This is a genomic window from Shouchella shacheensis (assembly GCF_001484965.1).
Taxonomy (GTDB): domain Bacteria; phylum Bacillota; class Bacilli; order Bacillales; family Bacillaceae_D; genus Shouchella; species Shouchella shacheensis.
In genome coordinates this window covers 57,672-115,342 of sequence record NZ_LLYY01000007.1, presented here as the reverse complement: position 1 = coordinate 115,342, position 57,671 = coordinate 57,672, and the positions used below count along the sequence as shown (strand labels likewise).

Annotated in this window: 53 protein-coding genes and 1 pseudogene (2 of these 54 cut by a window edge); 10 read left to right on the top strand and 44 right to left on the bottom strand. The window is 46.7% G+C overall.

Going from position 1 to position 57,671, the window contains the following annotated elements:
- From AVZ68_RS09720 to AVZ68_RS09660, 14 genes and pseudogenes are all read right to left on the bottom strand, one after another.
- Positions 1 to 1,475, bottom strand: the 5' portion of a protein-coding gene (locus AVZ68_RS09720) for a class I adenylate-forming enzyme family protein (protein WP_059104352.1). It extends 61 nt beyond the left edge of the window; only the first 1,475 of its 1,536 coding nucleotides appear in the window; the start codon lies at positions 1,473 to 1,475; its stop codon lies off the left edge, out of view.
- 18 nt (positions 1,476 to 1,493) lie between these two features.
- Entirely contained in the window at positions 1,494 to 2,762 is a 1,269-nt protein-coding gene (locus AVZ68_RS09715; protein ID WP_059104351.1) for a TRAP transporter large permease, read from the bottom strand.
- Complete coding sequence (locus AVZ68_RS09710) at positions 2,762 to 3,247, bottom strand: TRAP transporter small permease (RefSeq protein WP_245628109.1); 486 nt, start codon at positions 3,245 to 3,247, stop codon at positions 2,762 to 2,764. The genes AVZ68_RS09715 and AVZ68_RS09710 overlap by 1 nt, the downstream gene beginning before the upstream one ends.
- A 31-nt stretch (positions 3,248 to 3,278) precedes the next feature.
- On the bottom strand, positions 3,279 to 4,286 hold the full coding sequence (gene dctP / locus AVZ68_RS09705) for a TRAP transporter substrate-binding protein DctP (protein ID WP_059104349.1): 1,008 nt from the start codon (positions 4,284 to 4,286) through the stop codon (positions 3,279 to 3,281).
- Between the two features lie 12 nt (positions 4,287 to 4,298).
- The gene (locus AVZ68_RS09700; protein WP_059104348.1) at positions 4,299 to 5,882 is read right to left on the bottom strand and encodes an acyl CoA:acetate/3-ketoacid CoA transferase; all 1,584 of its coding nucleotides are present in this window, start codon (positions 5,880 to 5,882) and stop codon (positions 4,299 to 4,301) included.
- A 33-nt stretch (positions 5,883 to 5,915) separates the two neighbouring features.
- Positions 5,916 to 6,800, bottom strand: coding sequence for a 3-hydroxyacyl-CoA dehydrogenase family protein (locus AVZ68_RS09695; protein WP_059104347.1), 885 nt, complete (start codon positions 6,798 to 6,800; stop codon positions 5,916 to 5,918).
- Positions 6,801 to 6,824: 24 nt separating this feature from the next.
- On the bottom strand, positions 6,825 to 7,565 hold the full coding sequence (gene fabG / locus AVZ68_RS09690; protein ID WP_059104346.1) for a 3-oxoacyl-ACP reductase FabG: 741 nt from the start codon (positions 7,563 to 7,565) through the stop codon (positions 6,825 to 6,827).
- 17 nt (positions 7,566 to 7,582) lie between these two features.
- Entirely contained in the window at positions 7,583 to 8,773 is a 1,191-nt protein-coding gene (locus AVZ68_RS09685; protein ID WP_281176609.1) for a thiolase family protein, read from the bottom strand.
- Positions 8,774 to 8,812: 39 nt separating this feature from the next.
- Positions 8,813 to 9,808, bottom strand: coding sequence for a LacI family DNA-binding transcriptional regulator (locus tag AVZ68_RS09680; protein WP_059104424.1), 996 nt, complete (start codon positions 9,806 to 9,808; stop codon positions 8,813 to 8,815).
- A 525-nt stretch (positions 9,809 to 10,333) separates the two neighbouring features.
- Positions 10,334 to 10,565 (bottom strand): annotated as a pseudogene (gene secG / locus AVZ68_RS19800) (preprotein translocase subunit SecG).
- A 71-nt stretch (positions 10,566 to 10,636) separates the two neighbouring features.
- On the bottom strand, positions 10,637 to 11,644 hold the full coding sequence (locus tag AVZ68_RS09675; protein ID WP_059104344.1) for a FecCD family ABC transporter permease: 1,008 nt from the start codon (positions 11,642 to 11,644) through the stop codon (positions 10,637 to 10,639).
- A complete protein-coding gene (locus tag AVZ68_RS09670) occupies positions 11,641 to 12,648 on the bottom strand; it encodes a FecCD family ABC transporter permease (RefSeq protein WP_437182687.1) in 1,008 nt (335 codons plus the stop codon). The genes AVZ68_RS09675 and AVZ68_RS09670 overlap by 4 nt, the downstream gene beginning before the upstream one ends.
- Positions 12,649 to 12,976: 328 nt before the next feature.
- Entirely contained in the window at positions 12,977 to 13,936 is a 960-nt protein-coding gene (locus tag AVZ68_RS09665; RefSeq protein ID WP_059104342.1) for an iron-hydroxamate ABC transporter substrate-binding protein, read from the bottom strand.
- Positions 13,887 to 14,732 carry an ABC transporter ATP-binding protein gene (locus AVZ68_RS09660; RefSeq protein ID WP_059104341.1) on the bottom strand — a complete coding sequence of 282 codons (846 nt, stop codon included), beginning with the start codon at positions 14,730 to 14,732 and terminating at the stop codon, positions 13,887 to 13,889. Before AVZ68_RS09660 ends, AVZ68_RS09665 begins: the two co-directional genes overlap by 50 nt.
- A 119-nt stretch (positions 14,733 to 14,851) precedes the next feature.
- On the opposite strand from AVZ68_RS09660, the gene AVZ68_RS09655 reads away from it, so the two are divergent.
- Positions 14,852 to 15,901 (top strand): NAD(P)/FAD-dependent oxidoreductase, encoded by a 1,050-nt coding sequence (locus AVZ68_RS09655; protein WP_059104340.1) that lies wholly within the window; start codon positions 14,852 to 14,854, stop codon positions 15,899 to 15,901.
- 300 nt (positions 15,902 to 16,201) lie between these two features.
- Here the strand turns inward: AVZ68_RS09655 and AVZ68_RS09645 are convergent, their stop codons facing one another.
- The 5 genes from AVZ68_RS09645 to AVZ68_RS09625 all read right to left on the bottom strand — a co-directional run bounded on the left by AVZ68_RS09645 (position 16,202) and on the right by AVZ68_RS09625 (position 21,478).
- A complete protein-coding gene (locus AVZ68_RS09645; RefSeq protein ID WP_059104338.1) occupies positions 16,202 to 16,651 on the bottom strand; it encodes a hypothetical protein in 450 nt (149 codons plus the stop codon).
- Positions 16,648 to 17,445: a DUF3100 domain-containing protein gene (locus tag AVZ68_RS09640; protein WP_059104337.1), complete on the bottom strand. Its 798-nt coding sequence runs from the start codon at positions 17,443 to 17,445 to the stop codon at positions 16,648 to 16,650. Before AVZ68_RS09640 ends, AVZ68_RS09645 begins: the two co-directional genes overlap by 4 nt.
- Before the next feature lie 4 nt (positions 17,446 to 17,449).
- A complete protein-coding gene (locus tag AVZ68_RS09635; protein WP_059104336.1) occupies positions 17,450 to 18,325 on the bottom strand; it encodes an NAD(P)-dependent oxidoreductase in 876 nt (291 codons plus the stop codon).
- Positions 18,326 to 18,336: 11 nt separating this feature from the next.
- Entirely contained in the window at positions 18,337 to 19,785 is a 1,449-nt protein-coding gene (locus AVZ68_RS09630; protein WP_157404625.1) for an aldehyde dehydrogenase family protein, read from the bottom strand.
- 118 nt (positions 19,786 to 19,903) lie between these two features.
- Positions 19,904 to 21,478 (bottom strand): helix-turn-helix domain-containing protein, encoded by a 1,575-nt coding sequence (locus tag AVZ68_RS09625; RefSeq protein ID WP_059104335.1) that lies wholly within the window; start codon positions 21,476 to 21,478, stop codon positions 19,904 to 19,906.
- 735 nt (positions 21,479 to 22,213) lie between these two features.
- On the opposite strand from AVZ68_RS09625, the gene AVZ68_RS09620 reads away from it, so the two are divergent.
- From AVZ68_RS09620 to AVZ68_RS20885, 5 genes are all read left to right on the top strand, one after another.
- The gene (locus AVZ68_RS09620) at positions 22,214 to 22,396 is read left to right on the top strand and encodes a hypothetical protein (protein ID WP_059104334.1); all 183 of its coding nucleotides are present in this window, start codon (positions 22,214 to 22,216) and stop codon (positions 22,394 to 22,396) included.
- Positions 22,397 to 22,414: 18 nt separating this feature from the next.
- Complete coding sequence (locus AVZ68_RS09615; protein WP_059104333.1) at positions 22,415 to 22,723, top strand: hypothetical protein; 309 nt, start codon at positions 22,415 to 22,417, stop codon at positions 22,721 to 22,723.
- A gap of 125 nt (positions 22,724 to 22,848) precedes the next feature.
- Complete coding sequence (locus tag AVZ68_RS09610) at positions 22,849 to 23,151, top strand: DUF4212 domain-containing protein (RefSeq protein ID WP_059104332.1); 303 nt, start codon at positions 22,849 to 22,851, stop codon at positions 23,149 to 23,151.
- Positions 23,152 to 23,844: 693 nt separating this feature from the next.
- Positions 23,845 to 25,506: a sodium:solute symporter family protein gene (locus tag AVZ68_RS09605; protein WP_059104331.1), complete on the top strand. Its 1,662-nt coding sequence runs from the start codon at positions 23,845 to 23,847 to the stop codon at positions 25,504 to 25,506.
- Between the two features lie 100 nt (positions 25,507 to 25,606).
- Entirely contained in the window at positions 25,607 to 25,735 is a 129-nt protein-coding gene (locus AVZ68_RS20885; RefSeq protein WP_281176608.1) for a hypothetical protein, read from the top strand.
- A 156-nt stretch (positions 25,736 to 25,891) separates the two neighbouring features.
- On the opposite strand, the gene AVZ68_RS09600 is transcribed toward AVZ68_RS20885, so the two are convergent.
- The 6 genes from AVZ68_RS09600 to AVZ68_RS09575 are packed head-to-tail and all read right to left on the bottom strand — an operon-like array spanning position 25,892 to position 32,174.
- Positions 25,892 to 26,617 (bottom strand): HAD family hydrolase, encoded by a 726-nt coding sequence (locus tag AVZ68_RS09600; protein WP_059104330.1) that lies wholly within the window; start codon positions 26,615 to 26,617, stop codon positions 25,892 to 25,894.
- Positions 26,607 to 28,046, bottom strand: a complete 1,440-nt coding sequence (locus tag AVZ68_RS20215) for a CehA/McbA family metallohydrolase (protein WP_059104329.1) — start codon at positions 28,044 to 28,046, stop codon at positions 26,607 to 26,609. The genes AVZ68_RS09600 and AVZ68_RS20215 overlap by 11 nt, the downstream gene beginning before the upstream one ends.
- A gap of 18 nt (positions 28,047 to 28,064) precedes the next feature.
- Positions 28,065 to 29,351 (bottom strand): ABC transporter substrate-binding protein, encoded by a 1,287-nt coding sequence (locus tag AVZ68_RS09590; protein ID WP_245628102.1) that lies wholly within the window; start codon positions 29,349 to 29,351, stop codon positions 28,065 to 28,067.
- Between the two features lie 20 nt (positions 29,352 to 29,371).
- Positions 29,372 to 30,217 (bottom strand): carbohydrate ABC transporter permease, encoded by an 846-nt coding sequence (locus AVZ68_RS09585; RefSeq protein ID WP_082676455.1) that lies wholly within the window; start codon positions 30,215 to 30,217, stop codon positions 29,372 to 29,374.
- 11 nt (positions 30,218 to 30,228) lie between these two features.
- Positions 30,229 to 31,089, bottom strand: coding sequence for a carbohydrate ABC transporter permease (locus tag AVZ68_RS09580; protein WP_059104422.1), 861 nt, complete (start codon positions 31,087 to 31,089; stop codon positions 30,229 to 30,231).
- Positions 31,090 to 31,097: 8 nt separating this feature from the next.
- The gene (locus AVZ68_RS09575; RefSeq protein ID WP_059104326.1) at positions 31,098 to 32,174 is read right to left on the bottom strand and encodes an ABC transporter ATP-binding protein; all 1,077 of its coding nucleotides are present in this window, start codon (positions 32,172 to 32,174) and stop codon (positions 31,098 to 31,100) included.
- Between the two features lie 206 nt (positions 32,175 to 32,380).
- On the opposite strand from AVZ68_RS09575, the gene AVZ68_RS09570 reads away from it, so the two are divergent.
- Entirely contained in the window at positions 32,381 to 33,148 is a 768-nt protein-coding gene (locus AVZ68_RS09570) for a DeoR/GlpR family DNA-binding transcription regulator (protein WP_059104325.1), read from the top strand.
- Between the two features lie 409 nt (positions 33,149 to 33,557).
- On the opposite strand, the gene AVZ68_RS09565 is transcribed toward AVZ68_RS09570, so the two are convergent.
- From AVZ68_RS09565 to AVZ68_RS09545, 5 genes are all read right to left on the bottom strand, one after another.
- Complete coding sequence (locus AVZ68_RS09565; RefSeq protein WP_059104324.1) at positions 33,558 to 34,379, bottom strand: carbohydrate ABC transporter permease; 822 nt, start codon at positions 34,377 to 34,379, stop codon at positions 33,558 to 33,560.
- 12 nt (positions 34,380 to 34,391) lie between these two features.
- A complete protein-coding gene (locus tag AVZ68_RS09560) occupies positions 34,392 to 35,291 on the bottom strand; it encodes a carbohydrate ABC transporter permease (RefSeq protein ID WP_059104323.1) in 900 nt (299 codons plus the stop codon).
- A 60-nt stretch (positions 35,292 to 35,351) separates the two neighbouring features.
- The gene (locus AVZ68_RS09555) at positions 35,352 to 36,572 is read right to left on the bottom strand and encodes an ABC transporter substrate-binding protein (protein WP_059104322.1); all 1,221 of its coding nucleotides are present in this window, start codon (positions 36,570 to 36,572) and stop codon (positions 35,352 to 35,354) included.
- A gap of 13 nt (positions 36,573 to 36,585) precedes the next feature.
- The gene (locus AVZ68_RS09550) at positions 36,586 to 38,682 is read right to left on the bottom strand and encodes an amylo-alpha-1,6-glucosidase (RefSeq protein ID WP_059104321.1); all 2,097 of its coding nucleotides are present in this window, start codon (positions 38,680 to 38,682) and stop codon (positions 36,586 to 36,588) included.
- A gap of 93 nt (positions 38,683 to 38,775) precedes the next feature.
- Positions 38,776 to 39,789, bottom strand: coding sequence for a LacI family DNA-binding transcriptional regulator (locus AVZ68_RS09545; RefSeq protein WP_059104320.1), 1,014 nt, complete (start codon positions 39,787 to 39,789; stop codon positions 38,776 to 38,778).
- Positions 39,790 to 40,400: 611 nt separating this feature from the next.
- On the opposite strand from AVZ68_RS09545, the gene AVZ68_RS09540 reads away from it, so the two are divergent.
- Positions 40,401 to 41,276: an SMP-30/gluconolactonase/LRE family protein gene (locus AVZ68_RS09540; RefSeq protein ID WP_059104319.1), complete on the top strand. Its 876-nt coding sequence runs from the start codon at positions 40,401 to 40,403 to the stop codon at positions 41,274 to 41,276.
- On the opposite strand, the gene AVZ68_RS19795 is transcribed toward AVZ68_RS09540, so the two are convergent.
- The 9 genes from AVZ68_RS19795 to AVZ68_RS09500 form a co-directional block, all read right to left on the bottom strand.
- On the bottom strand, positions 41,176 to 41,463 hold the full coding sequence (locus tag AVZ68_RS19795; protein WP_281176612.1) for an ArsR family transcriptional regulator: 288 nt from the start codon (positions 41,461 to 41,463) through the stop codon (positions 41,176 to 41,178). The two genes, AVZ68_RS09540 and AVZ68_RS19795, sit on opposite strands and share 101 nt — an antisense overlap.
- A gap of 215 nt (positions 41,464 to 41,678) precedes the next feature.
- A complete protein-coding gene (locus tag AVZ68_RS20210; RefSeq protein ID WP_157404623.1) occupies positions 41,679 to 41,846 on the bottom strand; it encodes a hypothetical protein in 168 nt (55 codons plus the stop codon).
- Between the two features lie 76 nt (positions 41,847 to 41,922).
- Positions 41,923 to 42,987 carry an ABC transporter ATP-binding protein gene (locus tag AVZ68_RS09535; RefSeq protein ID WP_059104318.1) on the bottom strand — a complete coding sequence of 355 codons (1,065 nt, stop codon included), beginning with the start codon at positions 42,985 to 42,987 and terminating at the stop codon, positions 41,923 to 41,925.
- A complete protein-coding gene (locus tag AVZ68_RS09530) occupies positions 42,984 to 44,699 on the bottom strand; it encodes an ABC transporter permease (protein ID WP_245628100.1) in 1,716 nt (571 codons plus the stop codon). The genes AVZ68_RS09535 and AVZ68_RS09530 overlap by 4 nt, the downstream gene beginning before the upstream one ends.
- A 17-nt stretch (positions 44,700 to 44,716) precedes the next feature.
- Complete coding sequence (locus AVZ68_RS09525; RefSeq protein WP_059104316.1) at positions 44,717 to 45,787, bottom strand: ABC transporter substrate-binding protein; 1,071 nt, start codon at positions 45,785 to 45,787, stop codon at positions 44,717 to 44,719.
- A 475-nt stretch (positions 45,788 to 46,262) separates the two neighbouring features.
- The gene (gene fdhA, locus AVZ68_RS09520) at positions 46,263 to 47,477 is read right to left on the bottom strand and encodes a formaldehyde dehydrogenase, glutathione-independent (protein ID WP_059104315.1); all 1,215 of its coding nucleotides are present in this window, start codon (positions 47,475 to 47,477) and stop codon (positions 46,263 to 46,265) included.
- A gap of 27 nt (positions 47,478 to 47,504) precedes the next feature.
- On the bottom strand, positions 47,505 to 47,918 hold the full coding sequence (locus AVZ68_RS09515) for a GlcG/HbpS family heme-binding protein (protein WP_059104314.1): 414 nt from the start codon (positions 47,916 to 47,918) through the stop codon (positions 47,505 to 47,507).
- 360 nt (positions 47,919 to 48,278) lie between these two features.
- Positions 48,279 to 48,659: a retropepsin-like aspartic protease gene (locus tag AVZ68_RS09505; protein WP_059104312.1), complete on the bottom strand. Its 381-nt coding sequence runs from the start codon at positions 48,657 to 48,659 to the stop codon at positions 48,279 to 48,281.
- Positions 48,649 to 48,903: a hypothetical protein gene (locus tag AVZ68_RS09500; protein WP_059104311.1), complete on the bottom strand. Its 255-nt coding sequence runs from the start codon at positions 48,901 to 48,903 to the stop codon at positions 48,649 to 48,651. Before AVZ68_RS09500 ends, AVZ68_RS09505 begins: the two co-directional genes overlap by 11 nt.
- Positions 48,904 to 49,106: 203 nt before the next feature.
- Between AVZ68_RS09500 and AVZ68_RS09495 the strand changes: the two genes are divergently transcribed.
- Complete coding sequence (locus tag AVZ68_RS09495) at positions 49,107 to 49,958, top strand: mechanosensitive ion channel family protein (protein WP_059104310.1); 852 nt, start codon at positions 49,107 to 49,109, stop codon at positions 49,956 to 49,958.
- Between the two features lie 482 nt (positions 49,959 to 50,440).
- Here the strand turns inward: AVZ68_RS09495 and AVZ68_RS09490 are convergent, their stop codons facing one another.
- Positions 50,441 to 52,162 (bottom strand): bifunctional metallophosphatase/5'-nucleotidase, encoded by a 1,722-nt coding sequence (locus AVZ68_RS09490; RefSeq protein WP_059104309.1) that lies wholly within the window; start codon positions 52,160 to 52,162, stop codon positions 50,441 to 50,443.
- A gap of 149 nt (positions 52,163 to 52,311) precedes the next feature.
- The gene (locus AVZ68_RS09485) at positions 52,312 to 53,559 is read right to left on the bottom strand and encodes a NupC/NupG family nucleoside CNT transporter (RefSeq protein WP_059104308.1); all 1,248 of its coding nucleotides are present in this window, start codon (positions 53,557 to 53,559) and stop codon (positions 52,312 to 52,314) included.
- Positions 53,560 to 53,828: 269 nt separating this feature from the next.
- Between AVZ68_RS09485 and AVZ68_RS09480 the strand changes: the two genes are divergently transcribed.
- Entirely contained in the window at positions 53,829 to 54,587 is a 759-nt protein-coding gene (locus AVZ68_RS09480; RefSeq protein ID WP_059104307.1) for a TrmB family transcriptional regulator, read from the top strand.
- 21 nt (positions 54,588 to 54,608) lie between these two features.
- Here the strand turns inward: AVZ68_RS09480 and rbsK are convergent, their stop codons facing one another.
- The 3 genes from rbsK to AVZ68_RS09465 all read right to left on the bottom strand — a co-directional run.
- A complete protein-coding gene (gene rbsK / locus AVZ68_RS09475) occupies positions 54,609 to 55,502 on the bottom strand; it encodes a ribokinase (RefSeq protein ID WP_059104306.1) in 894 nt (297 codons plus the stop codon).
- 71 nt (positions 55,503 to 55,573) lie between these two features.
- The gene (locus AVZ68_RS09470) at positions 55,574 to 56,497 is read right to left on the bottom strand and encodes a nucleoside hydrolase (RefSeq protein ID WP_059104305.1); all 924 of its coding nucleotides are present in this window, start codon (positions 56,495 to 56,497) and stop codon (positions 55,574 to 55,576) included.
- Between the two features lie 49 nt (positions 56,498 to 56,546).
- Positions 56,547 to 57,671 carry the 3' portion of an MFS transporter gene (locus AVZ68_RS09465; protein WP_059104304.1) on the bottom strand. Its footprint extends 78 nt past the window's final position, so the window shows 1,125 of its 1,203 coding nt (coding positions 79-1,203); its start codon lies beyond the right edge, outside the window — the gene reads right to left on this strand; the stop codon is at positions 56,547 to 56,549.

Here is a 57,671-nt window from a genome sequence, read left to right as displayed (position 1 = left end):
AACTCAATGATTTCTGGGAGTTTGAACGTAGAAAGGAAGCCTTTTGCATAGTTTCTAAGCTCTACATCACTTAGAGACTTGTCTTTATGCAGCGTGACATAGGCTTTGACAACCTCTCCGTATAGTGGATCTCGAATTCCCACGACAGCAGATTCGTAGACGGATGGGTGTTGATTTAATACTTTTTCCACTTCAATGGAATAAATCTTCTCTCCTCCCCGGTTTATAGAATCTTTCTTACGGTCTTTAATGTAAACATAGCCATCTTCATCAATTACAGCAAAGTCTCCTGATTTCCAGTACCCGTTCTCAAAATTAACCTGAGTCGCTTTTTCGTTGAGCCAGTATTCCTTTATAACCATTGGTCCTTTAATCCAGAGTTCTCCTACTTCTCCATTCGGACATATTTCCCCTTCCTCATCCACAACTTTTAACTCTGTGTGGGAGATGGCTTGGCCTACAGATTCTTGCTTTGCTACTGGATAGTACTTTGGCATAATTGTCGTTGGGGATGAAGTTTCGGTGGCCCCATACGTATTATGCAAATCTGCCTCTGGGAAAAGTAGTTGAACGGATTGATAGAGCTTCATGTCCAGTGGAGCCCCTCCAAAAGCAATGGTTTTTACTTTTTGAATAGGTTCCATTTGTTTGCCCAAAGCGGACTGTAAAATCATCTGATACATCGTTGGAACGTTAAATAAAAAGTTAACGTCCTTCTTATCCAGAACTTCCAGAAAGCGCTCCGTTTGATATCGTTTTAGGATAACTGATGTGCCTCCTACCCTCACCATATGAATCATTTGTCCAATTAAGCCTGTGACATGAAACATGGGTACAGCAATTAACGTCGTTGTATTTTCGCTCGTTTGAAGTCTCTCCTCATAATTTAATACGGTATGAATAACTCCCTCATGATGGAGTAACGCTCCTTTAGGACGACCAGTCGTCCCCGAAGTGTAGATCAGGAAGGCTCCATCGTTTACATGCCTTTTTTGTGGGGCCATTTCGTTTTCTGGAACATGCATAAAAAAACTTGAATCGTGTAACACCCAATGTACTTCTTGCTGCGATGTCTCTTTCTCTATGTTTTGCATTAGCTCTTGAACTTCTTTCTCCCCTATAACGATCTTCGGTAAGGCATGATTGATAATGTAAGTCAATTCCTTAATTGTTAGGCGGATGTTCAATGGCAAAACGATGGCCCCAATCTTTAAGCCGGCAAAAACAAGTAGTTCATACTCAATCGAGTTTTGCAGAAGTAAGCCAATGACATCACCAGGCTGAACATTATATTTCTCTTTTAAATACAGAGCAGCAGCATCGATTGATTGTTTACCTTCTTCATAGTTCATAGAGTTCTCGTCTTGAACAAAAGCCTTTAGTTTAGGAAATCGATTCGCTGCTTGCTCGAATAATTCATAAAGATGCGTAGGATTATCGCTAGATTCTTGTTCGTCCAATGATCTTTGTTCCATCTCCTTACTCCTTTCACCTTACAAAGAAGGCAGCCATGTAGCTAAAAATGGCAAGAAACTGATCAGCAACACGTCAACAAATAAAATAATCACAAATGGAACGACCGGCTTAATCAACTTCATAACTCCTACACCGGAAATACCTGAAGCCACAAATAAATTCAGTCCTACTGGAGGGGTGAACATTCCCATTGCTAGATTTACAATCATGATAATCCCAAAATGAACAGGGTCAATTCCAAACTCAGCCGCAATTGGCAAAAGAATTGGAACGAATATTAAGATAGCCGCAGCTGCTTCAATAAACATGCCGACAACTAATAAAATTAAGTTTGCAATGAGAATGAACAAAATAACACTCGTGATGTTATCTACAAACGTTGCTGAAATGGCATCGGGAATATCCAAGCGTTGCATGATAAACCCAAAAAGACCAGCTGTACCGATAATAATTAAAATGTTAGCGCTCATAACAGCAGAATCTTTGAATATTTCCATCACTTTCGAAAGAGAGATTGCCCGATACACTAGGGTTCCTACAATGAAAGCATAGACAACGGCTACAACAGCGGCTTCTGTTGGAGTGAATATTCCGCCATAGATTCCACCCAAGACGATCAGTGGCATTAAAATAGCGAGGATGGCTTTCCTTGCAGCAACAAAAATATCTTTGATGCTGCTTTTTTCTGTTCCTACGTAGTTTTTATTGCGAGAGTAAACATACGCATAAACTAGGAACGAAAACGCAACTAAAATTCCTGGCAAGATCGCTGCAAGAAACATGTCTCCAATAGATACTCCAGCCGCTACACCGAACAAAATAAGTGGAATACTTGGAGGGAGAATAACACCGAGAGAACCAGCTGCAGAATGTGTGGCAGCAGCGAACTTAATATCGTACCCTTTTTTCGCCATTGCTGGAATTAAGATTGAGCCGATGGCCGCCGTCGTTGCGGCTCCCGAACCAGATATCGCCGAGAAAAACAATGACGTAAGGATAGCTACCATCGCTAAACCTCCGGACATATTGCCTACAAGGGTATCTGAGAAGTCCACCAATCGTTGGGAAATGCCTCCGTGCTGCATTAAATAACCAGCTAGAATGAAAAACGGGATCGCCATTAATGGAAACGAATTAATCGCATTAAACGTTTGTTGAATAATAACCACCAGATGTGTCATATCACCAAGATACACCGTTAAGGCAGAAGCGAGACCTAATGAGAAAGCAATTGGCACACCAATGATGAATAAGAGGAACAATAGAACAAATAACAGCGCACTCATTAACCCTCATCCTCCTCTATAAATTCTTTAAGAATAAGCGAAATGGCATTCAATAGAATAACCACACCTCCAATTGGTACAGCTAAATAAGGCCACATCATAGAAAGTCGTGTGCTAGGTGCAATCTGCGGCTCCACACGCAGCATCATGTCGATGCCATAAATGATGAGGACAAGAGCAAAACCAATACAGATTACATAGATTAGAAGGTTGAGAATTCTTAACCATGTTCCTTTCAGTACTTCATTCAAAATATCAATGGAAATAAGTGAGCCTTTTTTGAACGCATAAGCCGCCCCCAAAAAAGCGAGCCAAATCATGAAAAACCTTGCCACCTCTTCTGAAAAGGTCAGAGGAGACCCCATAACAAAGCGTGCAAACACTTGCCATGCAATTAATACAGTCATCACCATTAAGAGCAATCCAAGCAAATATCCGATACTTTTATTTACGTGTTCCACCACTTGCTTGTATACTCGAATCACTATCAATCCATTCACCTTCTCTCTTATTCAGCTACTCAACCTCAAAATCCCTGGCTGCCTCTACGAGATCTTCCCCTATTACTTCTTTCCATTCTTCAATCACCGGCGCTGCGGCCTCAGTGAATAATTCCATATCTGGGTACGTAACCTCCATTCCATCTTCCTCGAGCGCTTCAACAAATGCTTCTGTTTGCTCCCGACTTTCCTCTCGCTGTACGTGTAAGGCAATTTCAGCTGCCTCTAAAATTAGCTCTTGGTCTTCCTCACTAAATGCCTCAAACAGTTGGCCACTCATTAGCAATGGAGCCGGCGAGTACACGTGCTGTGTCATATTTAAGTAGGGTTGTATCTCTGAAAAATTCATGTCGTATATCGTTGGGATCGGGTTTTCCTGACTATCAATAACGCCTTGTTGCAAAGCAGAATATACTTCGTTCCATGCCATCGGTGTTGCGTTAGCTCCAAGAGTCTCCCACGTATCAATCTGAACCTGGCTTTCTTGCGTACGATGATTTGTACCTACTAGGTCTTCGGGTGTCTCTACCGCAGTAACGGAATTCGTCTGATACCTGAAACCATTCTCCATCCAGGCCAGAACTTTGACGTTCGTTTGTTCTTCTATGGCAAGCGACATTTCTTCACCGTAAGCACTGTCAAGAAACTGATGGGCATGACCATAGTCTTGGAAGATATAGGGTAGGTCAAAGAGCATCACTTCATTAAGAAAACCACCCATCGGTCCCGTCGAAACCATGCCAGCGTCAATAATCCCGATACCCATCCCTTCGAAAACCTCTCGTTCTGCCCCTAAGGCATTATCATAGTAAGGGCGAACCGAAATCCGTCCCTCTGACAGACGTTCTAGTTCTTCCCCAAATTTTAGAACCCCGACACCATGGTGGGACTCTGCTCCAAGAGGCAAGCTGACGTCAATCACGATATTTTCTCCTTCTTCCACATTTTCCATGGCTCCTGTCGAACTCGTACATCCAGCCGTGACAATACAACAAAGTGTGATCAGGCTCCAACTTTTCCTCATACGCACCTCCAATTAAAGGGTATTAGCTAAGATTTCCTTTTTCAGGCCCATTGGTTCCGGGTGAAACAAACGTTGATCCATCTGCTTTAAACCTTCGGAAATATTGGGTCTAAAGCCCATATGAGCAACAATATCTGTTTCTATGTCCATTCCTGGTGCAATTTCGGTTAGAAGCAATCCCTCTTTAGTGAGCTGAAAAACCGCTCGCTCCGTCACAAGTACAACATCTTGGTTTTTCTTTTTCGCGTATTCGCCACTAAATGTCACTTGTTGAACCTGGTCTACAAACTTCTGTACTTTGCCTTCCTGGTCAATCTTGAGCTCTTTGTTATCATAGCTAACCTTTAGTCCACTCGCGGTAAAGGTCGAACAAAATACAACTTTGTGAGCGTTCTGAGTAATATCAATAAAACCGCCACACCCTGTCGTAACGGGACCAAATTTACTTACATTCACATTGCCCTGATGATCAAATTCTGCTCCGCCCATGAACGTCACATCTACCCCTCTTCCAATGTAATAATCAAACTGAGAAGGGTGGTCTAGAATAGCATCAGGACTTCGGGCGATCCCAAAATCTACGCCTCCAAGCGGAACCCCACCAATCACACCGGATTCAACAGTTAGATGAATATTTTCAAGTACCCCTTCCTCATCACATACAGGGCCTACCGTATCACCTGGGATCCCTGTCCCTAGGTTAACGACAGCACCATCAAACAATTCCTGAATGGCCCGGCGCCCAATTACCTTACGAGCATTAAACGGTTGCTCTTCCATTCGTATCGATGGTTCTTTCACATCCCCAGTGTAGCTAGGATTGTAAAAAGAGCCCGACGTTTGTCGGTGATTGCTTTCAGCATCCTCCGTCACAACAATATAGTCAACGCAAGTTCCCGGAATAACAACCTGTCTAGCTGGCAGGGTTCCTCTTTTCACAAAATTCTTTACTTGAACAGCGACCTTGCCTCCAAATCGCTTGGTTGCTTGAGCAATTGACAGCGTTTCCAACTTCAAGGCTTCGTCTTCCATTGTAATGTTCCCAAACTCATCCGCTGTTGTTCCTCTTAATATACATACATCAATTGGTATTTGGTTATAAAACAAGTACTCTTCCTCTTTGATTTGGATGAGTTCAACAAAGCTTTCTTTCTCTTGCGCCTTCTCATTAACACACCCACCTTCGAGTCTAGGATCAAGAAACGTCCCTAACCCTACCTTTGAATAGGTTCCCGGCTTACCACCAGCCATATCGCGAAATAGGTGAGTTAACTGCCCTTGCGAAAGACAATGTGCTTCCACTTCATTGGTTGAAATAAGGTTGCTCCACTTCGGTGCAAGCCCCCAATGGGCCCCAATGATGCGCCCAACTAAGCCTTTATGAGCTAAATGCTCAATTCCATGTTTGCGATTACTATGACCAGCTGCATGAACCAATGTTAATTGCTCCGGCTTTTTAGTCTCCTTATATCGGGACTCAATCGCTTTTAGTATGTCTTCACAAGCACCCATTAGCGTAAATCCACAAACAGCTAGAGTCGTATGATCTTCTATTAACTCGGCAAATGCCTCCGCTTTGATTCGCTTCTCTAACACTTTACTCCACTCCCTTTTTCAATTGGCGCTCTCCTATGAAATGATTCCTTCTTTTGTGATCTTTTTTCCGGATTCATCATATTGGAAGAAACCTCTTCCGGTTTTCAAACCTAAATTTCCAGACTCTACTACCTTTTTCAACAATGGACAAGGGCGATATTTCGAATCACTATAGCCCTCGTAAAGCCCTTCCATGGTTGAGAGGAGTGTGTCTAGACCCACAAAGTCAGCTAGCGCGATTGGCCCCATCTTCAAATTCGCTCCCAATTTCATGGCGTCATCCACATCCTCTGCCGCAGCACCTTCCATCACACAATAAATTGCTTCATTTACCATGGGAATAAGAATGCGATTGACAAGGAATCCAGGGTAATCCTGGCAAAGAATGGGTCTTTTATTAAGCCCTTCTGCAAACCCTCTCATCTTCTCAACAGTGCTCTGATCCGTGATAATCGAGGGGACCACTTCGATGAGCTTCATAGCTGGTACTGGATAAAAGTAATGGAACCCAATTACTTTTTCCGGTCGTCTCGTTACACTCCCAATGGCAGCAATTGATAGCCCCGAAGTATTAGAGGCTAGAGTAGCATTCTCACTAGCATAGACATCCAATTGTCTAAAAACCTCTTGCTTGAGCTCAAGCTTCTCTGGTACGGCTTCAATAATGATATCGGCTGATTTTATATGTTCAAACCCAATAGCAGTAGATACTCTTCCTAGCGTCCCTTCCATCTCTTGTTGGGAAATGCGTTCTTTCTGCACTTTACGCTGGAGTTGATTCTTAATTGAAGCAACGCTTTGTTCGGCTGCTTGTGCGCTCACTTCAATAATGGTCACATGATTTCCGTGTTCAGCTGCATTTTGGGCAATACCAGAACCCATTAGTCCTCCGCCTATGATCGCTACTTGATTTACCATCGAATCACTCCAGACATCTAATTTTTAGAGCACCATTCCTCCACCAACGTTTATAACTTCACCTGTAATATAATTGGCTTGATCTGAGGCTAGAAAAGCGATGCAGTTTGCCACATCCTCCGGTTGCCCGGCTCTTCCCATTGAAATCTTACCAACCATCATGTCCCATACCTTTTCTGGGACAGCTCTTGTCATATCTGTCTCAATAAACCCTGGACAAATGGCATTTACGGTTACACCTTTTCTTCCTAGCTCTTTGGAGGCCGTTTTTGTTAACCCCACTACACCTGCTTTAGCAGCTGCATAATTGGCCTGACCTACATTCCCCATCCAACTTGCAGATGAAATATTAATAATGGCTCCCTGTTCTTGCTTACGCATCTGAATAGAAGCAGGCTGCATTGTGTTAAAGACCCCTGTAATATTGACATCAAGGACTTGGCGCCATTGCTCTAAGCTCATTTTATGAAGCATCGCATCTCGATTAATTCCAGCATTGTTTACAAGAATATCTACTTTCCCGTGTCGCTCAGCCGTCTCATTGATTAATCTTGCTGCTTCCTCTTCATTAGCAACATCACTAACAAATCCACTCGCCTCGCCGCCACTACTATTAATGTTCTCAACGACTTGTTCAATCGCTTCCTTATTGAGGTCACTTATCACGGTATGAGCACCAAGACTAGATAGTTTGCGAGCAATGGCCTCTCCTAGACCACGTCCTCCCCCAGTTACGATCGCTACTTTTCCTGTTAAATCAATCATGTTTCCCACTCCTTTTTTTAATTTGTCATTTCAAATAACGTTGCAATTCCTTGCCCGCCACCGATACATAGCGTTGAAATTCCACGCTTTGCCTTACGTCGCTTAAGTTCATGTAAGAGCTTCACGGTTATAATGGCTCCTGATGCTCCTATTGGATGACCTAGCGCGATAGCTCCACCGTTGACGTTGACAATGGATCGATCAAAGTCAAGATCGTTAAGTACAGCCACAGACTGCGCAGCAAAGGCCTCATTCAATTCAACCAAATCAATTTCTTTTGCTTGAATTCCAGTTTTATTAAGAAGTTTGTTGACAGCCGGAGTCGGTGCATAACCCATAATCTCAGGATCAACCCCTGCAACTGCTTGCTCTCGAATAACAGCAATAGGCTGTAAATTAAGTTCCTGCGCTTTCTCTTCTGACATAATCACAAGTGCTGCAGCTCCCGAGTTAACACCAGAAGCGTTCGCAGCTGTCACCGTCCCACCTTCTTTAAAAGCCGGCTTCATTTTCGAAAGCTTTTCGAGCGTCACACCTTTTCTCGGGTGCTCGTCAGTATCGACCACTGTCACGTTGCCTTTTTTGTCTTTTACCTCAACTGGGACAATTTCTTCTTTGAAGTAACCGCTTTCGATTGCGTGAACAGCTTTTTGTTGACTTTCCAACGCAAATCTATCTTGTTCTTCACGACTAATCCCATATTTTTCTGCAACATTCTCCGCTGTAATGCCCATATGATACTGACCAAATGGATCAGTGAGCGCTGTTACCAGGCCATCTTCTAGCTGCGCGTGGCCCATGCGGTAGCCGTAACGGGCATGGCGAACATAGTATGGAAGAAGATCCATATTCTCTGTACCTCCTGCAACAACTACATCGGCTTGATCCGCTTGAATTTGTTGAACAGCCGTATTAATCGCTTGTAATCCTGAACCACAAAGACGGTTTACGGTGTAAGCATTGGATGAAGTAGGCAACCCCGCACGCAATGCACACATGCGCGCAATAAACGCATTCTCAGCCACTTGTCCAACACAGCCCATAACCACTTCGTCTACAACATCGCCTGAAATCCCTACCTTCTCAACCGCAGAACGAATAGCAATCGCTCCTAAATCAGCGGCGTGAACGTCCTTCAATTCTCCACCCATTTTCCCAACCGGAGTTCGTGAAGCGCTTACAATCACAGCATTTTTCAACACTCTCATCCTTTCTGATTTTACGTTGATTATATGAAGAGTTCGGGGCTAAAGGGGCCCCGTGCTCTGTCTAACTACAAGTGAAGGCTCGATCTTTTCCTTTTTGTGAATAAACTCTTGCGGGTTAGTCATCATCTCCTCCAAAAAGGAGAATCCTATTTTGCCGATACGATCTGCCTTGACATCAACCGTCGTAAGAGGCACGCGAAAATCGCTTGAAAAAGGCACGTTGTCTGAGCCAATAATTGAAAGATCTCCAGGAATGCTCATGTTCTGATCTAAGCACGCTCTTGCTACAGCGAAAGCCATACTGTCACTGGCAGCAAATACGGCCGTGGGACGTTTCTCTTTCGGAAGTTGTAGCAATGACATAGCCAGCTTGTAAGTGCGATCTTCATCATAGTTCCCATCGACAATGAGTTCTTCATCAGCCTGAAGGCCATTCTCAGCCATTACATTACGAAAACCAACCTCCCGATCTGAACTATTCTGTCTCCTTCCACTGACAAAGGCAATTCGCTTATGTCCCAGCGATACAAGATGATTCGTCGCAATTTCCCCTACCTTTACTGAATTCACATAAACGCAGCTGCCTTCATAGTTCTCCGGCGCACGGTTTATTAACACATGGGGGATGCCCGCCTTTTCCACAAGCGTCAGTACTTCAGAAGCTTTGTGATCAACCGTTGTCAGGATGATCCCATCGACTCCCTGATCCATCATGGACTCAAGCAATTTTAGTTCTTTATTAACTTCATCATTCGTTGTACTCAGAATTACATTGTAGTTTTGCTCAAAGGCTAGCTCTTCTACTCCTTTGATAAGCGCTGGATAATAAGGGTTTGTGATCTCTGTTACAGTTAAACCTAAGAGGTTTGTTTTCTTCCCTTTCAGGCTACGCGCGCTCCGGTTCGGTCGATAGTTCAATTCCTTAATGACGTTTTCGGTCCTCTCTCGTAATTCCTCACTCACATACTTGTTGCCATTCACAACTGCCGAAACTGTGGCAATGGATACTCCTGCCTTCTTTGCAACTTCTTTCATACTCGCCACGTGATCACCCCGCCTAACAATAATCTTTTCCGCCTATTAAAACCACGGCTTCGACTATTATAGCATCCGAGGAGGCCTCATTCTTGAAGCGAGTACTTAAGGGGAATACTCAGCTAATCGTTTAGCTAAACGATTAACTATATGGTATCGTAGCAGTGCTTGTTTTGTCTAGTGGTAAATTTAAAAAATTATTATTATCTTTTTTGTGGTATCGCTGTCATAGCTCTAAAGCGTTACTTTTTGGTTAAAGAATGATCAATTGCAGCCGATCGCGGGGACTCGGGCCACACGAAGTCGGTCATGCAGGCGTTTGCCATAAAAAGTGGCGTAGTTAGCCTGCTTTCCTTTCTAAAGCGTCAGTCCGAAGATTTCCGGGCGGTTTTCCCGGGGAGCTGGGGTGTGACGCCCACAGAAAGCGTCCGGTTGAAGCGAAAATCGAATGTTATTCGAAAAGTTAATTAAATGAAATAAAAAAAACAGAAAGAATGAGTCCTTACTGTTTCCTCCTCATTTTCTTTATAAGAAATAAGCAAGCAGTATTGAGAATACGAAAAATAGTACAGCTAATACAACCGTTGCGTAGCTGAGAAAAGCATTAACACCTCGTGTGCTTTTTGTTTCCCCATCAGCTACTCTTCTCCACCTGAGATAGCTCTGGAAAGTCCAGCACTACGGCAGGACTGAAGTAGAACGAAGCGATAAGGGAAACGGAAGTTACGATTAAGAGAACATACAGCAATGTTTGCAAAAGAAATGAAACCTTCACGTCCAACTCACACTGCGTTAACCTATCATGCGCAGGGGTGTTTAGCAATAACCCTATTTCTTCATCAGTAAATAGATGAAATAAGGAGCTCCGATTAATGCGGTCATGATGCCTGCGGATATGCCGTCGGGGTCTACTAAATTCCTTCCAAGAGAATCCGCTACGAGCAGCAGAAACCCACCAAGCAGGATTGCCACTGGAATGCATAACTGATGGCGCGGGCCGACAAGTGCTCTCGCTAAATGCGGGGCCATCAGTCCTATAAAAGCAATTCCTCCTGTGACAGAAACGGCAGCAGCTGCTAGCGCTACCGCGGTCATGAGGAGTAGAACCCTTTCCTTATTCAACACGAGTCCTACGCTGATTGAGACCGAATCACTGAGTCCGAGAATGTTCAGCCTGTTCGCTTTGAAAAGAGAAAATGGGATAAGCACGATCAACCACGGTAGAATCGCAGCAATAAACGGCCAATCTGCCCCCCATATATTTCCGGACAGCCACTTTGCAATAAAATCAACTTTTTGTCTTTCTGCTGATGAAATAATCATGACCATTGCGCCGGAAAGCGCCATTGCAGTGCCTATTCCCACGAGCACAAGACGGACAGGCTGAAACCCGGTATGTTTTTGATAAGAAAAAAAGTAGATGAATCCTGCTGTGAGACATGCTCCAATGAAAGCAACGAGAGGCAGCAAATAAACAAATCCGCCGGTGTCAATCTGAAAATACAAGTAAAAAACAGCAATTGCTGTGCCTGCCCCAGCATTAATGCCGATAATGCCTGGATCAGCAAGATCATTTTTTGTGATCCCCTGCAATATCGCCCCAGAAAGAGCTAAAGCCATCCCTGCGAGCAATGTCACGATAATGCGTGGCAGGCGGACCGAAAATAACACAAACTCTTCTTTGAACGTACCTTCTCCAAATAAAGCAGGAAGTATGCGGTCATAGCTGATAGACGAATAGCCTGTACTCAAGCTGAAAAAGCTCGTCAGCAGAATGAGTACGGTCAAAACGAGGACAACCATCCGCTGTTTTTTTACTAAATCAGGATGGATCATGGGAAGGTTCTCCCTCCTTTGTGGACAATAACTAAAAAGAAGGGAAGCCCGATGAATGCTACGATCGCCGCGACCGGTGTTTCGAATGGAGCATTGATGGTGCGTCCGAGTGTGTCAGCGAGCAGCATGAACGACGCACCTGCTACAGCCGACGCAGGCAGTATGTAGCGGTAATCGTTTCCGATAATCGGACGGATAATGTGTGGAATCATCAAGCCAATAAAGGCCATGTTGCCGACGAGAGCCACGGATGATCCAGCAAGCATGATGATAACGACAAACAGGACTACTTTTATGTGCGTCACTTTTTGACCTAATCCCACAGCGACGTCCTCATTGAGACTGAGTAGGGTGAGCTGTTTTGAAAACAATACAGCGATAATCAGGCCGACACCGATAAATGGACCGATGATTTGGAGCTGACCGAGTGTCGTTCCAATCAAGCCGCCGGCGGTCCACATCGAAACGTCTTTGGACATTTTAAAATAAAGGGCAATACCTTCTGCGATCGCAAACAAAAACGCGGACACAGCGGCCCCGGCAAGAACGATTCGAAAAGGCGAGAGTCCTCCCCGCTTCGCCGAGCCGATCCCGAAAACGAGAAGCGTCCCAAACGCCGCACCAATAAAACAGACAATCGTAATGTAGAAATAATTCGCAGACGGCAACAGTGCCAACGTTAAGGCAAGCGCGGCATTGGCTCCAGCTGTTAATCCGAGCAGGCCAGGGTCTGCGAGTGGATTTCGCGTCAGCCCCTGCATGATGGCACCTGCCACAGCGAGAGCGGCCCCTACAAATACAGCGCCGATTTCACGCGTCAGCCTAATCTCCCGGATCATCAGCGCATTTTCATTGTCCCTTACGGAGGTCAGCGCTCCCCAGACATCCTTTATACTCGTATCTGCCGCACCAAGGACGAGGGAAGCAACAAAGGAAGCGATCAAAATCAGCAGCAATGCCAGAAATCTAAATGCAAAATAACTTGGAGCTTTATATTCACTCATTTTCCAATCATCTTTTCTTTTCATTTTCTTCGAGATGGAGAAACAATCCCGCTCTTTTCAGTGGCAGGCGGTTCTGATCAAGCCACACTTGGTAAAAACACGCCTGACTTTAGACAACTACGTCATACCTTGGTTGCAGCCACCGAAGCAGAAGCGGAACAGACGAATACACCATTGCTGAAACGACGAAGGAGTGCCATGAGCCGTTCAAAGTCTGCTCAAATCGCAGGGAGATTACCAAAAGTAGCCAAAGACGCACCGTATCGGTCGACGTTTACACCACTAAGGCGAGTCCACCATTCTTATGACAGTTGCCGCCTGCCCATGATTACTTGAGAAATGACTCTTCAAATAAATCAAGCTGGAAATCGAGGGTTATCGGATCATTGAAATAAAATTCATCTGCATTCACCTCAATCACCTGGGCATTTTGAACGGCTGGCATATTGTTGTACGTTTCGGTTTGTTGGAACGAATTTTCTTCACCAGGGTTGGTGCTTAAAACCAGGTAATCTCCCACATAGTCCCGAAGCACTTCCGCCGAAATCGCGTGATACCCTTCCTCGAGCGCCACTTCTTCTACTTTCTCCGGCATTTTTAGCTCCATTTCCTGATACAGAATTTCCGTGCCGCGTCCAAAATTATTTCCGAACACATACATTTCTTTGTCGAACACTTCAACCACAGTGACGCTAGTATCCTCCCCTATTTCTTCGCGTACCTCATCTCCTGTATCCTCTGCGCGCTGTTGAAAATCGTCCACCCACTCCTGTGCTTTTTCTTCCTTATTTAACAGCTTTCCGATTTCAACATGCTGGGATAAGTAATCGAGCTTGTCGTAAGTATAAGTAACGGTCGGCGCAATTTCTTGTAATTTGTCTATATTTTTTATATCGGAGTATCCAACAATTAAGTCTGGTTCCAGCTCAATAATTTTTTCGATACTCTCATCGGACACGACTTCTGCACCTTCTAAATATTCATCATAGCGCGGGTTCATGTCAGACCAGGAATCGGCGCCGACGATATTGGCATCAAGAGCAGCGATAGATCCTGTGTAGGCAAGACTTACCACCCACTTTGGCTCATTGGGAACCTCCACAGGTCCATTTTCGGATTCATACGTTCTAGTATCCTCTTGCGTTTCTTCTTGTGACTCTTCTTGTGACTCTCCCTGTGATTGTTCGTCCGATGTACTGTCGCTGCCGGCGCTTTCCGAGCTGTCGGATCCGCAGCCGCTAAGAATGAATGTGAGTGCCAGTAGGTAAAATGGGGGTTTTTTGAACATGATCATCTTCTCCTCTAATTAAGTTGTAGGTAAGCAGCATCGGTTTGTTTGTTAGTGGGTCCCGACCGATTTTAGCATCGATATGAAAAATTTCTCTTAAGACGGCAGGCTGAAAAACGTCCTCGCTCGATCCGTCTATTACGATCCTTCCATCCTTTAACGCGATTAAATAATCGGCAAAGCGAGCCGCTTGATTTAAATCGTGAATGACCATGACAATGGTACGCTCCTGCTCGAGGTTCAACTGCTCTAACAGCTCGAGAACCTCAAGCTGATGGGCCAAGTCAAGGTAAGTCGTCGGCTCATCAAGAAATACCATTTCTGTTTCCTGGGCAAGTGCCATTGCAATCCAGACGCGCTGCCGCTGTCCTCCGGATAACGCATCCAAGGGCTGATACATAAAGTCGACAGTATTGGTTACATCCATCGCCCACCGAACCATTTCCAGGTCTTTTTTTGTTAAGCGGCCGAGCCCTTTTTGGTATGGAAAACGACCGTAAGAAACTAATTCTCCCGCCGTAAGCCCGTTTGAGTTCTCCGGTGACTGCGGCAGAATAGCCATTTTTTTCGCAAGGGATTTTGTATTTTCCTTATGGATACTCTGCCCATCAAGGACAATGCCCCCGAATTCATGAGAAATAATGCGTGTGACCGCTTTTAAAAGTGTCGATTTCCCGCACCCGTTCGGGCCGACAATCGCTGTAATTTTCTTATCCGGAATGGTCATCGTCACATCTTTGACGACACTCTCACCGCCATATCCTATATGTAAATCATTCGTACATAAACGGGTCATTTTTTCCCTCCCGGCAAATTTATGATTGATAATGATTATCATTTTCTGTTATATTGTAACTACATCAAATAGAGTTGTCAACGGACAGTTTAGATAAGGGGTTTAGAGGAGGAAAAGAGTTGAAGAATGAGGGATGTATGGATGTGACGATTATAGGCGGCGGTCCGGCGGGACTCTATGCTGCGTTTTACAGCGGACTTCGTGAAATGAGAACGAAAATCATAGAGTTCCAACCCAAGCTTGGAGGAAAGGTACATATATACCCAGAAAAAATGATTTGGGATGTCGGCGGACTTCCCCCGCTTACAGGAGCCAAGTTTATTGATCAAATGGTAAAGCAGGGTCTAACCTTTAACCCGGAGGTTGTGCTCAATGAAAAAGCTTCCTCCATTTCACGGAATAGAGACGGCACGTTTGTCATTCGTACCAAATCCGGAGTAGAGCATTATTCAAAGACCGTGATCATCGCCTGCGGTGCCGGCATACTCCAGCCACAGAAACTCAACATAAACGGCGCCGAGCGATTTGAAATCTCAAACCTTCACTACACCGTAAAATCCATACAAAGTTTTCAGCATAAAACAGTACTCATTTCAGGCGGAGGCAACTCTGCGATTGACTGGGCCAACACACTCGAGCCTGTCGCCAAAAAGGTGTACATGAGCTACCGAAAAGACAAATTAAATGGACATGAAGCACAAATTTCCGAATTAACCAGACATTCTGTTGAGTGCCTGTTCCAGACAACTATTACGAACTTAATTGCCTCTTCACGCGGGGACCTCATAGAACAAGTCGAGCTCACGAATCATGAGACAGGAGAACTGTCATCGATAGAAGTGGATGAAGTCGTCATTAACCACGGATTTGACCGAGAATCCTCATTGCTTCAAAACAGCACGCCCGCCGTCCAGCTGCTCGACGACTTCTTTATCGACGGGAGCCATCAAAGCGAATCTTCCGTAGAGGGACTGTACGGCGCAGGCGACATACTAAAAAATGACGGAAAGGTTCACCTCATCGCAGGAGTCTTCCACGATGCAGTGAACGCCGTCAACAAGGCAAAGCAATACATCGACCCAGCATCCCATGCGTCCGGCATGGTATCCTCCCACAACGACCGCTTCAAAGAACGCAACAAAAAACTGCTAAAAGAGCTCATTCGATAGGGTATAGAGGAAATCAATAACGGAGCTGGTCCCTAAGGAGGCCAGCTCCGTTAATGTTTCATGCTTTCCATATAGGGCTTGCTGAATAATCCTAAAGGGCTTAGCTTTCGCCCCCCCTACAGTTGAGGAGGAATGAGAACGAAAAAAATCAAACCACGATGACCCAACTTGAGCGGTTGCCGTGATTTGATTTTGGGCCATTTCTGCTACAAAATCCTCTAGAGACATGGAAATGAAGTGATCAACACCGTATACGGAAGCGCATACCGTCTAAAGACGGTGAAATAACGCATTCGGAAATTAAATAATCCCTTGAAACCGCAACACAAGCTCAGCAATAATCGCTGATCCAATTAGGGTGCCAAACAAGACACAGGCCGAGACGACCATCGCGCGCCAACCCATGTTGACGAAGTCAGTCCATGAACGACCGATGGCGATACCGGCGTACGCGAGAATCGGTGTGGCGATAGCGAGTAGCTCGATTTCAGTCGTGTACGCAATCACGTATCCACCCCACGGCGTTTGTGGCAAGGATGCGACAATCCCGATCACGATCACGTAGACGACGCTTGGAATGTTGCCGGGAATGAGCTTGCTTATGGCTTGGCCGCCGACCGCAATGGCGACTAAAATCGCCATGCCAAATGTCACGTCGAGCGATAGGAAGCCGTAGCCGACCCAGTTGCCAATATAGGCAACAAGCCCAACGATTAGCATCAATAGAAAATACTCTTGGATGTTTTTCATTGGTTCTCTCCCCCTCGCCACTTTGTGAAAACACTGTATAGTTTTTCCGTAACCGGGAGCGAAATGAAGATAGCTACGAACAAACCTGTAGAGTAGGTAAGGAGGTTACTGGCTCCGGCAAAGGCGACGATTTGCGCCTCTAGTTCTGGGTAGGAGGCAATCAGTGAGCCAGTCGCTGCTGCCATCATACTGCCGCTTCCAACGCCGGCGGCCATGGCGAGAGAGAGGGGATTAAGCGGCGTGAATGTTGCTAGGATGCCCGCAATCAATCCGTAAAATAAGGCTCCAAACACCGTTCCAAAAATATAAACAGTTGTGACTCCTTTTCCTTCAGCCGAGTCAAAGCCAAATTTGTCATAGATGACGCCAAGGTTTGGCTCTCGGCCAATCGAATGGGCCATGCCGATGGCCTCGCGTTTCATGCCTAGCAGCAGGACTGCAACGGGAAGAGCGAGAAAGATCGTTCCGAAGTTCCCAAGCTCCTGCAACAAAATGGCAGGCCCGGCGGCGATCACATCCTCCAGACCAGGGCCGATCGTGACACCGATTTTGGCAATAAGCAAGGCGACACTAATGGTAATGATCGGTTCTGCGTGTTTGGATTGTTTTTCTTTTACAAGCGGTGAGAAATAAAGAAGCAACCCTAACAGAAGCGCAAAAAGCATTGGGAGAAACATAATGACTCCGGGACCGATTGGAATTTCAATGACGCCCACCCACTCGGTGATGATCACCAGTACGAGAACGAGGAGATGTAGTCTCCAGTCCGTTACGAGTTTCATTGTTTCGCTCATGTCCTCACTCCCCTTTGTTGGAAATCACGGAATACACAGCAGTTGAGTCCAATTTCCCTTTTTTCTGCTGCAAGGCCGTACGGTAGAGCTGATTCACGACCGCTGCAGTGGGCTGTGGGGTTTGGTTCTCCCTCGACATATCCATATAGAGTTCAAGATCTTTTGCCATATGCCCTAAATAAAACAGCACCTGCTCAAACGACTGTTCCAGTAAATTGCTGCCAAACACATCAATGACTCGATTGTGGCCGGAGCTCTGTTGGATGATGTCAAACAAGATATGTGGGGAGACGCCCTCCTCTTCTGCCGAGATCATAGTCTCGCTTAAGAGCGATGTGATGCCTGCGACAACCATGTTATTGCACAACTTAACGGTTTGCCCGGAACCCGCTGGACCTACATAGATTAATTTTTCGCCGATGACTTGCAAGGTTGGTTTTTCCACAATGAAGTCTGCTTCATTCCCACCGACCATAATGGTTAGCGTCCCGGTGCTCGCGCCGGCCGGGCCACCACTTACAGGACAATCCAGATAGCGGACTCCTTTTGCTGAAGCTTGTTTATGAACGAGCCTGGTCGTTTGCACATCGGTTGTTCCCATATCAAAAATGGCACTCCCTTGTTTGATGTGCGCAAGAACGCCGTTCTCCCCAAGTAGAACGTCTTGTAGGATTTTCGGGGAAGGCAGCGAAAGCAACAGCCGCTCAACCTTTTCAGCCAGTGTGGCGACATTTGGTAAAAAGGTGACTCCTTCACGTTCTAGTTCTTCTCGGTATAAAGATTGCTCATCGCACACATACACGGAGTATCCTGCTTGTAATAGGTTGCGGGCCAATTCCTTTCCCATGACTCCACAGCCAATCATTCCGATATGCTCCATCGTAGAACCCCCTATGGTTTTAAATACACAGCTTTGGTATCCAGCCAGAAATCAAGCGCCGTACTGCCTTGTTCCCGCGGGCCAATGCTTGAATTCTTTTTGCCGCCAAATGGCAATTGATTTTCATAGTGATTGGACGGGACATTCACATGGGTCACGCCGGTTTCGATTCGGCGGACAAAGTCATGTGCTTTATTCAAGTCTTTTGTAAAGATAGACGACGATAAGCCAAAGTTTGTGTCATTTGCGACTTCTATGGCTTCCTGATAGGAATCGACTTCAATAACCGCAACCACAGGGCCAAAGATTTCCTCTTGGGCAACAGCCATTTTCGATGTGACGCCACTAATTACGGTTGGCGCAACAAAATAGCCCTGATCTCTGCCGTTGTCAACGAGGCGTTCTCCGCCGCACTCGATTGTAGCGCCGTCTTTTTTGGCGCTTTCAATATAATGCAAGTACGTGTTTAATTGTTTCTCGTTTGCGACAGCTCCGTTCTCGATACCTTCTGTAAAGCCATCGCCAACTTGAATCGCATTTGCTTTTTTGACGAGGAGATCGATGACTTCTCTCGCCATCTGTTTTGGTATGATAAGACGACTCGTACCGGTACAGCTTTGACCGTTGTTGTACATGCCACTACTAACAACCCCTGTCACCGCTTCATCGAGGTCTGTGTCTTCGAGAATGATGGTTCCATTTTTCCCGCCCATTTCCGCCTGCATCTTTCCGCCTCGAGCCATGACAGACCGGCCTAGCTCGATGCCGACATTGGAGGAGCCCGTAAACGAAATGGCTTTTAATTGCTTGTTTTCGCCCATTTCCCGCCCCACAACTTCTCCTGCTCCTGTTACCATATTTAAGACGCCTTTGGGCGTGCCTGCTTTTTCAAATAGCTTCACCAGCTCAACTGCGATGCGTGCTGTGTCATTGGGTGGCTTATACACGACGGTGTTTCCAGCAATGATGGCAGGCGCAATTTTATATACCCCAATGCCCAACGGAAAATTAAAAGGGGTAATCACTCCGACTGCCCCGAGCGGTTCTTTAATCGTATACGTAAATAAATTAGGATCATTCGCTGGTACGGTTTCCCCTGCTAAACGGTTAGCCGCTCCGCTGAAATGTTTCAACGCCTGTACCGTTGCGTCGACTTCTTTTCGTGCAGCTGTGATTGTTTTGCCCACTTCTTTTGTGATGAGCGTTGCAAACCGTTCCTTGTCTTCCTCTAACATCGGAATCAGTCGATACAATATATCAGCTCGGTGAATCGCTGATTGTCGCCTCCATTTCGGGAAAGCATCCACGGCACATTGCACCGCCTGCTTTGTGTCAGCAACCGTTGAATGTTGAAATGCGCCAAGCTTTTCATCTGTCTTTGCCGGGTTAGCGCTTTCAAAGTACTCGCCAGACTTTGTTTGGATCCATTCTCCATTCACATAGTTTCCGTATTTCTCCATCACAAGCTCCCACCTTTCAGAGTTCTTGGACGTAATTATAATCTTCAGTTCAGTAAAATAAAATATGGACACCCACACCCTTTGCTATCGAAAAATGTGTATGCCCATATAAGAAAGACTATTGATCCGATAATTCTTTATTCATTTCAAAGGCAATGACAACCGTAATCCAAGTGGCATCTTCGTTGAGGCTACTACCTAATTCATGTTCGATCTTCTTCAAACGCTGATAAAGGGTGTTGGTATGGATATATAAGGCGTCCGCCGTTTGTTGGCGACTGCGATTGTGGCAAATAAACGCTTCTAAAGTCTCCTCATAAATGGGTTCCATCGCCAATAACGGCCCAAGATGGTCATTTACAAATTCTCGTTGTCTTTCAACCCCCATCTGACCCCAAAGCCGCCGGTATCCCAGTTTGGCGTAATACACAATCGAGAATGATGACCCTTCACCCTGTTCTAACGCTTCAAGCGCTTCTGCGTAGGAAACAGCTATTTCGTTTATATGGCGGGAGCGGCTTACACCGATTTTTGCTTGAGAAGAAGACGACGCTATTGCCTGCAATTGTCCAGCAAACGCCTCGACTTGGGCCTCTTCGTTTACGTTCAAGATAACGACCCAGCTTGACCGATACTCCAATACTATTCCTTCAAAGTCGATCCCACATACCAATTTTTCAAGCTTGCGGAAATAAGTACCCGGTTCCGATGAAGGGTCGCAAGTAAACACCAGGCAGCGCATTTGTTTGTCTCGATAGCCAAAAAACAAACTGCCTGCCTCTGCGAGTGATGCTCCATTTAACACAGAATGAAACTGAGATTCTCGAACCCGCAGTTCTTTCTCAGAGCGACGGTTTTCGTTGCGGAAGTTGATCGCGATCGCTTCTGCTGCCTTCTCAATCACCACATGGTCCTTTCTGGAAAACGCATATGCCTTCTGATCGAATACAAGCCAGCCGAGTTGTTCCGGACCTTGTAAAATTGGATACGCAAAAGCCGCGTCATCCATCGTTTCTGTAAAAGAGACTGTGGCTTGAGTCTCCAGCAACCGCCTTAAAGTTTTTAAGACTTTTTCTAAGCCTCCACCTTCAAGCAACACGTGAGTAAAACGCTCTTGGACGATCCGACTTTCATCCAGATCTCGCTTTTGCCGTACCATCCGTTCATACAAACGCGCATTGTCAATGGCAAGCGCGCCTTGAACGGCCAATTGCGAGACAACCATCACTTCTTGCTGGGAGAAAGGAGTGCCTGCTTGATGCTGATTCACTGCTAAAGTACCCAAACACCGATTGTCGCTAAGAAGCGGCACGCTAAAAGAGCTGCGAATCTCTTTTTCCGCTACGCCTTTTCGGAACCACTGCAAGTTATCGCTCGAGATATTCGCCATCTTCTCTCTCACATCTTGTTCAGCCATACAAAGAACCGGCTCTCCGCTTACAAACACCTGTCCTGTCATAGACTCTCCAGGCTGAAAAGCAATCCGCCTTAAACTCGACACAACCACGCCAACACTCGCAGCAAGACGCAGCACATTCAGATTTTCATCATACAAATAAATGATCACCATATCAGCGCCGGGCACTAGAACCGGTACGGACGAGGCCAGAACATCTAAAACCTCGGAAATACTACGCGTCCGAGCAAACGACTGGCTAATCGTCCAAACTTCAGATAACTGGTCTTCCCTCATTGTGCTCCTCCTTCTCCTCCCTTGTGCTTTATGTTTCGCTCCATCAAGTTGGGTTTAATACTAGTTTTCTATCAGCATATACGAACGGTTTGGCATCAAGCAATAGTTGACGTAATAATCAATTAACAAGAACCTCGCCCCGGCATAAAAAAGTGCACTTGGTTCCTCCCTTCCACTTACTTTATACGTACTCCCAGATTTACACAGATTGATACAGTCCCAGTTACGCATATCACAGTCCGGTATTCAAAAAAGATTAGAGCAATACAGGATATTTCTCTAGTCTAGCAAAGGTGGCGTCAGAAAGGAGGTTCTCATGTCTTATTATAGAACTTTACAGCGAAAACTTCTAATCTACTAAGAAGCCATAACTGTAGCTTCGGAGACGATACTCTTGGATGGTGTGCGCAAATGCGGAAAAACAAGCTCGAACCACGATGAGTTGCAAACAGAACTGTAGCAATACAACTGCACTTGGGCAGCCTTCGAAAAGACAGCCCTCAATAACAACCGGATACAGATCGCTAAATCAACACACTTGACACTCCCACCCCCTATGAAAAATCACCCATAGGAGAACGAGCAAAACCGACCCAACCCCCAGTCCCGCCGTACTGATCAGCATGAGCACTCCCTTGCTTGCCATTTTTTCGTAAAAGAAGTTGACTTATATATGAAAACTTGAAATAATGTGTATTATAACAAAGCGAAATTACCTGCGAGGAGGAGCATGTCATGATTGCACTCATTCTATTCTGGGGTATAAGCATTGCTAGTGTCATTGCAACAATTAAATGGAAAAAGCCGCTTTTGTTAACCGTGCCCTTTGCAGCGATGGGGCTTTATATGGTGGTAGAAATGGCAAGGGTACCGCTGCCATTCTGGGAAACGGTGCAGATGGTGTTTGATCTGAAATAATTCCAGGGGGGTGTTTTCATGCCGAGAAAGAAATTCGTACGCCAGCAGACATCTGATGATCAGTTATGTACAGCATGCAGAAGCGAGAACCTGGCAGTCATGACAAAGTGGCGTTATGTATGGTTCATGTCCACGTTGCCAGTGCTTGTTACGGTAGGAATTGGCTTGTTAGTCGAACCGATTTTTTCCTTATTTGCTCCCGCGATTGTTCTAACAAATTACATGCTTGCTAAGAAGAAGACACCGCTAAAAATCTGTAAAAATTGCAAGCATATTCAGAAACCAAATCAACCTCGATCCAAAAAGCATGAGCAGTCTGCTGTATAAAGGCCGCTTTTTAAAAAGCATCAATTGAAAGCGATTGCATTATTGGGAGGGGGTGAGGCTTTCTATTAGGGATGGAAAGACAAAAATCATGTTGAAAGAGCAGAATCCTAATGGAGGTGACTAAAATGAAAAAAGTTGAGAAACAAGTAGCAGACGCATACTTTCGCACACGTACACTGTTGGTGGTTATCTTTTTAAGCATTGGCATTCTCGTTTCATTCGGTGTCATATTGTTTGCAGAATTTTTCTCCCAATTTACATTTTTGGGCGTTGAGTTTCATTACTATATGGGGTCGCAAGGTGCGATTGTCATCTTTATCATTTGCTTATTCTTAAATGCAATACTGAGCGACAAGATTGATAAAAAGTACGGGATTGACGAGGAAGCAAATGCCACTTTCAGCAGCGGCAAGACCATCGATCATTAGTGCGTCATCGTTAGGGTCCACCACCGCCATAGGAGTTAGAGAGAGAAATATCTTGGATCGACAAGCAACCAAGATTTGTACTTAGTCATCACCAACGAACATCCTTGGGAACATAACTTTTGGAGCCTATATGCCAATGCTCCTCATGGCCGGTGCTGGATAACCTATCGGAAAAAATCGCTCAACAGGTACGCTTGAAACCGACCATTTATCAAAAGGTGGCGACCTCGGTGGGTCGATACAGCTGTAAACATGCATGAATCGGAACGCGTTATTGGTATAAGCTCAAAGGATTGATTCATCGCGCACTGAGTGAGGGGGCCCTCTTAATTCTTGTGAACCCCCTACCCCTGAGGGGATAACGCTCCCTACAATCAAAAGACATCATTACACCTGGTGTATCGCGTTTTTAGCAAAGGGCCGATGAAAGCTCATCGTCATCGAGTATGGATCAATCCCATTTAAAGAATTTTTACAACCATTGAGCTAAGCCGTGTCGTTGGACCCATGAAGGTCAGGTCTTGGAAAAATAATCCCTCATCCTTTAATAGGGAGACTACTTCAGCCATGCAGCACTAAGCAGAGGGAACTTAGCTGCTCAAAAAGGATACGCTACATAGCATTTCCTTCTAACCTATCGCTTCACAGTATGGTTGAGATGCCATACCACCACTCTAAAAAGGGAGGCTTCCTATGGACTTACAAACACTCGTATCACTTGGCCTTATTGCTGCTACGTTTGCTCTATATATTGCGATCGCCTATTATAACCGGGCGAGAGCTACTTCTGACTTTTACGTTGCCAGCCGTGGCATCCCGCCTATTTGGAACGGGATGGCGATCGGTGGGGACTGGATGAGTGCTGCTTCCTTTATCGGGATGGCAGGGACCATCATGGCGCTTGGGTACGACGGTCTCGCGTATGTTATGGGTTGGACAGGAGGGTTTTTGCTTTTAACGTTCCTGCTTGCCCCCCAGCTTCGTAAGTACGGACGTTTAACAGTACCGGAGTTTATCGGGGATCGTTTCGCTAGTAACCCTGCCCGCTTAATCTCAGCGATTGCAACGATTATTATAAGTTTTACTTATATTATTGGACAGCTTTCGGGTTCTGGGGTTGTGATCGGGCGACTCTTTAATATCCCAGCCATGTATGGAACGATGATCGGGGTTGTCATTATCGCTATCTATGCCACACTCGGCGGGATGAAAGGGGTGACTTGGACTCAGGTGGCCCAATACATCATTTTGATTGTCGCTTACATTATTCCCATTGTTTTTATGTCATTGCAGGTTACAGGGAACCCGCTTCCGTGGCTCACATACGGAAACGTTGTCAGTGAAATCGGAGCGATCGATCGAGAGCTTGGACTATCCGAATATTTTGCACCGTTTGCGGAGAGTGACAAAAGCCAGTTTATTGCCTTATTGTTTACGTTAATGGTAGGTACCTCAGCTCTCCCCCACGTCATTGTTCGTTTTTATACGGTTTCAACAATGAAAGCAGCCCGTTGGAGCGGGGCGTGGGCGCTTCTTTTCATTGGTTTTCTGTACCTATCAGCTCCCGCCTACGCAGCATTTTCCCGCTTTATTTTAATGACCGAAATTGCGGGGCAGCCGTTGGACTCGCTGCCTAGCTGGACAGAGAGTTGGGTTAACACGGGCTTGCTTGAGCTTGCAGACAGTAATGGAGACGGTATTCTTGACTGGGCGGAAATATCAGTTGGAAACGATATGGTGGTTATGGCGACGCCGGAAATCGCCAACCTCGGCGTGTTTGTCATAGGCTTGGTGGCAGCCGGTGCAATGGCAGCCGCACTATCTACAGCGGGCGGGCTTTTAATTACCATTTCCTCTTCGTTCGCTCATGATATTTATTATCGTTTGATGAATCCGGAAGCAACCGATCAAAAACGGTTAAATGCCGGGAGAATTTCAATTGTGGTTGCTACGATAGTCGCCGGTTTTGTAGCGCTTGATCCGCCTGGAGTTATTACCCAAATTGTTGCATGGGCCTTTGCATTGGCCGGAGGAACGTTCTTCCCCGTATTGTTCCTTGGGGTCTGGTGGAAGCGTATGAATGCAACAGGAGCCATCGCTGGGATGCTTGTCGGACTGGGGACGACGCTCACGTATATTTTCATGGCAATGGCTGGATTTACTGTGTTCGGTATTCAAGATACAGGCGCTGGGATTATTTCAGTACCGGTTAACTTGCTTACATGTATCATCGTTTCACTGGCTACAGCCCCGCCTGCTCAGCATTTGCAGGACGATGTCACCGATCTCCGTTATCCAGAGCAGATGACGTACAAAGATGGTGAAGTTTGGATGAAAGATGGCATAGAAAAATAAGCCTTCCTATCGTTCAACAGGTGAACCCTCCTATTCAGCGGCGTCTGCCGCTGAATTTGGTGATCAGGAATACATTAAAAAGCATCGCAAGTTAGAACGGTTGTCTTTTGTTACAGAGTCCCATCATCGCTTGCTTTTAATGGTGGCAGGTGTCAACGAAGTCAGGCAGATCCGGGCGGTGATCGTTGGAACAGCCGCGTACGATTTCTTTAAAACGGCTCATCATTAAGGCTCTCTGCGCGAACTATGGATTAAACGAACCACTTGCAGCGGGGGGAAACGACTGACGCGCCCCTTCCTGTTTCAGGCTTGTCGGTAGTCAATGGGTCCAATCGAAAACACCGCCTGTCTTTCAAATTTGAAAGACAGGCGGCTCATTGGCTTCTTATACAGTTTCACATATTAAACGCTGATCCTCTCCCACCAGCTCGTGGATATCTCGAATGACATACTCTGTATAGCGAGAAAGCGTCTGCTGTGTGCCAACCCCTGAAAGCACGCCAACCCCACAAAGGCAGTGGGTGGCAAACTGCAAATCAATCTCGGTGTCGCCGATATGAATGACTTCATTCCGGCGAAGCTTCGCTTGATCGCAAAATGAGTCAAGCGCTTCAACCCCTGGCTTTTTCGCGTAGCGGTCAGCGGTTCCGATAAAATCTACATACCTCTCAATGCCGAGCTTTTCGAGGACTGGGATCGTGTTGTTGTATGTGTCAGCGGTAATAATGCCGACGTGATAGTTCCATTGCTTTAACTGTTTAAATAGCGAGGACACCTCGCCGATGGCCTCTACATTTGCCAGCTTTTGCCGTGTCTCTTTCTCATAAGCTTTGTCGATGTGGAGCAAAATTTCGTCTTCTGGCGCTTGCAGTAAGGGGGCGAATGCCGAGGCGAAGTCAATGCTGGTTCCGCTTGCTAGAAACCCACGCTCACTCACCTCTCGATCATATAAGCCAATCGCCTCTGCCATCTGAGTATGAATAGCCTGATTCTCGCCTTGCCCGAACGCCCGGGCCACTTCTTCTATCACCCTGTAGGTGGCGTCAATCCAAATCGATTCAAAGCGTATGAGCGTGCCGTCCTTGTCAAACAGAATTCCTTTAATCGTCATGCTTCCAGCCATCCCTTTTTAGTAAGTCTCCCCACGTCTGAAGCTGTGGATTTTTTTGGCCAAAATAGACGGGATTGGTAAAGCCGATGAGCGTGCCATCTACGTTTCTTACAGTGGCCCTTACCCAGGCATAGGTCTGATCGTCCCAATCAAAAACATACTCGTCGTTTGTCCCAACCGTTTCCTTGATTACCTTGCCATTCTCTACCCACTGAATGAAAAGTTCTTCCCCTGAGAGGACATGAAGCTGTGCCTTCCCACTTGGGGTATGAAGCGTCTCTCCAGGCAAGTGGCCCTCCACTTGATAGTCAAGACGCACATTGCCTCTTGTCACATACACATGCCCCTGTTTCACATGGTCGATGATCGCCTGTGCTGAACGTTTCTCCGCCCAGACGTACGTTCCCGGGTCGCCGATGAGGGACGGTTCGTCGCTATCAGGATAGGTTTCATCTGGACGCAAGTGGGAGTCCGAACCGCCAATTCCGGTGAGCTTCCATCCATCATTGGTTAATGCATCCCAAGCCTTTAGCGCTTGTTCCGTCGCCCATTCATTCGCTTGGAACGTCGGGTCATTCCAAATTTCAATTGCGTCCACGAGGGAAAACGGGGTTTCCTTGAACAGCCATTTCCACTCCGTAAGAAAGGGATGATTGATCGAGTTCAATGCGCCACTTTTTCTAGCAGCTTCCATGACTTTCTGCATCCCACTTTCACTTTCAATAAGCTGCGCATCTCCTCCTGGGAAGGCATTCGTGCGAACTCCAAGGATGTTGTAATGGCCCTCCCTCGCCGTAACCTCAATTCCCGGAATAACCAGCATCTCTTCAGAAGCCGGCCATGAAGTGGGGACAAGGTTGTGATCCGTGGCAACAAAGAAGTCAAGTTCTTGTGCCTTGGCACTGGCGATGTTTTCTTCTCGGGTCATCTTTCCATCGGAAGCGATCGTGTGGGTGTGGAAATCCCCTTTGTACCATTTCGATTCCTCCGTAAGCGACTCCCTCCACCGGTAGCCCTCAAGGGAGAATGTCCCGTCCCCCTTAAGCCAACTCTCACCAAACGGCACTGGTGCTGGGTTGGCACTAGCCCTGACGATCACTTTCCCCCATGCTTCTTTTGGGAGCGCCTTTCCTGCCGCTGCTTGTACGTAGAGCGTCCACTCCCCTTTTGGAAGCGTGCCAAAGATGCCATTGGGGCTGGTAGAATCCGCGTTTTCACTTAAATACACAGGCTGAGGTGTTTTTCCGCTAACGTATTGTAGCCGCACCTCTCCATGCGCATCCACAAGCTGATACTGAATCCATGTCGGATGGTAGGCTTCCACCTCGACTTCCAGCCCCTTTCCATTGTCCTCTTGCCACTCAAAGGAAAAAGCACCCGCCCAGGCAGTGGCCTTTTCCTCTGGAACGATGAAAAACTCCTGCTCCATGCTTACCGCCTCCTTTGTTTAGTCGTTCACTTCATCAAGGGCTGCCTGCGCACGTTCCTGTGCCTGCGAAAGCGCCTCTTCGGCTGGAATATTCTCAAGCTCCACCTGATCGGCGGCAATGCTCAGGGCATCAATAATCTGATTCCCTGTAGGATCAATAAAGGCGGGACTTCCGACTTGCGCCTGTTCAAACGGAATCAACAAGTACGGGTTCTCTTCGGCAAACTCGGCGTATTCCGGAACCTCCATCGCCGAATCTCTAACTGGAATATAGCCAATCGCCTGTGCCCAATCGGCTGTCACCTCTGGCTGAGTAAAGTAAGACATCCACTTGAAACCTGCCTCTTTTTCCTCGTCACTTATCGCTTCCGGAGTTGTCATATAAAGGGCGTCAATCGTCGGTTGCGGCGGGTTTCCATTCATGCCCGGCTGAATCGCTGAATCAATCACGTCAAAATCAAGATTCCCCTTGTCCCCTGATGAGCCTGTGTAGCCAGCAACCGACCCGTTCATAACTTCATCAATCGTCCGGTACCAATACTCCCACCCTTGACCACCAGAGTTAATTTTCATCACTTCATCCTCATGAACGGCTTCACGGACAAACTCCCAGGCCTCCACCCATTCGTCGCTATCAATCAGTACGGTCTGACCGTCATCGCTAATAATCGTTCCTCCGTTGCTTTGAGCAATGTCGATAAGGTTGCTTTCGCCCCACATCGGTGCCCAACCATAAGAGGCGACGTCTTGGGCTTTAATCGTTTCGCTTGCTTCTCTAAGATTCTCCCAAGACTCAAAGGCTTCTTCAGGAATTACGCCTGCCTCTTCAAATAGATCCGTTCGATAGTACATCACCTGCGTCGTGCCATAAGCCGGAATTCCGTAGAACACATCGTCGACATGGGCCGTCTCCATAAACACATCGAGGAAATCTTCTTGAGCAAACGTTTCATCCGCCTCCATATACTCATTCAACGGCGCAAGTACCCCTCGGTTGGCCAAATCCAGAACGGTCGAGTTCTCTAACAGAGCCACGGCTGGTGCGGTATCTGAGGCAAGGCCTGCTTGCAGGTTTTGATAGGTTTCGGAATAGTCCGCTTGAGCCACGCCTCTGACAATGACCTCCTCCTGGGACTCATTAAATTCCTCAATAATTTCCTCCATCTTCCCTCCTGCCTCGCTCCCAAGACCGTACCAGAACTCAATCTCGACCGGGCCATCAGCGGAACCGCCGCTTTCCGTTGAACATGCGGATAGCCCTACCAATGCCGATACCATCATCCCTGCATACATTTTTTTACTCATAATCATCCTCCTCATATTTGTTATCCTTTCACGCCATTATCGCTAATGCCGCGGACAAACCATTTTTGTAACACGATAAACATGATCAATAGCGGCGCGACCGCAAACACATTCGCTGCCATAATTAAGGGCCACTGGCTGGCAAACGTGCCCTGGTCGGTGAAAAACTGTCGCAACCCTACCGTAATTAAGTATTTTTCTTCACTTTGGACAATGAGAGAAGGCCAAAGGTAGTTATTGTACATTTGCACAAAGCTAATTAGTGCCACTGTTAAAATCGAGGACTTTGCCAACGGAAACATGATCTTCCAAAGGATTTTCCAGTCCCCTGCCCCATCTGCTCGCGCCGCTTCAATTAACTCCTTCGGCACTTGTAAAAAGGCTTGGCGAATCATAAAGATACAGAAGACGCTTGCCACATTTGAGACAATGATGCCGCTGAGCGTATCCAGCAATCCAAGGTTAGCGAGGATGACATAGCTTGGCACGTACGTTGCGGCAGCCGGAAGCATGTAGGAGCCAAGAATCGCCATGAACAGCAAGTTCTGTCCCCAGAACTTTACTTGTGTGAGTGCATACGCGAGCATGCACGATAAAATAATTTGAAAGAAGACAATCACCACGGCGGTAAACACACTGTTCCAGATGAACAGTCCGAATGGCGCCATATTCATCGCTTCGCCAAAGTTCTGCCACTGAGGACTTTCCGGAAGCCATGTTAATGGAATCGCGAAGATCTCTTCTGACGTTTTCAAAGCGCTTAAGATCATCCATATAAACGGGAAGATCATGATGAGGCTCACCACACCAAGAGCGCTATAGAGAAGCATGCGTTTAGGCACTCGTCGCCAGGTTGTTGTTCCCATCGTCATTCCCCCTAGTAATGAACCCACTTTTTCGATAGTTTGAATTGCAAGGCAGAGATCAGCCCGGTAAAGGCCACGAGCAAGGTGGCCACCGCCGTCGCTTGGCCCATATTAAATTGCTCGAAGGCGAGTTGATAGTAATAGTAGAGAAGCGTCCGCGTACTCCCCGACGGCCCACCCTGTGTCATCACCTGAATTTGATCATAGGCTTGCAGCGCATCGACCGTTGTCACAATGCTTAAGAAAAGCGTTGTCGGCGAAACCATCGGCAACGTAATCGTTCGAAGCTTTTGCCATGCCGAAGACCCTTCCAAACTACTCACCTCGTAAAGGTCCTTTGGAATGCGTTGAAGGGCCTCGCTGTAGAAAATCATCGCCCATCCGGCATTCTTCCAAACGGTTACGATGATAATGGCCCAAATCGCAAACTGAGAACTTTGCAGCCAAGCCGGTTGCGGCAAATTGAACCAGCCAAGCATCTCATTGAGCAGGCCGAGATCCGGTTCAAAAATCCACGTCCATACGATCGACATGGCTACCATTGGTGTAATCCAGGGCGAGAACAGCATTGCTCTGAAAATCGTACTTCCTTTTAATTTGCGATGTAAGAGTAAAGCCATAAACAGGCCCAATGTCAGCGTAGGAATAATGGTAAATAACGTAAATACAATCGTATTGTTTAACGCCTGATAGAAGTCAGAACTCGTTAGCAGCGTCGTATAGTTATCCAAACCCACAACGTTAAATTCTGGACTAATGTAATCCCAATCCGTAAAACTCAACCACAACGAAACCACCATCGGGATAAACCAGAAAACGACGAGCGGGATCATCGGAATGCCGACAAAGATCAGAAATTTCGCTAGAGTCATGGATTTTTTCACGCTCGAATCACCTCTTCCGTTTCTGCGTCAAAGAGATGACACTTATCGGGGTTGATGCCCACACGAACACAATCGCCTGTGTTCACCTCTTCATCAGGAGAAAGGCGAACAATGATCGGCTGCCCATTAAACCTGACCGTGATGAAGAGATTGACTCCGGTTTGCTCGGTATGTTCCACCGTGCATGCAATCCCTTCTTCCATAAGCACAACGTCTTCAGGACGAATGCCGACGATGATATCTTGCTCTTGCCTGCTTTCTAGCAAAGAGCGACGTTTCTCTTCAAAGGAGAGCCGAGTGGCGTCATCGATCCAGACTTCGCTTTTCTTCACTTTTCCTTTAATGAAATTTGTCGCAGGAGCACCCAAAAAACTAGCAACAAAAAGATTGACAGGATGGTTGTACACCTCGAGAGGCGTGCCGATTTGCTGAATGTCGCCATCCTTAAGAACGACAATTCGTGAGGCCATCGTCATCGCCTCGGTTTGGTCATGCGTGACATAAATCGTCGTCGTTTTCAGGTTCTTATGTAGCTTGAGAATCTCAGCTCTCATTCGCACACGTAGCTTTGCATCTAAATTAGACAAAGGCTCGTCCATTAAAAAGACACGCGCGCCACGCACTACGGCTCGTCCTAGCGCCACACGCTGACGCTGCCCCCCAGAGAGTGCCTTTGGTTTACGGTCGAGCAACTCCTCTAGTCCCAGCAGTTCAGCTACGGCCTCTACCTCTTCCTTGCGTGTTTGCTTTGGGACCCGTCGCATCTTCATGCCATACGCTAAGTTGTCAAACACCGTAAGATGAGGAAACAGTGCATAGTTTTGAAAGACCATCGCTACGCCGCGATCTTTCGGAGGTGTTGCATTCATTTGCTTTCCTTGCATCACGAGGCTTCCTTCAGAGATCTCTTCAAGTCCCGCGATCATTCGGAGCGTCGTTGATTTCCCACAGCCAGAAGGACCGACAAACACAATGAACTCCTGTTCCTCAATATCTAAAGTAAAATCACGAACGGCGTATTCCTTGCCACTCTCATACTTCTTACTCGCACGCTCCAACGATATAATCCCCACAAAATCCCCCCTAACATGTGCGTTTGATTGATGTTTTGTGCTTTCATGGTTATATACTAACATTAAAATTGCTTTTTTGTGTGATTTTATTGTAAATTTCTCGTTAACATTGCTTAAAAAACCTATAAATCACACAAAAACATTGTGCATGGCAGGAGGGAGTTTGGTACAATATGTGCATATACTAACAGTAGGAGTCGGTTGTGATGCTAGCCCACGAGAGATACAGCTACATTCTTAATGAGCTCAACCATCAGAAAATTATTAAAGTCGGAACGCTGACACGCAAATTGAACGTTTCCACCGAGACGATTCGCCGGGATCTTGAACGACTTGAGAAAGAGGGAGCGCTCAAACGAGTGCACGGAGGAGCCATCCCCGTGCCATCAAACATTAAGCAAACGAACTTCGTGCTGCGCGAGGAACAATTCCAACAAGAAAAGCACGCCATCGCCACGCAGGCCGTTCAATTTGTCACCGAAGGCCAGTGTGTGGCTCTTGATGTCAGCACAACGAACACAGAGATTGCCCGTTTGCTCGCCAGTCAGTTTCGGCATCTCACCATCATTACAAATTCACTCATTATCGCCCAGGAACTCGGGCAAACCACCAACTTCACGGTCATCCTCCCTGGAGGCTCCATGCGCAACTCTGAACTTTGCATCATCGGAGACTCTGCGATTCAATTCATCAACTCTTTTCATATTGATCTGTTTTTCATGAGCATCAGCGGGATTTCTTTAAAGGAAGGGTTAATGGATTACGGACTCGGAGAATATGAGGTCAAACTTGCTATGTACCGAAATGCGCGCCAGACGTACGTTGTCGCCGACCATAGCAAGTTTGATGTGACGGCCATGCTCCGCGTTTGTTCTATTGACCAAGTGACGGGCATCATTACAGACGCAGGAATTCAGAAAGAAACGCAGCAGCTATTTGAGGAAGCCGGGGTTCCTCTGTTTGTGGCAACGTAGGTTGAACCTAGTGCCAACGTGGTAGTTATGAAGAACCCACAAACGCAAATCCCCCCTCTAGAGCACAGCAACTCATAACGAGGGGGGTTTTGAAGAAATAGATGGTGAAGCCTCTAACCGAAACAGCCAAAACTCCACAATCAATTTTCACTAACAGATCGTGCGTGAAGAGTTTTGCCACTAACCGTTGAACGGCTCCTTTTTTTGCAATATGCCCGAACTTAAAACCCCCTTAATCTAGTAAAAGGATTGAGGGCAAATGAACGTGACAAAAGGCTCAACACCCGAACGAGAGCGAGAGTAATTCCGAAAGACAATCATGTGTCCGTTTTATCGTTCACATTTCTCACCTCATCACACCCTCTTTTTTACAAGCACCGCCTCTACACAGAAATTCAGTGACCCTCGTTTACTTATCCCCCCGAAACGACAACCCATCAATAAACAAGCGGCTAAAGAAGATGTAGAGAATCAATACAGGCAATGTGAAAATCATCGAAGCGGACATGACATAGTTCCAAAACGAAACATTGTCGGACTGGAACGCGTTTAACCCGACAGGCAGCGTCATCATGCTGGGTTCGGTCATGACAATGAGCGGTCGCATGAAATCGTTCCAGATGGCCATGAAGACAAAGATCGCTTGGGCGAAGAGGGCGGGTTTGGCCATCGGTAGGACGATGCGAAAGAATGTTCCGAACCGGCTTAATCCGTCGACGGCGGCTGCCTCTTCGATTTCTTTAGGGAAGTTGACAAAGAACTGTCGCATCATGAAGATGAACGTGGCATTGACCATGGCAGGGACAATCATGCCTTGGTACGAATTGAGCCAGCCCAGCTCGCGTAAAATCAGGAAATTAGGGATCATGGTGACTTGCATCGGAATCATCAATACCGCAAGCACAATGAGAAAGGTGGCCTTTTTCCCTGGAAAGCTGAGCCGAGCGAGCGCGTACCCGGCCATTGAATTAAATAGTAAATTTAGGACTGTAGCACTCACAGCAATCACAACACTGTTGAGGAGCCAGCGCAGAAACAGTGGCTGTGTTTCAACGATGTATCGGTAATTATCCAGTGTCCATTCATTGGGAAAGAAACTGAAGCCACCCACGATTTCACTCAGCGGTTTAAAGGACGAAAAAAACGCCCATAAAAACGGTGTAACCGTGACAGCGCTATATCCAATTAAAAGAATGTACACAATCGGTGTGTTCCATTTGGCTCGTCTCATGGTGTTCCCTCCTTAGTACACCTTCTCATTTTTTTGCAGCTTTCGCTGGATGAGCGTGGCCACGAGAATGATGAAGGCCAGCACAAACGCAAGGGCAGCTGCATACCCGAGTTGATCATAGGATTGGAAGGCATATTGATAGACCAATAGAACGATGGTGAGCGTTGAATTATCCGGTCCCCCGGTGCCGCCGGAGAAAATGTACGATTGATCAAACAGTTGGAATGTCCCAATGAGTCCCATAATGACAACAAAAGACGTGATCGGTCTAAGCATCGGTACGGTAATGTGGCGGAACTTCTGCAACGCTGTCGCCCCATCTAGTTCGGCCGCCTCATATAAATTATCAGGAACATCTTTCAATGCCGCTAAGTAGACAATCATAAAGAATGGAGCAGTTGCCCAGATGTTCATGATCATGATGGAAAGCAAAGCGACGGCGGGATCGCCCAGCCAGTTGTACGTTGGCAAACCGACGAACGACAAGAATTCATTGACGAGGCCGTTTTGATTGTTGTACATGAACATGAAAATTAAAGCCAAGACGGCCGATGACGTAAGCGTTGGCAAAAAGAGCACGACCCGAAAGACCCCGGTCATTTTAACGTTTGCGTTTAGTAAAGAAGCCAGTATGAGCGCAAGCACCGTTTGCACAGGAACGACCACGGCTACATAAAAAGCGGTATTCACAAGGGCAATGCCTGTGCGGTAGTCATCCGTTAAACGCGCATAGTTAGAGAAGCCAATCACCTCGCTCGTTCCCCCAAGCAAATTCACTTTTTGAAAGGACAAAAACACGGCATAGACAATCGGCAATAAGATAAACATCCCGATCGTCAGGAGCGCTGGCAGCATGAATCCGTACCCTTGAAGGGCTTCCGGGGTGAACCGTTTTTTCCTTAAATTTGCCATATCTCAGAACTCCCATCTAGTCATTCTTGTGACGAGGCAGCGCTTGCTGCCTCGTCGTCATTATTGCTCCGTTTCTCGATTAGCCACATCTTCCGCTTCTTGCAACGCTTCTCCTAAATCCCGTTGTCCAAGAAAGGCGCTCAGAAACTGGTTGTTAAAGTTATTATCGAAAATCGGTAAATTCGTATCATCGGCCCACACCGTGGCATAGGCAGAGCCTGCGACAAACGGACCATAATAGTCATCGTCAACATAATCAAGTTCCTCCGCAACAGAGGCGCGTGTCGGAAGGGTAAACCCGCTGGAGGTCCACGTTTTCATTCCTTCTTTCCCTGTTAAATACTCAATCAGTGTCCAGGCGGCCTCTTTTTTTTCAGAGGCTTGGTTCATGACATAGGAGACCGTGTACGTCATCGTCCCCTCTTGATCGTTAATCGTTGGGACTTCCACGACCCCGTAGTCAAGGTCAGGAAAGTTCTCTTCCAAATACGTGATGTTCCAATTCCCTTCGATGACCATCGCTGCCCGTCCTTGGGCAAACATTTCCCCTGTATTATCAGACCCGACTTCGGAGGGTTCAGCGGCGACCCCTGTCTCATTGCGCATGTCCACAATCGGCTGGAGAGCATCGGCCACTCGCTCGTCTCCAAAGGTCGCCCGGTTGTTCGTGGCCACTTGTCCCCCTCCTGACTCAGCAATGAACATGAGTCTCGCGAGTTCGGGGGCAACGCCGAAACCGTAGACGCCGTCCGTTGTCAGCATCTCTGCCGCTTCTTCGAGCTCTTCCCATGTTTCCGGCGGGGACTCGATTCCTGCTTCCGCAAACAGCTCTTTATTGTAAAACAACGCAAGGGTGGAGGTGTCCTTCGGAAGCCCGTACTGCCCTCCATCGTCCCCTTCAAAGGCTTCGAGCAACGGTTGTTCGAAGTCATCCAGCTCAAATTCCTCTGTGATATACGGATCCAGAGGCTCGAGCGCTCCGGTCTCAATCAGCCCCGGCGCTTCAAAGGCATCTAGAAAGAAAACGTCCGGTCCCTCAAGACCAATCAACCGTGTACGCATAATATCCATGTACCGATCGGGAATGGTGCTGAAATTGACCTTAATATCAGGATGCTTCTCTTCAAACGCTTCAATCGTCTCATCTAAAAACCGCTGTTCCGTCGGAGATGCTTGCCAGCCGGTTAACGAGACCTCCATGACCCCGTCACTCTGCTCCCCGCAGCCAGCTACAAGCAACAAGCTGGCTACAGCCGTCACACTAATACCAAGCTTTTTCATGTCGTCCCCTCCCTCACCTGTTTTCGCAAACGTGAACGTGACACCCCGTCGTGTTGGTTAAAATCTCTGCAACAGGTCCTGCTTCGGTTCTGCTTACACGAATATCGAGCTGCCCGTCGGCCAGTTGAATCCCTCTAACCGTGAGCTCATTCATTCCTTCAAGAAGCACCGGTGATAGAGAGACTTCTCGTTTCAGCGCATTTGGAAAGATGCCGAGCATCGCTTGAATCAAGACAAGAGACGTTCCCGCTGCCCACGCCTGCGGGGAACAAGCCACCGGATAAGGGACCAAGGATTGCTCATCACTGTACCCACAAAACAACTCTGGAAGCCGGTCATACTCAAACTGATGTGCCGCCTTCATTAATCCTTCCATGGCTGTTCTTGCCTGTTCCGTGTGCCCGAGTTTGGCCATGCCAAGAATGATCAAGCTGTTGTCATGAGGCCAGACACTCCCGTCGTGGTAACTCATCGGATTGTAGGCCGACTCCTCGCTCCCCATTGTGCGGATGCCGTAGCCAGAAAACATCGGATCGGAAACAAGCGTGTCGCTCACTTGTTTGGCCCGCTCGGGCATGAGCATCTCGGACAGCAACGTATGTCCTGGATTGGTCGTCAGCGTCCCTACTTGCTTCTTCTCTTGATCAAGCGCGATCGCATAGAAGCCAAGGTCTTCCATCCAAAAGGCCTTTTCATAGTTTTCTCTCAACTGCTCCGCCTGCGCGCGAAGCAACTGCGCTTGGCTCTCGTTTTTGCTTGTTTCATAGAGCGCCGCCAGTCCTCTTTTCGCCTGATAGACATACCCTTGCACTTCCGCAAGCGCAATCGGGGTCTTCGCATAGTTCCCGTTTCTGTGAACAACGGAATCAGCAGAATCTTTCCACCCTTGGTTGGCAATCCCTTTGGCCGATTCTTGATGGTATTCTAAGAAAGAATCCCCGTCCCGATCCCCGTACTCATCGATCCACGAAAGCGCACGAGCCACCGTGCCTTCCATTTTTTCAAAAAACGCGAGATCTCCGGTCCATTTCACATACTCCACAAGCAGGATCAGAAAAAGCGGCGTCGCGTCGATCGTCCCGTAATACGGTGTAAACGGAACTTGATTCGTATTCGCCAGTTCTCCAGCCCGTAGTTCATGCATGATCTTCCCTGGTTGTTCATCGCGCCAAGGATCGACCTTTGTGCCTTGATACATAGCCATTGTCTCAAGCGTGGCCCTCGCCACATCGGAGCGGAAGGGCAGCATTTGCAGTGAAGCGATCAAGCTATCTCGGCCGAACGGAACCGCAAACCAAGGCAATCCAGCCATTGGCATCGGACCATGCCCGGCATCGGTTAGTAAGACGCGCATATCCGCAAGGCCTCGCTCAAACAAGCGCCCGACCTCTTCTCTGTCGGAGGCAACGGTCACCGTTTCTTCGTTCCATGCTGTATACGAGTCTAGTAGTCGTTCAAGCGCCTCTCCCGCTGGCTGAATCACAGCTGCTTCTCCCCCCCACCCCGGGGCAATGGCGAAGACAATGGTCTGCTTCTCTCCATTGCTTAAGGCTATATCGAAGCTGACTTCGTTCTCGGTGACCTCGCTCGGTAGTTGATCCCAGCGAATGGTTGTCGAACGCTTCAGCTCATCGGCCCCTACATAGTGGAACGTCACGCCTTTTTCAGACACCTCTGAAGCCGTCCGTTTGCCAACGTTGCCTGACTGAAACCCGCGAATGAGAAACATATCGATAAAATCGGCATCCATGTGCATGCCAAGCGTAAAGTTGATCGGCTGAGGATAATAGTTTGTTGCTGTCACCATCTCATAACAGACCCCTTGGCAAATGAAGCGCTTTCTCTCAAGCTCCACCGATTCCCGCCACAGCTCTAACACTCCGTTTTCTTTCATATGTGGATTCGTGAGCAAAATTGTAGTGTAATAATTTTCGCTCGCTGTAGACGAAAGAAGAATCGGTTCCCTTCCATTAATCGTCAGCTCAAACTGGCTTAAGAAGCGCGTATCCTTCGCGTAGAGTCCTGGTCCATACGGGTGATTTTCGGGTATATTTCCACTCTTATCTGTTAAAAAAAATACGTCATCCTCTTTAACTACACGATAATCCATGCTAGCATCCCCTTTACCGAAACGTTTCGGATTTTTGTGTATAAAACTTGATCCAAAACGTTTCGGATCAAGCGTATAAAAGAGCCTTCCGTCCTAGCGTAAGCGAGTAACGGAATCTCTTATGACTAGATTCGTTGGTAAAATTTTTTCTCCACTCGTTTCCTTGCCCTGCAAAAAGTCCATCAACAGATCGGCGGCGGCCGAACCCATCTGAAACTTATCCTGAGCCACAGTGGTCAAACTAGGGTGCGCGTATTCAGCGATCACAATATCGTCGTAGCCCACGATCGATAAATCTTTGGGCACCGTTACCCCTAACCTTTTGCTTGCCTGCATCACCCCAAGCGCCATCAAGTCGCTGGAGCAAAACATCGCGGTCACCTCTCGATGTTCTTGAAGAAAGCGAAGCGCCTGATCTCTAGCCACAGGTTCTGAGAATTCTCCGTTTAACACCCACGAAGCATCCACCGGTACCCCGGCCTCAGCCATGGCTTGGTTGTATCCTTCCAGTCTTTTGCCGCTGACATAGGCTTTCTCATGACCGTTCATGAACGCAATGGCCTCGTGCCCCTGTTTGATCAAGTAACGGACAGCTTCATAAGCGCCTAAGACGTTATCAGTGGTCACATACCCTACATTTTTGCCTGTAATCGGAATGTCAATAAGCACACACGGAATGTCACTCTCAATGACTTCTTGCAAATAGGGGTCGTCGACCTTCACCCCTTGCAGAATCACCCCTTCGACCCGGCGCTCTCGACAAAGCTGGGCATAGCTTTTGACCCGCTGCTTCGCTGAGTTGGTGTTAAACAAGATCAAATCATATCCATACTCCGAAGCTCGGTCATTCAATCCATTCAACACATCAAAGGTGAAATGGTCTTTCGCCCCCTCTTCGGAGAGCCCAGAAACAAGGAGGCCAATCGTCTTTGACTGGTTGGTCACAAGACTTCGAGCCATCGCATTCGGGCTATAGTTCAGCGACTCCGCTATTTCCCGAATACGAGCCCTCGTTTTCTCACTAACATCGTCGTATCCATTCAGCGCTCGAGAGACCGTTGTCACGGAAACGCCCGCTTGTTTTGCAATGTCTTTAACTGTTGCCACAACAACCTCCAAAACGTTTCGGATTTGCTTTAACCATACAGGAAGTTACAAGCGTTTTCAAGTGGTTTTTTTGAATGTGTCTCTGGAAAAGCGCTACCGCCCCTTCGTAGAGCAAGGGAAAACCTCTCGTCAACCAGCAGGAATTTCCCAAGTCTCGTCGAAGGCTGTATGAAACCCACTTTCGGAGTGACTAAACACAGTTCACACCTGAATGTAAATTGATTATTTTTAGCAAGATTAGGCTTGAAACCAGAAATCTATGGCTCAATGAGAGAGGACTCCAGTTACTCGTTGACAGCAGGCTGTTGTTCCCGGGACTTCCGCTCCTCTCGTCCGGATTTCCGCTCGGCTCGGCCGGATTAGAGCTTGCCTTGTCGGGATTTTCACTCATTTCGTCCGGATTAGCGCTCATCTCGTCGGGATTTTCACTCCTCTCGGCCGGATTAAAGCTCATCTTGATGGGATATTCGCTCCTCTCGTCCGGATTTCCGCTCCTCTTGACGGGATCAGCTGCCCATCAATCCCATGGAGTCAGATGGATGATTCGTGTCCGAACGTTGAGTTAAACCGTAGAAACAAGGAAGCCTACATTTTAGAAGGGGGTACCCAAATTGGAAGCCAAACTAGAATTTCAATACCAGGGCCAATTACTTGAAGGGCCGTTTTGGGACGACGAACTAGAGCGGTTGTTATTTGTCGATATTTTAGGCAAGAAGCTAGTGGACTACCGCCCTTCCGACCAAACCTTAGATGCCCACAGCTTCCCCTCCCATGTTACGGCTGTGGTCAAAGCAACAGAGACGAATCTCCTTTTGTCAACGAGAGACCAATTGATTTTCTATCATGAGCCTAGTGGAACTTCCGAAGCGCTTCGTTCCTTCTCTCATCTTGGACAATCCATGCGGTTGAACGATGGCAAATGTGATCCGTTCCACCGTTTTTGGGTGGGGACGATGAGCGAAGATGGGTCCACAGGAACGGCGAGTTTATACGTGGCCGATGTCGATGGAGAAATGAAGAAAGCCAAAGAGGGAGTGACCATCTCCAATGGCCTCGCCTGGAACCAGGCGGCGGATACCATGTATTTCATTGACACACCCACGAATCAAATTATGGCTTATCCATTTTCCAAAGAGACCACCGAGCTCAAAGACGGGCAAGTCGTTATTGATTTACACGACATTGCAGGATCTCCCGACGGAATGACAATCGATGTCGACGACCGTTTATGGGTGGCGCTCTGGGGTGGATCTCGAGTGATTTGCGTGGACCCACAGCTAGGGAAAATCGTGGATTCCATTGCCCTGCCTGTCTCAAACGTGACCAGCTGTACTTTTGGCGGGGTGGATCGACAAACGCTCTATATAACAACGGCACGTGAAGGAGTCACTCAGGATCAGCTTGAGCTAGAGCCTCTGGCAGGATCGCTATTCTCTTGTACGATGCCCACGCGGGGAGCGGCTTCACTTCCGTGTTTGTACCCGTAGGAACAAAGCACACATCAATTTCTTGAAAAGAGCTGGCTTCCCGGCGATCAATCGGATGTTGCGCCTTACGGTGAACACGCACGAGACCTTCCCCACTTAAAATCCGTAAGTGGCGGAAGACTTGGGGCTGGCCCATGTTCAATGCCTGTACAATGTCGGTTGCCGGGCATGGTCCCTCCTTTAACAGCCCCTCGACGGCAATCGTGAGCAGCGTAGTTTGCCATGGTTGGTGCGTTCATTCTGTTTTGGATCCCTTGCTGTGCATAGATAGCAGCATCTAGTTATGAGTGTTCGTTAAAATAAAATCATTTACGTTACGAAGCCGCATTTCCACAGTCACAGTGCTCCTATTCAAAACGAAGCTGAAACGCCGTAGCGCCTTCAGCTTCGTTTGAACTAGGCTTATTCTTCACTATTACTATCCACTCTTCCCTCCGCTGTCTCCCGTACCTCGTTTCCTTGGTCATCGGTGACTTTTGCTTCGACCTCCGCACCTTCTGCTTTCCTATTGGACGTCGCGGTCCAGTAACCGACATACTGCCCGCCCTCTTCTTCGGAGAGGATCATCATTCCATTTACAGTAGGCAGGCGGATGGCTCTCAGACCTTACCCCTTGCCTCGCTGGAAACACAAGCAAAAACCCGATTCACACAACCTGTTCTTTTTGTTGCTTGGCTCGCTCCTGTTTTTGTAGACAGACCTTCTCACCGATGGCATATCGAACCGTCATTGGACGGATCACATTAATGGTTTGGTCCCCCACTTTCACAGCGTAATGGATCTCGCGTCCTTGATAGAGTGCATTGACAACTTTTGCTTCAATCCCTTTTTGCTCTCGGCTCATGACCCATTCATCAGGCCTAACCGGGTAGCTGCCGTACTGTTTGAATTCATCAGCAACATCCACTCCATCCCAGTGTATGGCAGGAGCTGCACTAGGTCGGAATGTATCCCCTTCCCATGTGCCGCTCATAATCGTTGCCTTGCCGACAAAGCCTGCCACATATCTTGTTTCTGGATAAAGGAAGATCTCTTCCGGGGTTCCCACTTGTTCAATTTGCCCATCTTTCATAATGACGATGCGATCTGCCATCGCCAACGCTTCTGCTTGATCGTGAGTGACATAGATAATCGAGCTTTTCGTTAAATGATGCAAGCTCTGAATCTCTTTTCGCATGTCTTCGCGAAGCTCTGCATCCAAACTGCTTAATGGTTCATCCATGAGAAGGAGTGCAGGCTGATGAGCCAACGCACGGGCAAGTGCCACTCGTTGTTTCTGGCCGCCAGATAGTTCATTTGGCATTCGCTTTGCTAAATGGCCCAGCCCAACCAGTTTTAGCACTTCCTGCGCCCGTTCTTTATAGCGCTTCTTCATTGCTGCTGGCGTATACGGATGATGGCGCAGTGGAAATTCGACATGTTCCTGCACGTTAAGATGAGGCCACAGCGCAAAGGATTGAAACACCATCCCAATGTTGCGTCGTTCAGGCGGAATGACTGTTTCCTTTGCGCTGACGCGGACGCCATCGATCAAGATTTCCCCTGCAGTCGGTTGCTTGAATCCGGCGATCAGGCGCAGCAACGTCGTTTTCCCACATCCAGACGGTCCAAGAATAGCGATGAATTCCCCACGTTTTATTGAAAGAGAGATCGATCTCAAAGCTTCAAAGGAGCCAAACGATTTTCGTAACCCGATGATTTCCGTTGTCATGTCTCTTTGATCCTCCTAGTCCATATTTGCTGCAGCACGTACAAACTGATCATTGTGAACAAAATACCTGCAACAATCATCATTGAAAAAGCAGTTGAGTGCGTGGTATAGCCTGCCTGTTCAAAGTTGAAAATAACAAGCCCGATCGTTTCTGAGCCACTTGACCAAAGCAATGATGAAACGGTGAGTTCAGTTAAGGCCGTCAGGAAGACGAGACAGGCACCGCTTAGCATTCCTGGAAGCAGAAGCGGCAAAAGCACTCGTCTCCACTTCACCAGCGCATTCGCGCCAAACAAGTTTGCGGCTTCTTCCATTGAAGGATCGACTTGAGCTATGGCGGTGAGGCTTCCCCGGAGTTGAAGAATCATAAACCGCGTTACATACGCAATCAGTAAGATGGCGATCGTGCCATAAATGCCCGGGTTCCAACCGGGAACGGGCTCCAGCCACATAAAGATCATCGCAAGGGCCAGAACCATTCCCGGCAATGCATATGGAAGGCCAACAAAGACCTCTAATGTCCGGTTTAGTCCGTCTGGGCGTCTTGCTCTCATATAGGCAAGAGCGGTTCCTACCGCAAGACAAATGACGGTAGTGATACCGGCAAGGAAGAGGCTATTTCCAATCGCTCCCTGTACTCTCGTATTTTCAAACAGTACGAACCGGTAGTTTGATAACGTTAAGTTGTCCCAAACGAATGGCAACCCGTAGGCTTGAATGAGAGACGACATGAGCATTGATGCTAGTGGGACGATTGTAATCAATAACAAAAAGCTCCATAGCGCCATTTCCGTCAGGAGGCGAAATCGCCCTAGCTTATAACGAGGCTGATAGTCTTGTTCAACGGTATCGGATTGCTTTGATTTACGAACAAGCCACCACTGAATGAGTGTTCCCAGCAGTGCAAAAATAGAGAGAACAACAGAAAGCGTGGCGGCGCGGGCAAACGCAGTCGGTCCAAACCCAACCACTTCCTGATAGATCGCTGTACTGAGAACGGTAATATTAGCTGGAATTCCAAGAAAGGCGGGAATGCCAAAGTTGTCTAAATTGGCGATAAAGGCAAGCAACCCACCACCAGCTAATCCCGGAAGCGCAAGGGGAAGCGTCATCGTTCGAAAGACTTCCCGCGCTTTCGCTCCACTGGCGCGGGCAGCCCATTCCATATCCCGTGGAATCTTACGGAGTACACTGACTGTGAATAAGAATACGAGTGGAAAGTGTGACAACTCGAGCACCCAGATCATTCCCTCCATCGAGTACATAGAAAGTAGCTCGATGTCAAAAGGAAGATGGCGTAACAGTGAACCGACCAACCCATTCGTACTCATTAGTTGCGTCCATGATAATGTAACAATATACGATGGGATGATAAACGGGAGGAGCAGAAATAACTGCATGAACCGTTTGCCGCGAATGTCGCTATAAGCGATGATCCAAGCAAAAAACAACCCTAATACCAAAGCAAGAATGGTAGAACCGAGCACTAGAATGAATGTGTTTTCAAGTATTTGCCACGTACGTGCTTCACTCAGAATATGGACATAGTTGGCTAAGGTGAACGTCCCGTCTTGAACAAAACTTAAGGAAAACAGGCGAATAATGGGCAAAACAAACAGAAAGAAAATAAGAATCGCTAGAACAAATGTGTATACCCGTCTCTTTGTAAAAAAGGAAGGGAAACGATGGACCCCCCTCGATTGAACAGCCAATCGGATTCACCCCTGTCTTAATGATCGCCAAAAATGGTGCGAAACTGCTCTTTATCGCTTTCCCGTGTTTCTAATAAATCCGCTAGATCGCTAGATAGCACCTCTAGCTCATCAGCACGTTGCAAGCCTTCAGGTGGGTTCATTCCTTCGCGGATAGGCGCGTATCCGACCTCCACGCTTAATTCTTGGCCTTCTTCTGAGAGAACGAAATCAACAAACGCCTTGGCTGCTGCATCATTTTGGGTCTCCTCGGTAATCGCAATCGGTTCTGTAATGACAGGCACACCTTCCTCGGGGTAGATAAAATCAATCGGGGACCCTTCGTTTTTTGCGTTAGCAACAACAAAGTCAACAACCATTCCATACGCACTTTCTCCACCTGCGACTGCTTGTACGACACCTCCATTCCCTTGAACGATGGTCGTTTCATTGGCACGCAAGGCTTCAAAATAATCCCACCCAAACCCGTCCGTTCGGCTGAATACACCTGCGTTATACGCTGCCGCCCCTGAGTAAAGAGGGCTCGGCATCGTCACCTCGCCCGAAGCTTCATCGGATGTCAACACGTCCCAAGAAGTTGGAGCTTCCTCCACCATAGTGGTGTTATACGCTAAAATCGTCGGCATCACTTTTGTCCCTGCATACATATGGTCAGGATCAACAAATTCACTTGGAATGGCGTCAAGTTCTCCTGATTCGTAAGGCATTAACAGGTCCTCTTCCTTCAACCCTTCAAACGTAACGGAGTCAGCAAGCAACAGGACATCTGCTTGAACCGAACCCGCTTCATTTTCAGCCAATAAGCGGCTAACCACTTCTTCTGTTCCCGAGCGAAAAATAGTCACATCCACATCAGGATAGACTTCATTAAAGCCTGCTATTAGTGCCTCCGCATCGGCATCGGGCTGGGAGGTATAGAACGAAAGCGGCCCTGTAAGATTGCCGTTCTCTTCGTTTTGTTCTTCTGGCTCGTTGTCCTCTGCATCCCCCGTTGCATTCACCTGTTCTTGAACGTTGTCTGCTCCACATCCGGCTAATCCCATTGATATGAAAAGAAAAAATGATGACCCGAAAAAATGACGTTTCATGATTCAATGCCTCCTTGGAGTTCTTATTTTTTGAACCTAAGTTTTTGCTCATTTGGTGTTAACGGGATGTACCCTCTAAGCTCGCTCCTTTTTGCTTGCCTTCATTCGAAGATGTTCATGCCAGTATGTGGCAATGGTCTAACCGGCAGATTTTTCGATGTACGCCTAGTGTATCTGGCTCTAATTAAGGTAGATTAAACCTACGTTTTTTGTTTTGTGAAAAAAATGTAAAGGTCACCCGTTTCAGGAGGAAGCATTTGTCATAGGAGAAAGGGGCAAAGCCAGTGGTTTTAAGGAAAGATAAGCAGAAACATGTAAAGACAATGTTAGGATTTTACGAATGATTCTTATGCTAGGGTAGCCTTACGACAGTGAATCGTCCATTCCTTACCGCTTTTCATCACAAAAAACGGACAGCACTTAAAAAAACCCTCTGCCTCCAGAGGGTTTTTCACCGTTCTATCAACTTTTAACCTCAGCTTATAAGCCCATGAGGATCGATCACAAACTTTCTCGCCGCTCCATCGTCAAAGTCCCGATATCCTTTAGGCGCATCCTCTAGATGAATGACAGTTGCATTGACAGCTTTGGCAATCTGCGCGTTGTCCGATAGAATCGCTTTCATCAGATCGCGATTGTACTGCATTGCAGGCGTTTGTCCAGTCACGAACGTGTGCGCCTTCGCCCAGCCTTGTCCAAACCTTACTTTGAGTTGCCCCGTTTGCGCATCCTTATCTGTAGCGCCAGGGTCCTCGGTCACATAGAGACCTGGAATGCCTAAGCCTCCGCCTGCTTGCGTCACATCCATAATCGCATTTAACACCGCAGCGGGTTGTTCCCCACCGTCTGCCCCGTGGCCAGAAGCCTCAAAACCGACGGCATCAATCGAACAATCGACCTCTGGGACACCAAGAATTTGCTCAACTTGCTCGCCCAATTGATCATGTTTCGAGAGGTTCACCGTTTCACAGCCAAAGCTCCTCGCTTGTTGCAATCGTTCCTCATTTAAGTCCCCAACAATGACCGTAGAAGCGCCCAAGAGTTGCGCGGAATGAGCAGCTGCTAGCCCCACAGGACCTGCGCCTGCGACATAGACGGTTGATCCGGTTCGAACGCCTGCGGTATAGGCGCCGTGGTAGCCGGTAGGAAAAATGTCTGACAGCATCGTTAGATCTAAAATTTTCTCCATCGCTTTTTCTTTGTCCGGGAACACAAGCAACTGGAAGTCTGCATAGGGAACCATCACATACTCAGACTGGCCGCCTACCCAACCTCCCATATCGACATACCCATAAGCCGATCCGGGCCGGTCTGGATTTACGTTTAAACAGATATGTGTTTTCTGCTCCTGGCACATCACACAACGACCGCACGCGATGTTAAACGGAACCGAAGCCAGATCCCCTTTTTTAACAAATTCGACATCGCGGCCCACTTCAACCACTTCGCCTGTAATCTCATGGCCAAGAACAAGCCCCTCTGGTGCCGTGGTACGCCCTCGAACCATATGTTGATCGCTTCCACAAATATTCGTGGTCACAACCTTAAGAATAACCCCATGTTCACACTTGCGCCCGACATTTAACGGATTCACGCCCGGACCATCCCTCAGAACAAGATCCGGATAGTCAATATCACGTACTTCTACACTCCCGTCACCCGTGTACACAACGCCTCGATTTCCTGCCATGCTATCCCTCCTGTGATTGGAATTCCGTTATTCACCTTCTTTAAAAACCTTCACGCCGGCCTCTGCAACGCGCACGTCATTCGGAACACTGCTCCCGCTGACGCCGATCGCTCCGATCACTTTTCCATCGTTTTCAAGTGGAATCCCTCCGCCAAATACGACGAGACGCCCTTGATTCGTCGTGTTCAAGCCAAACAATTCAGCCTTCGGAACCGTCGCTTCTTCAAGGTTGGAGGTCGGCATCTTTAACGCCACCGATGTCCACGCCTTATTTTGCGCAATGTCAATACTTGCGAGCCACGCGTCATCCATTCGGTGTGTGGCGATGAGATTGCCCCCCTCATCCACAACGGAAATGACCATCTGAACCCCGACGTTTTTGGCTTCTTCCTCTGCACCTGCAATGATTCTCTTTGCCACATCCAAGTTCATTGTGCCCATTAAATGCCTCATCCTCTCAAGAAGTAGTAAATTCAAGTCTCTTACTACCGCCTCTTCCCCATCGCTTTAAAAGTTAAACTTGATAGAGTGATCAATTTGTTCGACAGTATGAGTGATCTGCACGAAGTAACAAGGTCGGCTCTAATCCCGACGACAAGAGGAGTGTTCCTCTTGATGGGCGGTCTCTCTGTTGCCTTTGCGGTTTCTTTCGGCATCGGCGGCCGGGACTTTGCCAAACGTTGTCCCCTGATCAGGAGTAACCTAAAGAATCACGGGGGCCAGATCTATTCTCTGGCCCCGTGGTTCTTTATCAGTACGAGTAGGCGTGTGTTGAGACCCATTTTAAATATCTAGGTCCCTTTAATTGTCCCTTTCCATTTCAAGATGCTTTAAATCTATTGAAAACCCTGCTTGCATTAACAAATCTAATCCAAGTAATCCGTTAATGTCCTCATACCCAAAGTCATTGAAATCGACTTCTACCTTTTCAACTGTGAAATCACTAATTTGAACTTGGTCTATTTGTTTTCTAAATGCATGCTCTTTCCCACCAATCCCAAAATAGGTAACAATTCGGTCGTGCAAATCAACATGTATGCCAATGTCCTCCACAACTTTTTGGGATATAAGTGTTTTGGCTGCCCCTGTATCTACCACCATATTTCTTATCACTTTACTTTTCCCGTTAAATGATAATGTAATATCAACCAAAAGCAGTCCGTATCTATGCTTAATTTTCATGATAGCGGGGTCTCCTTAACCCTACATCTTGGCGGACTTCAAGCACAACGCTTTCATGAGCAGTATGAAACACCAACTCGTCACCTTTTGATTTTAACAGTTCAGCTGTTGCTCTTTTTTCGGACACGGGCTTAATAACCGCTACATCTTCAATGAACTCTTGACCACTTTCAATATGAGACGATAATGCTTTTAATTTAACAAATTGATTGGGGTATATTTCTCTGACCTCCGACCATTTCATCGTTTTCACCGTCCCTTCGATTGATACTGTTATTATAACACTCTTGTTACTTGAATCGCATATTACTTAACGTTGATGAAGCTTTAATAGCACCGCGTCTATTCGACACCAACCGCTACGACTCGTCTGTGAATCTGTTGTCTTGTCCTCCCTCGTTTGTTAGAATATGAATCGATTCATTCCGCATCTCTAGGAGGTCACCAATGGTAGCAGAATTATGGGATTCAACGTATGCGTTGCTATCCGATACAACTTTTTGGCTGAACATCATCAGCACTGTTGTGAAAATCATCATTATCTTAATCCTTGCGCGTTTGGTCGTTGGCTTTTTCAAACGGATCATTACCCGGATGCTCCAGCGACGAGAAGGAAAGTATGTCAACATCACGGAGCAGCGCAGTCAGACGCTCGTTTCATTGCTTCATAGTGTCGTCGCCAATGTCGTTTATTTTGTCGCGATTCTATTGATGCTTGATGAACTAGGGTTTTCGCTAGCCTCTGTGCTTGTGGGGGCTGGTGTGCTCGGGCTTGCGGTAGGGTTCGGGGCTCAAAACGTGGTTCGTGATGTCATCACAGGTTTTTTTATTCTGTACGAAGATCAATTTTCGGTCGGAGATTTCATTACGACGGGTACCTACACAGGAACCGTTATCGAATTTGGCCTGCGCGTAACGAAAATTCAAGACTGGACTGGGGAGGTCAACATCCTCCCGAACGGCCATATTGAAGAAGTGAAAAACTACTCCAAAGACACTGCATACGCTGTCGTTGATGCGAGGGTGTCGTATAACGATAACCTGGAAGAGACGCAAACCGTCATTGAAGACGCCTGTCTTGAAGTGTTTCACAGAGAAGAGGATATGATTCAAAAGCCGGAGACGATGGGCGTTCAGGAATTTGGGCCATCCGAAATCGTGTTCCGCATCATCGCCTTATGCAACCCCGTGACCCAATGGGGCATGGAGCGGGAAATGAGACGCGCGATCCTCGACAGCTTTGCCCAAAAAGGAATTGAGGTTCCTTATCAGCAAGTGACGTTGCATCAGAAGCAGTAGTGGGTGCCCTAAACAACGTCAATGCGTTACACGGGTCAGCCAGGATTCTTCGCTTTCTACGAATGAATCCTGGCTTTTGGCTCTGGCATTGAGCGACAACCTTTCTTTTTTCTCGTAAATGCTTGGTATAATGAAATTGAGTCATGTCTAGCATCCTCTCGTTTCCCTCTCTGTCGGTTTAGTCCCTCACAAAGGTACGGGGGATGATGGGATGGGGTGCTGGCAAGGCTTTTTTTGTTTTGCAGCTTATGACGTTTTCACTGCATCGTTGTTAAGGGGGGACACCCATCCTGTAGACGCATGGGCCAAGTGGTGTTGAACTCCACTCGCCTCCTTTTTTTTGGTGTGCTCAGACATAAAAAAATTCCCTTAATCCCTAATGCGAAGGGGATTGAGGGCGCATGAACGCGACAAGGGGCTCTCGTTAATTCAACTATAAATAAACCCGTTGGCGTCTTGGCGACAACGGGCTTGTTATTGTTTTATCCTTCATCACCAGAGGCTAAGTCCTGTATACGACCTTCGACTTCGTAGTCAACATCTTCGAGGTCAACCATGTAGTCGCGAAGCATTTCCCAGTCGGTTTCGCCGACAATCGTGTTGCGTCCATCATCATAGGCTTCAGCAAACACTTCATGATTGTCGCCGCCGGTAGCTGTAAAGTGATTCATAGCTACCGTATACATTTCATTTTCTTGAATGGTCACGTATTCTCCGTTCTCTTCTACTTCAAGAGATTTAACACGTTCACCGGGCTCTTGGCTGCTGTCGTATGTGAGACGGGTATCGGATGAGACATGAAGAAAACCGCCCTCTTCCTCCGGAGCGTTGGAAACACTTACTTCGAAGGATTCAATCAATTCTTCACCTGATACCTCGAGAAGCGTGAGACGGGTGCCGAATGGCTGCACGGTAATTAACTCCCCGACAGTGACTTCCCCTTGCTCGATCGATGCACGGATGCCACCGCCGTTTTGCAATGCCATGATCGTGTCTTCATTCACTGCTTGGGCTGCCTTAAGCTGAGCATCCGCAATTAAATTTCCGAGCGCTGTTTCGTTCGCACGAACGCTTTCCGCATCGCCGTTTCCGTGTCGCGGAGTTGGCAGTTCACTGACAACATTAGCACCGACTTCTTCAATTTGTATTTCCTCAATCTCTTCAGTATAAGGTTCAAGCATTTTTTCGGCCTCAGGATCTAGGTCGCGATCCTTCGTGGCTAAAAGTTCACCGCTGTGATCCGTGATGACGCCATTTGCGTCAAAGGTTACGTTGATCCTACCTATATACTGCCCATACTCTCCGGCTTGACCTATAATGGTTGGATCGATTTCCTCCCCTTCTTCGTTCTCGGTGACGACCGTCGGCGGATCTATTTTGGTATGGCTGTGACCGCCAATAATTATATCAATGCCCTCCACTTTTTCAGCGAGAAGAAGGTCGTTGCCCACGCTCGGATCCGTGTCGTAACCAAGGTGGGTCAAGGCGATGATTTTGTTGATGCCTTCTGCCTCGAATTGATTAACCATGTTCTGCGCACTCTCAACGTAATCATTAAATTCCACATCGTTCGTACTGGAGACATTTACCGTGTCTTCCGTGTTAAGCCCGAAGATTCCAATTTGTTCGCCCTCATACTCGAGGACTATACCATCATAGATCATGCCGCCTTCAGCTTCATGACTAATGCCTTCTTCTGTCAGTTGGTCCAATCCTTCATCTTTCGAAAAATCCATGTTTGCCGCGAGAATTGGAAATTCAGCCGCTTTAAAGAATTCGACCAGTTCCGGGTGCCCATTCTCCGGATCACCGAGGTCAAATTCGTGATTTCCCGGTACAAATGCATCGTATTCCATCATGTTCATAAACTCAATGGAATCCTGGCCGTGGAATGAATTAAAGTAAAGGGTGCCAGAGAACACATCACCAGCATCAAGAAGGAGGCCGTCTCCATGCTCCTCTTTTGCTTCATGCAATGTCGTGATCATTTGTGGATACATACTTGTATGGCCGTGATGATCATTGGTATGATAGATGTTCACGCTAAACGAGTCGTCACTCCCCCCGTCGGTTTCATCCCCTATATTCTCGTCGGCATTCTCATTTTCGTCGGTATTAAGAGACTCCTCATCACTGCACCCAAAGGTCAATACAGAAAGAAGCCCAATTGTACTAAGTGGTAACATCCATTTGTTATTTTTCATCCAAGTCCCCTCCAAAACGTGAGCATATAAATTCTTTAAATATCCGAAGCCATTTCCCAGAAGTCCCTCACGGAGTTGATTTTCGCCCGTAATTTACATACTATTCATATCGTTTCCACTTTTCCGAAATATGCATTCCTAACTCCGATTCAAAACAACATCCCAGCGATGGCAGCACTTAAAAGTGATGCCAGTGCACCTGCAACGACTGAACGAATGCCAAGCTTAGCAATGTCTGAGCGTCGATTTGGAGCAAGACTACCTAAACCACCTAAGAGGATCGCAAGTGATCCAAGATTAGCAAAACCACAAAGGGCAAAACTAACAACTATGTTTGTTTTTGGTGTTAAACCTTCCATCTCCGGTGCAAACGCAGCGTATGCGACAAATTCATTTAGAACAATTTTTTGGCCGATGTAACTACCAGCTTGAAGGGCTTCACTCCATGGCACTCCCACTATAAAAGCAATTGGGGCAAACACCCAACCCAATATCATTTCAAGCGATAAGGAACCAAAGCCAAACCACCCTCCAATCCCTCCTAAGACTCCATTCATTAAGGCGATTAAAGCGATAAAAGCAAGTAACATAGCACCTACGTTAAGGGCAAGGCCTAAGCCATCAGATGCTCCTCGTGCTGCTGCATCAATAAGATTGGTCGCTTCTTCATCTTTTTCTATTTTCCTTTCATCAGATGCAACGGTTTCTGATACTTCGAATGGTTCAACCGTTGCAGCTATTTCATCTTCAGGAACCATGATTTTTGCCATGATTAACCCCGCTGGTGCCGCCATAAAACTTGCTGCTAAAAGATACTCGAGTGGGACACCCAACAGGGAATACCCAATTAAAACAGACCCTGCAACTGAAGCAAGACCACCTGTCATTACTGCAAAAAGTTCGGACTGTGTCATTTTTGCAATATACGGCCGTATAACAAATGGCGCTTCTGTTTGGCCAACAAAAATATTTGCAGCGGCCGACATCGATTCTGCCTTACTCGTCCCTAACAGTTTAGAAAGCCCACCCCCCATTATTTTTATCACCCATTGCATAATCCCAAGGTAATATAAGATGGATATCAACGATGAAAAGAAAATGATGACTGTTAAAACTTGAAAAGCGAAAATAAAACCTATGCTTTCATTATCAATTAAACCACCAAACAAAAATTGGATCCCTTCGTTCGTATAGTTGATGACATCCTGAATTTTTAAAGAGAACCATTTAAGGGCGTTTTGCCCAACTTGCCATTTCAATACAATAAAAGCAAAGAACACTTGAATAGAGAACCCACCTATGATCGTACGAATACTAACGGCCTTTTTATTAGTTGATAATAGAAAAGCAATCCCTAAAATAAAAATAGCGCCTAGAACTCCCCATAGAAAATTCATAATAGCCCCCCTCATATACTTGTAGATTCGCTTCACGTAACCCCTTTCATTTTTGTAATAACCGAAGTTAGATAGCCGGCCACCCATACCCAAATCCGTGTTAATGGTTACCACTTAAATAGTAACTAAAAACAGACTACCTATGTTTTTATTATTTGTCAAGCAAGATTTAGATCATTTGCAGGGAACAGCGTTCATTGGAATTGGTTTCAGTTTTACTTTATTATTAAGTGAAGGAATCTTTGACGATAAGAAGCTTAGGAGGAACTATGCTACAGAAATTTGGTTTTTCACAATATGAAAGCAAAGTTTATGAAGTTCTCGTGTCCAGTGAAGAACCAATGGACGCGACTACTATTGTTAAACATTCGGGTGTCCCAAAGGCCAAAATATACGAAGTGATATCACGCATGATTGAAAAAGGCTTGGTAATGGAATCCATATCCGAAAAGAAAAAGCTTTATACAGCTTTGCCACTATCTCTTGCCATCGAGAAGCTGACGGCCGAATTCCAAAACAATATTAAGAAATTAAAGGAAAATAAGTATAAAAAATCATTTATTGATGATCGTGTCTGGAGTTTAAAGGTGGACTCTTCTATTCAGGCACAATGTATTCAACTCATTCAGGAAGCAAAAGAATCGGTTCGAATTTCCGCTTGGAAGGATGACTTCATTGAATACTTGCCACTATTGGAAGAGAAAGAGCAAAGTGGGGTAAGTGTTGAAGCTCTTGTTGTTGGTGATTTAAAAACTGGCTTATCAAACGTAAACACGCTAATCCCAACACAGGAGCAGAAAGCACTAGAGAACTATCGATTACTGGTTACCGATGATCAAGAGGTTATTTTTGCAGGCGTAGAAGGGGATTCATGGCAAGCGATGAAGACGATGTCCAGGCCACTTGTGAAAGTGTTTACTGAATTCTTCTATCATGATGCCGTGTTAGCTAAGATTCACGAAAAACATGGTGACTTATTGATGAATGATGAAGAAATAAAAAATATTCTTGTAAAGCTAAGGTATTAATGCACACTAAAAGCCCCGTATCTATTGAAGGGGCTTTAAGATCAGATTCCTTACTTCTTCATCCGTCGGCATACCGGATTGTGCACCAAATTTCATAACAGATAAGGCGCCTACTGCATTTGCGTAGCGACACGACTCCTCAAGCGAAGCCCCCTTAGCCAGTTGAACAGCTAATCCGCCATTAAATGAATCGCCCGCTCCAGTCGTATCTACTACATCGACTTGATGGCCGGGAACATGGACCTCTCTGCCTTCGTCATAACAAACTGTACCCTTTCCACCTTTTGTAATCACTAACTTCTCTTTAAGCTTGTTTGGGTCACCTGAGTAATTCTTCATGAGCTCTCCATATTCAAGTTCATTTGGCGTTATCACATCTACATATTGGATCAATTTATTCGGCAATTGTTGCATAGGTGCAGGGTTTAAAATAACTCTCACCCCATGTTGATGAGCGAGCTCGGCTGCCTTTACAACCGTTGGCAGAGGAATTTCGAGCTGCACCAAAACCACATCACTATTGGCTATTACCGCTTCGTTTTGTACGATCATCTCCTCGGTTAACTCATTATTTGCACCGGGAACGACAATGATGCTATTATCCCCTTCAGCTAAAGTGATGGCAGCAATACCGGTTTTTGAATGTGTAATCGATCTCACATTGTCTAGTATAATGCCTTCTGCTTCTAAATGACGTAAGAGTTCTTTGCCAAATGCATCTCCCCCTACACACCCGATCATTTCTACCTTTCCACCAAGACGGGCAGCCGCCACGGCTTGGTTCGCTCCCTTCCCTCCAGGAATGGTAGAAAACTCTTTACCAAGAATCGTTTCACCTGCCCCTGCTCTCCTGTCCGCTTCCGTCACTAAGTCCATATTAATACTTCCAATAACCGTAATAGTTGGTTGCATGATTGACTATTCCCTTCTACCAAAATAGAATCTGGACCCGTCCTAAATAGAGGATGGCACCAGTCGAACATCGTTTACGGATTGACTCGATTTAGAAAATGCTCGACAAACCGATCAACGTCGACATCAAGACATACGTTAATGTTGCCGTTTGGGTTGTCTTCCCCTATCGTTCTTCCTTTTTCTTTACCTGTGGTTTTAACGTTTACTGTCATGGTTTTCGTTTGAACAAACGACGAATCAAGAGCTACACCAACCGTTAAAGGATCGTGCAACGCGCATCCATTCAATTCGGGTTCAATCTTGGCATAAGCATCCATATAGAAATTGCACATATCGGCTAAGCAACAAGAAAGAGGCGTGTCCTTTCCTCTCCATTCATCCAATACAGTTCGTCTGAGCAAGGTTTTCAATGTAACATCCAAACCAACGATGGTCATAGGAATGCCCGATTGGAACGTAAATTGTGCCGCTTCAGGGTCATGGTAAATATTTGCTTCCGCATAAGGGGTAATGTTGCCTGGAACTGTCACAGCCCCGCCCATAAGGATGACATCGTCCACCAAATGAATAATCTCGGAATCTTTTTGAATGGCTCTTGCTAGATTCCCCTGATTTGCCGTTGTTAAAATGGTAATGTCGTTAGGGTGTTTATGAACAGTGGAAATCATGAAATCATGAGCACTCATGTCTTCTGCTTGCCTCTCAGTGGAAAGTAACTGGGCATCGCCAAGACCGTTTTCGCCATGTATCCAAGTCGTTTTATCAGGCGTTGTACATCCTGTAAGAGTTTCTTCAATCCCCTTGAAAACAGGGATATCTTCAGCACCAAGCATTTGTAAAAGTTGCAGTGTATTTCTTGTTGCTTCCCGAACCGATGTGTTCCCGAAAGTGGTTGTGACACCTAGAATATGAAGTTCTGGGGAATGGACAGCATAAGCGAGAGCGAGTGCATCATCAACACCAGTATCTACATCTAAAATAACGTTTTTCCTCATTATGGTCCCCTTCTCTATACAATGTATTTTCGCTTCCCTTTACGTACCTTTACTTTTGTTTGCCGCCTTTCAAGTAGTTTACTTCTCTATCCCTAGAGAAGGACAAGACTCCACTTCTTTCTTTAGCCATTGAAAAAGCTACTGTCCCTAGAGCGATAATGACAAATAAACCACCAACTGTAGCATTTAGTTCAACAGATGCACGCTCGATAACAATTCCACCGATTAACGAGCCAAAAGCAATCCCTAAATGAAGGGCAGAATTGTTTATGGTTTGCTGTATGTCCGAAGTTTCAGGGGACGACTCAATCAGGTAGCTTTGCATCGCTGGTGTAATCGCCCAGCTTAGCATACTCCATATCACCATCACGACTAAAAATACGGGAAGAGCAAAGATAGTATAGGGAATCATAAAGATAGACAGCCCAAAAACAACAATCACAGATAGAATGGTAGGCTTGGCACCGAATCGATCCGCTAGCATACCGCCTATACCTCCCCCAGCTACAGCTGCAGCACCGAAGATTAAATACACAATACTGACCCATGCCCCGTCCAGTCCCATCGTCATTTTTAAGAATGGAGTTAAGTATCCATATAACGTTAGATGGCCAACAAAAAAGAGAAACGTAGTCAGTTGGGCAAATAATACTCTTCGATTTTTTAACGTCCGTAACTGTGTCCTGATTGGTAGTTGAGCTTTCGGTTCAATCCTCCCCATACAGAAGTGCACACCAGCCATTGAAAGCACGGTTAATACAGAAATCAAGATAAAAGGAGCTCGCCACCCAAAAGCATTGCCTAACATTAAACCAATTGGAATTCCTAACACAAGAGAGGCGCTTATCCCCATAAATACGACTCCGATTGCACGTGCGCGGTATTTTTCATCAACAATATTTGACGCTATCGTTATACATAAAACAACTAGCAACGAGCCACTCGCAGCAGAGATGACGCGTGCGACTAATAACATACTATAGGATGAACTTAGTACAGCTACACCATTCCCTATGAAAAATACAAATAAAGAAAGCAATGTTAAACGCTTTCGTTCCATTCCTGACGTTAAGTTCAATAAAACAGGGGCCGCAATAGCAAACACAAGCGAAAATACCGTTATAAGGAGTCCTGTTTGCCCGAGACTAACTCCTAAATCTATGGAAATTAAATC

Excerpts from the sequence above, each read along its gene's own strand:
- AVZ68_RS09715 (WP_059104351.1), bottom strand. The coding sequence starts at position 2,762 with ATGAGTGCGCTGTTATTTGTTCTATTGTTCCTCTTATTCATCATTGGT.
- dctP (WP_059104349.1), bottom strand. The coding sequence starts at position 4,286 with ATGAGGAAAAGTTGGAGCCTGATCACACTTTGTTGTATTGTCACGGCT.
- AVZ68_RS09695 (WP_059104347.1), bottom strand. The coding sequence starts at position 6,800 with ATGGTAAATCAAGTAGCGATCATAGGCGGAGGACTAATGGGTTCTGGT.
- fabG (WP_059104346.1), bottom strand. The coding sequence starts at position 7,565 with ATGATTGATTTAACAGGAAAAGTAGCGATCGTAACTGGGGGAGGACGT.
- AVZ68_RS09685 (WP_281176609.1), bottom strand. The coding sequence starts at position 8,773 with ATGAGAGTGTTGAAAAATGCTGTGATTGTAAGCGCTTCACGAACTCCG.
- AVZ68_RS09680 (WP_059104424.1), bottom strand. The coding sequence starts at position 9,808 with ATGAAAGAAGTTGCAAAGAAGGCAGGAGTATCCATTGCCACAGTTTCG.
- AVZ68_RS09675 (WP_059104344.1), bottom strand. The coding sequence starts at position 11,644 with ATGATCCATCCTGATTTAGTAAAAAAACAGCGGATGGTTGTCCTCGTT.
- AVZ68_RS09670 (WP_437182687.1), bottom strand. The coding sequence starts at position 12,648 with ATGAGTGAATATAAAGCTCCAAGTTATTTTGCATTTAGATTTCTGGCA.
- AVZ68_RS09665 (WP_059104342.1), bottom strand. The coding sequence starts at position 13,936 with ATGTTCAAAAAACCCCCATTTTACCTACTGGCACTCACATTCATTCTT.
- AVZ68_RS09660 (WP_059104341.1), bottom strand. The coding sequence starts at position 14,732 with ATGACCCGTTTATGTACGAATGATTTACATATAGGATATGGCGGTGAG.
- AVZ68_RS09645 (WP_059104338.1), bottom strand. The coding sequence starts at position 16,651 with ATGAAAAACATCCAAGAGTATTTTCTATTGATGCTAATCGTTGGGCTT.
- AVZ68_RS09640 (WP_059104337.1), bottom strand. The coding sequence starts at position 17,445 with ATGAGCGAAACAATGAAACTCGTAACGGACTGGAGACTACATCTCCTC.
- AVZ68_RS09635 (WP_059104336.1), bottom strand. The coding sequence starts at position 18,325 with ATGGAGCATATCGGAATGATTGGCTGTGGAGTCATGGGAAAGGAATTG.
- AVZ68_RS09630 (WP_157404625.1), bottom strand. The coding sequence starts at position 19,785 with ATGGAGAAATACGGAAACTATGTGAATGGAGAATGGATCCAAACAAAG.
- AVZ68_RS09625 (WP_059104335.1), bottom strand. The coding sequence starts at position 21,478 with ATGAGGGAAGACCAGTTATCTGAAGTTTGGACGATTAGCCAGTCGTTT.
- AVZ68_RS09620 (WP_059104334.1), top strand. The coding sequence starts at position 22,214 with ATGATTGCACTCATTCTATTCTGGGGTATAAGCATTGCTAGTGTCATT.
- AVZ68_RS09615 (WP_059104333.1), top strand. The coding sequence starts at position 22,415 with ATGCCGAGAAAGAAATTCGTACGCCAGCAGACATCTGATGATCAGTTA.
- AVZ68_RS09610 (WP_059104332.1), top strand. The coding sequence starts at position 22,849 with ATGAAAAAAGTTGAGAAACAAGTAGCAGACGCATACTTTCGCACACGT.
- AVZ68_RS09605 (WP_059104331.1), top strand. The coding sequence starts at position 23,845 with ATGGACTTACAAACACTCGTATCACTTGGCCTTATTGCTGCTACGTTT.
- AVZ68_RS09600 (WP_059104330.1), bottom strand. The coding sequence starts at position 26,617 with ATGACGATTAAAGGAATTCTGTTTGACAAGGACGGCACGCTCATACGC.
- AVZ68_RS20215 (WP_059104329.1), bottom strand. The coding sequence starts at position 28,046 with ATGGAGCAGGAGTTTTTCATCGTTCCAGAGGAAAAGGCCACTGCCTGG.
- AVZ68_RS09590 (WP_245628102.1), bottom strand. The coding sequence starts at position 29,351 with ATGAGTAAAAAAATGTATGCAGGGATGATGGTATCGGCATTGGTAGGG.
- AVZ68_RS09585 (WP_082676455.1), bottom strand. The coding sequence starts at position 30,217 with ATGGGAACAACAACCTGGCGACGAGTGCCTAAACGCATGCTTCTCTAT.
- AVZ68_RS09580 (WP_059104422.1), bottom strand. The coding sequence starts at position 31,089 with ATGACTCTAGCGAAATTTCTGATCTTTGTCGGCATTCCGATGATCCCG.
- AVZ68_RS09570 (WP_059104325.1), top strand. The coding sequence starts at position 32,381 with ATGCTAGCCCACGAGAGATACAGCTACATTCTTAATGAGCTCAACCAT.
- AVZ68_RS09565 (WP_059104324.1), bottom strand. The coding sequence starts at position 34,379 with ATGAGACGAGCCAAATGGAACACACCGATTGTGTACATTCTTTTAATT.
- AVZ68_RS09560 (WP_059104323.1), bottom strand. The coding sequence starts at position 35,291 with ATGGCAAATTTAAGGAAAAAACGGTTCACCCCGGAAGCCCTTCAAGGG.
- AVZ68_RS09555 (WP_059104322.1), bottom strand. The coding sequence starts at position 36,572 with ATGAAAAAGCTTGGTATTAGTGTGACGGCTGTAGCCAGCTTGTTGCTT.
- AVZ68_RS09550 (WP_059104321.1), bottom strand. The coding sequence starts at position 38,682 with ATGGATTATCGTGTAGTTAAAGAGGATGACGTATTTTTTTTAACAGAT.
- AVZ68_RS20210 (WP_157404623.1), bottom strand. The coding sequence starts at position 41,846 with ATGATGATCCTCTCCGAAGAAGAGGGCGGGCAGTATGTCGGTTACTGG.
- AVZ68_RS09535 (WP_059104318.1), bottom strand. The coding sequence starts at position 42,987 with ATGACAACGGAAATCATCGGGTTACGAAAATCGTTTGGCTCCTTTGAA.
- AVZ68_RS09525 (WP_059104316.1), bottom strand. The coding sequence starts at position 45,787 with ATGAAACGTCATTTTTTCGGGTCATCATTTTTTCTTTTCATATCAATG.
- fdhA (WP_059104315.1), bottom strand. The coding sequence starts at position 47,477 with ATGGCAGGAAATCGAGGCGTTGTGTACACGGGTGACGGGAGTGTAGAA.
- AVZ68_RS09515 (WP_059104314.1), bottom strand. The coding sequence starts at position 47,918 with ATGGGCACAATGAACTTGGATGTGGCAAAGAGAATCATTGCAGGTGCA.
- AVZ68_RS09505 (WP_059104312.1), bottom strand. The coding sequence starts at position 48,659 with ATGAAAATTAAGCATAGATACGGACTGCTTTTGGTTGATATTACATTA.
- AVZ68_RS09500 (WP_059104311.1), bottom strand. The coding sequence starts at position 48,903 with ATGAAATGGTCGGAGGTCAGAGAAATATACCCCAATCAATTTGTTAAA.
- AVZ68_RS09495 (WP_059104310.1), top strand. The coding sequence starts at position 49,107 with ATGGTAGCAGAATTATGGGATTCAACGTATGCGTTGCTATCCGATACA.
- AVZ68_RS09490 (WP_059104309.1), bottom strand. The coding sequence starts at position 52,162 with ATGAAAAATAACAAATGGATGTTACCACTTAGTACAATTGGGCTTCTT.
- AVZ68_RS09485 (WP_059104308.1), bottom strand. The coding sequence starts at position 53,559 with ATGAATTTTCTATGGGGAGTTCTAGGCGCTATTTTTATTTTAGGGATT.
- AVZ68_RS09480 (WP_059104307.1), top strand. The coding sequence starts at position 53,829 with ATGCTACAGAAATTTGGTTTTTCACAATATGAAAGCAAAGTTTATGAA.
- AVZ68_RS09470 (WP_059104305.1), bottom strand. The coding sequence starts at position 56,497 with ATGAGGAAAAACGTTATTTTAGATGTAGATACTGGTGTTGATGATGCA.